Annotated in this window: 52 protein-coding genes (2 of these 52 running past the window's edge); 28 read left to right on the top strand and 24 right to left on the bottom strand. The window is 71.4% G+C overall.

The features are described from left to right. From K8612_RS04490 to K8612_RS04480, 3 genes are all read left to right on the top strand, one after another. A protein-coding gene (locus K8612_RS04490) for an LPS-assembly protein LptD (RefSeq protein ID WP_223761368.1) crosses the window boundary here: on the top strand, window positions 1-2,586 show its 3' portion. 102 nt of this gene lie to the left of the window's left edge; the window shows 2,586 of its 2,688 coding nt (coding positions 103-2,688); its start codon lies off the left edge, out of view; the stop codon is at window positions 2,584-2,586. A gap of 67 nt (window positions 2,587-2,653) precedes the next feature. After that, window positions 2,654-3,004 (top strand): helix-turn-helix domain-containing protein, encoded by a 351-nt coding sequence (locus tag K8612_RS04485; protein WP_014398120.1) that lies wholly within the window; start codon window positions 2,654-2,656, stop codon window positions 3,002-3,004. 154 nt (window positions 3,005-3,158) lie between these two features. Beyond that, entirely contained in the window at window positions 3,159-3,920 is a 762-nt protein-coding gene (locus tag K8612_RS04480; protein ID WP_223761367.1) for a TetR/AcrR family transcriptional regulator, read from the top strand. A gap of 19 nt (window positions 3,921-3,939) precedes the next feature. Here the strand turns inward: K8612_RS04480 and K8612_RS04475 are convergent, their stop codons facing one another. Next, complete coding sequence (locus tag K8612_RS04475) at window positions 3,940-5,001, bottom strand: M23 family metallopeptidase (RefSeq protein ID WP_223761366.1); 1,062 nt, start codon at window positions 4,999-5,001, stop codon at window positions 3,940-3,942. Between the two features lie 315 nt (window positions 5,002-5,316). On the opposite strand from K8612_RS04475, the gene K8612_RS04470 reads away from it, so the two are divergent. The 8 genes from K8612_RS04470 (at window position 5,317) to K8612_RS04435 (ending at window position 9,559) form a co-directional block, all read left to right on the top strand. Continuing rightward, window positions 5,317-5,832, top strand: a complete 516-nt coding sequence (locus K8612_RS04470) for a hypothetical protein (protein ID WP_223744049.1) — start codon at window positions 5,317-5,319, stop codon at window positions 5,830-5,832. Window positions 5,833-5,849: 17 nt separating this feature from the next. Next, entirely contained in the window at window positions 5,850-6,614 is a 765-nt protein-coding gene (locus tag K8612_RS04465; protein WP_223744048.1) for an endonuclease/exonuclease/phosphatase family protein, read from the top strand. Between the two features lie 165 nt (window positions 6,615-6,779). Next, window positions 6,780-7,253 (top strand): phage holin family protein, encoded by a 474-nt coding sequence (locus tag K8612_RS04460; protein ID WP_223744047.1) that lies wholly within the window; start codon window positions 6,780-6,782, stop codon window positions 7,251-7,253. Further along, window positions 7,243-7,452, top strand: coding sequence for a DUF3618 domain-containing protein (locus K8612_RS04455; RefSeq protein ID WP_120549964.1), 210 nt, complete (start codon window positions 7,243-7,245; stop codon window positions 7,450-7,452). The genes K8612_RS04460 and K8612_RS04455 overlap by 11 nt, the downstream gene beginning before the upstream one ends. Window positions 7,453-7,525: 73 nt before the next feature. Then, window positions 7,526-7,720 carry a hypothetical protein gene (locus K8612_RS04450; protein WP_223744046.1) on the top strand — a complete coding sequence of 65 codons (195 nt, stop codon included), beginning with the start codon at window positions 7,526-7,528 and terminating at the stop codon, window positions 7,718-7,720. A gap of 28 nt (window positions 7,721-7,748) precedes the next feature. Then, window positions 7,749-8,126, top strand: coding sequence for a hypothetical protein (locus K8612_RS04445; RefSeq protein ID WP_223744045.1), 378 nt, complete (start codon window positions 7,749-7,751; stop codon window positions 8,124-8,126). Window positions 8,127-8,181: 55 nt separating this feature from the next. Continuing rightward, complete coding sequence (locus K8612_RS04440; protein WP_223761365.1) at window positions 8,182-8,490, top strand: hypothetical protein; 309 nt, start codon at window positions 8,182-8,184, stop codon at window positions 8,488-8,490. 88 nt (window positions 8,491-8,578) lie between these two features. After that, a complete protein-coding gene (locus K8612_RS04435) occupies window positions 8,579-9,559 on the top strand; it encodes a hypothetical protein (protein ID WP_223761364.1) in 981 nt (326 codons plus the stop codon). 14 nt (window positions 9,560-9,573) lie between these two features. On the opposite strand, the gene K8612_RS04430 is transcribed toward K8612_RS04435, so the two are convergent. Then, the gene (locus K8612_RS04430; RefSeq protein ID WP_223761363.1) at window positions 9,574-10,437 is read right to left on the bottom strand and encodes a hypothetical protein; all 864 of its coding nucleotides are present in this window, start codon (window positions 10,435-10,437) and stop codon (window positions 9,574-9,576) included. Window positions 10,438-10,536: 99 nt separating this feature from the next. Between K8612_RS04430 and K8612_RS04425 the strand changes: the two genes are divergently transcribed. Next, window positions 10,537-13,143 (top strand): CHASE2 domain-containing protein, encoded by a 2,607-nt coding sequence (locus tag K8612_RS04425; protein ID WP_373692077.1) that lies wholly within the window; start codon window positions 10,537-10,539, stop codon window positions 13,141-13,143. Between the two features lie 407 nt (window positions 13,144-13,550). Here K8612_RS04425 and K8612_RS04420 read toward each other — a convergent pair whose 3' ends face one another. The 8 genes from K8612_RS04420 to K8612_RS04385 all read right to left on the bottom strand — a co-directional run bounded on the left by K8612_RS04420 (window position 13,551) and on the right by K8612_RS04385 (window position 22,518). After that, window positions 13,551-14,618 (bottom strand): prolyl oligopeptidase family serine peptidase, encoded by a 1,068-nt coding sequence (locus K8612_RS04420; RefSeq protein WP_223761362.1) that lies wholly within the window; start codon window positions 14,616-14,618, stop codon window positions 13,551-13,553. A gap of 17 nt (window positions 14,619-14,635) precedes the next feature. Continuing rightward, on the bottom strand, window positions 14,636-14,998 hold the full coding sequence (locus K8612_RS04415) for a (2Fe-2S) ferredoxin domain-containing protein (RefSeq protein WP_223742307.1): 363 nt from the start codon (window positions 14,996-14,998) through the stop codon (window positions 14,636-14,638). A 171-nt stretch (window positions 14,999-15,169) separates the two neighbouring features. Next, on the bottom strand, window positions 15,170-15,922 hold the full coding sequence (locus K8612_RS04410) for an NADH-quinone oxidoreductase subunit I (protein ID WP_223761361.1): 753 nt from the start codon (window positions 15,920-15,922) through the stop codon (window positions 15,170-15,172). Between the two features lie 27 nt (window positions 15,923-15,949). Further along, on the bottom strand, window positions 15,950-17,392 hold the full coding sequence (locus K8612_RS04405) for a complex I subunit 1 family protein (protein WP_223742309.1): 1,443 nt from the start codon (window positions 17,390-17,392) through the stop codon (window positions 15,950-15,952). A 2-nt stretch (window positions 17,393-17,394) separates the two neighbouring features. Continuing rightward, a complete protein-coding gene (locus K8612_RS04400; RefSeq protein WP_223761360.1) occupies window positions 17,395-19,284 on the bottom strand; it encodes a 2Fe-2S iron-sulfur cluster-binding protein in 1,890 nt (629 codons plus the stop codon). Next, window positions 19,281-20,540, bottom strand: a complete 1,260-nt coding sequence (gene nuoD, locus K8612_RS04395; RefSeq protein ID WP_223742311.1) for an NADH dehydrogenase (quinone) subunit D — start codon at window positions 20,538-20,540, stop codon at window positions 19,281-19,283. Before nuoD ends, K8612_RS04400 begins: the two co-directional genes overlap by 4 nt. Before the next feature lie 14 nt (window positions 20,541-20,554). Beyond that, window positions 20,555-21,073 carry an NADH-quinone oxidoreductase subunit C gene (locus tag K8612_RS04390; RefSeq protein WP_120549976.1) on the bottom strand — a complete coding sequence of 173 codons (519 nt, stop codon included), beginning with the start codon at window positions 21,071-21,073 and terminating at the stop codon, window positions 20,555-20,557. A 170-nt stretch (window positions 21,074-21,243) separates the two neighbouring features. Further along, window positions 21,244-22,518: an adenylate/guanylate cyclase domain-containing protein gene (locus tag K8612_RS04385; RefSeq protein WP_223761359.1), complete on the bottom strand. Its 1,275-nt coding sequence runs from the start codon at window positions 22,516-22,518 to the stop codon at window positions 21,244-21,246. Between the two features lie 157 nt (window positions 22,519-22,675). On the opposite strand from K8612_RS04385, the gene K8612_RS04380 reads away from it, so the two are divergent. Further along, a complete protein-coding gene (locus K8612_RS04380) occupies window positions 22,676-24,859 on the top strand; it encodes a sulfatase-like hydrolase/transferase (RefSeq protein WP_223761358.1) in 2,184 nt (727 codons plus the stop codon). Further along, entirely contained in the window at window positions 24,849-25,217 is a 369-nt protein-coding gene (locus K8612_RS04375; RefSeq protein ID WP_169820855.1) for a PaaI family thioesterase, read from the top strand. Before K8612_RS04380 ends, K8612_RS04375 begins: the two co-directional genes overlap by 11 nt. 86 nt (window positions 25,218-25,303) lie before the next feature. Here the strand turns inward: K8612_RS04375 and K8612_RS04370 are convergent, their stop codons facing one another. Both K8612_RS04370 and K8612_RS04365 read right to left on the bottom strand, forming a co-directional pair. After that, window positions 25,304-25,867: an NADH-quinone oxidoreductase subunit B gene (locus tag K8612_RS04370; RefSeq protein WP_120552544.1), complete on the bottom strand. Its 564-nt coding sequence runs from the start codon at window positions 25,865-25,867 to the stop codon at window positions 25,304-25,306. Window positions 25,868-25,876: 9 nt separating this feature from the next. Then, window positions 25,877-26,245, bottom strand: coding sequence for an NADH-quinone oxidoreductase subunit A (locus K8612_RS04365; RefSeq protein ID WP_143901814.1), 369 nt, complete (start codon window positions 26,243-26,245; stop codon window positions 25,877-25,879). Between the two features lie 291 nt (window positions 26,246-26,536). Here K8612_RS04365 and K8612_RS04360 point away from each other — a divergent pair, with 291 nt between their 5' ends. After that, on the top strand, window positions 26,537-28,078 hold the full coding sequence (locus tag K8612_RS04360) for a methyl-accepting chemotaxis protein (RefSeq protein WP_223761357.1): 1,542 nt from the start codon (window positions 26,537-26,539) through the stop codon (window positions 28,076-28,078). Between the two features lies 1 nt (window position 28,079). Here the strand turns inward: K8612_RS04360 and K8612_RS04355 are convergent, their stop codons facing one another. Beyond that, the gene (locus K8612_RS04355) at window positions 28,080-28,910 is read right to left on the bottom strand and encodes a PHP domain-containing protein (RefSeq protein ID WP_223761356.1); all 831 of its coding nucleotides are present in this window, start codon (window positions 28,908-28,910) and stop codon (window positions 28,080-28,082) included. A 204-nt stretch (window positions 28,911-29,114) separates the two neighbouring features. On the opposite strand from K8612_RS04355, the gene K8612_RS04350 reads away from it, so the two are divergent. The 3 genes from K8612_RS04350 to K8612_RS04340 all read left to right on the top strand — a co-directional run bounded on the left by K8612_RS04350 (window position 29,115) and on the right by K8612_RS04340 (window position 31,473). After that, on the top strand, window positions 29,115-30,338 hold the full coding sequence (locus K8612_RS04350) for a deoxyhypusine synthase family protein (protein WP_223761355.1): 1,224 nt from the start codon (window positions 29,115-29,117) through the stop codon (window positions 30,336-30,338). Window positions 30,339-30,383: 45 nt separating this feature from the next. Beyond that, entirely contained in the window at window positions 30,384-30,812 is a 429-nt protein-coding gene (locus K8612_RS04345; protein WP_223742317.1) for an OsmC family protein, read from the top strand. Window positions 30,813-30,945: 133 nt separating this feature from the next. Then, window positions 30,946-31,473, top strand: a complete 528-nt coding sequence (locus K8612_RS04340; RefSeq protein ID WP_223742318.1) for a hypothetical protein — start codon at window positions 30,946-30,948, stop codon at window positions 31,471-31,473. A 5-nt stretch (window positions 31,474-31,478) separates the two neighbouring features. Here the strand turns inward: K8612_RS04340 and speA are convergent, their stop codons facing one another. Further along, window positions 31,479-33,485 carry a biosynthetic arginine decarboxylase gene (speA, locus tag K8612_RS04335; RefSeq protein ID WP_223742319.1) on the bottom strand — a complete coding sequence of 669 codons (2,007 nt, stop codon included), beginning with the start codon at window positions 33,483-33,485 and terminating at the stop codon, window positions 31,479-31,481. Between the two features lie 237 nt (window positions 33,486-33,722). Here speA and clpX point away from each other — a divergent pair, with 237 nt between their 5' ends. Then, window positions 33,723-34,799 carry an ATP-dependent Clp protease ATP-binding subunit ClpX gene (clpX, locus tag K8612_RS04330; protein WP_223761354.1) on the top strand — a complete coding sequence of 359 codons (1,077 nt, stop codon included), beginning with the start codon at window positions 33,723-33,725 and terminating at the stop codon, window positions 34,797-34,799. Here clpX and K8612_RS04325 read toward each other — a convergent pair. Then, window positions 34,789-35,553, bottom strand: a complete 765-nt coding sequence (locus K8612_RS04325; protein ID WP_223761353.1) for a CvpA family protein — start codon at window positions 35,551-35,553, stop codon at window positions 34,789-34,791. The two genes, clpX and K8612_RS04325, sit on opposite strands and share 11 nt — an antisense overlap. 21 nt (window positions 35,554-35,574) lie before the next feature. Beyond that, window positions 35,575-36,531: a J domain-containing protein gene (locus K8612_RS04320; protein ID WP_223761352.1), complete on the bottom strand. Its 957-nt coding sequence runs from the start codon at window positions 36,529-36,531 to the stop codon at window positions 35,575-35,577. Here K8612_RS04320 and K8612_RS04315 point away from each other — a divergent pair. Further along, window positions 36,530-36,802, top strand: coding sequence for a hypothetical protein (locus tag K8612_RS04315; RefSeq protein WP_223761351.1), 273 nt, complete (start codon window positions 36,530-36,532; stop codon window positions 36,800-36,802). The two genes, K8612_RS04320 and K8612_RS04315, sit on opposite strands and share 2 nt — an antisense overlap. Before the next feature lie 944 nt (window positions 36,803-37,746). On the opposite strand, the gene dnaK is transcribed toward K8612_RS04315, so the two are convergent. After that, window positions 37,747-39,354, bottom strand: a complete 1,608-nt coding sequence (dnaK, locus tag K8612_RS04310; protein WP_223742324.1) for a molecular chaperone DnaK — start codon at window positions 39,352-39,354, stop codon at window positions 37,747-37,749. 216 nt (window positions 39,355-39,570) lie between these two features. Here dnaK and K8612_RS04305 point away from each other — a divergent pair, with 216 nt between their 5' ends. Continuing rightward, window positions 39,571-40,404 carry a class II glutamine amidotransferase gene (locus K8612_RS04305; RefSeq protein WP_223761350.1) on the top strand — a complete coding sequence of 278 codons (834 nt, stop codon included), beginning with the start codon at window positions 39,571-39,573 and terminating at the stop codon, window positions 40,402-40,404. A gap of 8 nt (window positions 40,405-40,412) precedes the next feature. Here K8612_RS04305 and mrtX read toward each other — a convergent pair whose 3' ends face one another. From mrtX to polX, 3 genes are read right to left on the bottom strand one after another with little or no spacing between them, the layout of a single operon-like run. Then, window positions 40,413-41,138, bottom strand: coding sequence for a myxosortase MrtX (gene mrtX, locus K8612_RS04300; RefSeq protein WP_223742326.1), 726 nt, complete (start codon window positions 41,136-41,138; stop codon window positions 40,413-40,415). Beyond that, window positions 41,135-41,746, bottom strand: coding sequence for a serine protease (locus tag K8612_RS04295; RefSeq protein ID WP_223761349.1), 612 nt, complete (start codon window positions 41,744-41,746; stop codon window positions 41,135-41,137). Before K8612_RS04295 ends, mrtX begins: the two co-directional genes overlap by 4 nt. A 19-nt stretch (window positions 41,747-41,765) precedes the next feature. Further along, the gene (gene polX, locus K8612_RS04290; RefSeq protein WP_223761348.1) at window positions 41,766-43,526 is read right to left on the bottom strand and encodes a DNA polymerase/3'-5' exonuclease PolX; all 1,761 of its coding nucleotides are present in this window, start codon (window positions 43,524-43,526) and stop codon (window positions 41,766-41,768) included. Window positions 43,527-43,592: 66 nt separating this feature from the next. Here polX and K8612_RS04285 point away from each other — a divergent pair, with 66 nt between their 5' ends. The 7 genes from K8612_RS04285 (at window position 43,593) to eutB (ending at window position 52,539) form a co-directional block, all read left to right on the top strand. Then, window positions 43,593-43,907: a Rieske 2Fe-2S domain-containing protein gene (locus K8612_RS04285; RefSeq protein WP_223742329.1), complete on the top strand. Its 315-nt coding sequence runs from the start codon at window positions 43,593-43,595 to the stop codon at window positions 43,905-43,907. Between the two features lie 239 nt (window positions 43,908-44,146). Beyond that, window positions 44,147-44,614: a molybdenum cofactor biosynthesis protein B gene (locus tag K8612_RS04280; protein WP_120594536.1), complete on the top strand. Its 468-nt coding sequence runs from the start codon at window positions 44,147-44,149 to the stop codon at window positions 44,612-44,614. Window positions 44,615-44,627: 13 nt separating this feature from the next. After that, window positions 44,628-45,557 carry a TIGR02757 family protein gene (locus tag K8612_RS04275; RefSeq protein WP_223761347.1) on the top strand — a complete coding sequence of 310 codons (930 nt, stop codon included), beginning with the start codon at window positions 44,628-44,630 and terminating at the stop codon, window positions 45,555-45,557. A 77-nt stretch (window positions 45,558-45,634) separates the two neighbouring features. Beyond that, complete coding sequence (locus tag K8612_RS04270) at window positions 45,635-47,587, top strand: hybrid sensor histidine kinase/response regulator (RefSeq protein ID WP_223761346.1); 1,953 nt, start codon at window positions 45,635-45,637, stop codon at window positions 47,585-47,587. After that, window positions 47,584-48,738, top strand: a complete 1,155-nt coding sequence (locus K8612_RS04265) for a hypothetical protein (RefSeq protein ID WP_223761345.1) — start codon at window positions 47,584-47,586, stop codon at window positions 48,736-48,738. The genes K8612_RS04270 and K8612_RS04265 overlap by 4 nt, the downstream gene beginning before the upstream one ends. Window positions 48,739-48,782: 44 nt before the next feature. Next, window positions 48,783-50,177 (top strand): hypothetical protein, encoded by a 1,395-nt coding sequence (locus tag K8612_RS04260; RefSeq protein ID WP_223761344.1) that lies wholly within the window; start codon window positions 48,783-48,785, stop codon window positions 50,175-50,177. 124 nt (window positions 50,178-50,301) lie between these two features. Further along, on the top strand, window positions 50,302-52,539 hold the full coding sequence (eutB, locus tag K8612_RS04255) for an ethanolamine ammonia-lyase subunit EutB (protein WP_223761343.1): 2,238 nt from the start codon (window positions 50,302-50,304) through the stop codon (window positions 52,537-52,539). A 42-nt stretch (window positions 52,540-52,581) separates the two neighbouring features. Here eutB and K8612_RS04250 read toward each other — a convergent pair whose 3' ends face one another. From K8612_RS04250 to K8612_RS04235, 4 genes are all read right to left on the bottom strand, one after another. Next, entirely contained in the window at window positions 52,582-54,069 is a 1,488-nt protein-coding gene (locus tag K8612_RS04250) for an NAD(P)/FAD-dependent oxidoreductase (RefSeq protein ID WP_223761342.1), read from the bottom strand. A 187-nt stretch (window positions 54,070-54,256) separates the two neighbouring features. Next, the gene (locus K8612_RS04245) at window positions 54,257-55,018 is read right to left on the bottom strand and encodes an energy transducer TonB (RefSeq protein ID WP_223761341.1); all 762 of its coding nucleotides are present in this window, start codon (window positions 55,016-55,018) and stop codon (window positions 54,257-54,259) included. A 116-nt stretch (window positions 55,019-55,134) separates the two neighbouring features. After that, window positions 55,135-55,860, bottom strand: coding sequence for a response regulator transcription factor (locus tag K8612_RS04240; protein WP_223761340.1), 726 nt, complete (start codon window positions 55,858-55,860; stop codon window positions 55,135-55,137). Further along, window positions 55,857-56,032, bottom strand: the 3' portion of a protein-coding gene (locus tag K8612_RS04235) for a HAMP domain-containing sensor histidine kinase (protein ID WP_223742338.1). 1,654 nt of this gene lie beyond the right edge of the window; the window shows 176 of its 1,830 coding nt (coding positions 1,655-1,830); the start codon falls outside the window, past its right edge; it ends in the stop codon at window positions 55,857-55,859. Before K8612_RS04235 ends, K8612_RS04240 begins: the two co-directional genes overlap by 4 nt.

Genomic DNA, 56,032 nt, shown 5'->3' with positions numbered 1-56,032 from the left:
GCCGATTACGTCGTCTACGAGAACGACATCCTCACCGCCCGGGGCCACTGCGAGCTGCGCAGCGGCCCCAACGTGCTGCGCGCGGACGAGGTCACGTACAGCGAGGCCACGCAGGTGGCCACCGCCACCGGCAACGTGATGTTCGTCAGCGGCCTGATGGCCGCCATCGCGGACGACGTGCGCGTGGACCTGCGCTCCAACGAGGCCAACGTGAAGGGCGGCCTCTTCATGCAGAAGAAGGGCGTCACCCCCGAAGCGCTCCAGGCCGCCAAGACGCCGGACGAGCTGCGCAAGCTGGGGGAGACGCCCGTCCTCATGAGCGGCACGCGCATCCGCCGCACCGGCGAGACGGCCTTCTCCGTGGACGGCCTGGCCTTCACCCCGTGCCAGTGCGGCCCGGGCGAGCCGGGCTGGCGCGTGGAGGCGAAGGAGGCCAACGTGAAGATGGGCGAGCGCGCCATCCTCACCTGGCCCGTGGTGTACGTGCGCTCGGTGCCGGTGTTCGCGCTGCCGTGGCTGTACCTGCCCCTGGCCGAGCGCCGCACCGGCCTGCTCATCCCCCGTCCGTCCAACTCCGGCCTCAACGGCTTCGGGCTGGAGCAGCCCGTCTTCGTCACGCTGGGGGAGAGCTACGACCTGACGTTCACGCCGGGCATCTACACGGGCGGCGGCGACGTCACGAACGCGTTCTACACCCAGCGCGAGGGGCGGGAGATCCGCGAGCCCCGCACCAACGGCGTGAAGGGCCCCCGGCTGCTCACCGAGTTCCGCTACGTCCCCAGCGACCGCACGCGCGGCCGGGCCACGCTGGGCTTCCTCTACGACCTCCGCCCCCGGTTGAACCCCACGACCTACGACTTCCTCCGCGTCTACCGGGAGGTCGCTCCCGGCGTGCGCGACTACACGTCGGAGATCGTCGACGAGAAGCGGGGCCTGCGCGGCGAGGCGTCCTGGCAGCACACCCAGGACCTGGGTGACGGCTGGCACGACCGCGTGGACGCGTACTTCGTGTCGGACGGCTTCTACACGCGCGACCTCACCGCCGACCTGCTGGTGCAGAACACCAACTACCTGCGCAGCACCGCCATGGTGTACCAGCGCCGTGACGACCGCTACCTGGGGCTGGACGTGTCGCTGCGCCAGGACCTGCGCTACCCGTTCCGCTTCTTCCAGACGAACACCATCCCCGCCGTGGCCACGGCGGACAACGTCGCCACCAACCCCCACGGCCCCACGACGTTCCAGCGCCTGCCGGGCATCACCCTGGCGCTGCCCCAGCGGCCCCTCTTCGGCGGGCGGGTGATGGGCGGCATGCAGGTGGAGTACAGCCGGCTGGCGCCCCTGCGCAGCGGCGGCTTCGCGGACGACGGCTCCGACGGGCTCTTCTCCCTCAACGGCGCCTGGCGCCCCGAGGGCACGCCCCTGGAGAGCGGAGGCGTACCCGATGAGCTGGAGGGCAACGGCCGCCTGGACCCCACCGAGCGCGAGGGACGCGATCGCGTGTCGCTGGCCCCGCGCCTGTCCACGTCCTACGGGCTGGGCGACTGGGGCCGGCTGACGCCCTCCGTGGCGCTGCGCCAGGACGTGTCCGTGGGCGAGGTCTCCGGCCGCACCGCCGCGCGCGGCTATGCGCTGGCGGACCTGGTGCTGGACTCGCAACTGGCGCGCACCTTCGTGGACCGGGACACGCTCTACCGGCACACGGTGTCCCCGTCCGTGGCCCTGCGCTACGTGCCCGGCGGCTGGGGCCACGGGCTCACCGCCCTCAACGGCGGCGGCACCGGCACCGTGCCGCTCGTCTATGACGAATGGGACTCCGCCGTGCCGCTCCAGTCCGACGGCAGCGTGCGCGGCTTCCTCCACGCCGTGGTCGCCGTGGACCAGACGCTGCGCGTCCGCAAGGGGCCCTCCACCCGCGAACCGCTGCGCCTGCGCATCGGCCAGGGCTTTGACCTGTCTCGCATCTCGCCCGTCGCGGGCCGGGACAGCGTGCAGGGCAGCGTGCTGCGCGACACCTTCGCCCGCCTGTCCGCCAGCGCCGGGGTCCTCACCGCGGGCGGGCTCGTGCGCATGGATCCCACGACGCTCGACATCACCCAGTTGTCCGCCGACTTCACCATCGACAACGGCAAGGGCAACGCGCTGTACGCCCGCTACGACGACCTGCTGGCCGTGAAACAATTGTCAATTGATCGTGGGTTGGATCCCCTGGCACAGGGACCCGATTTCGTCCGTCGGGGAGTGGACATGCTGGTAGGAGACGCACCTCGTCCCCTGCCGTCCCACAATGACCAGGTCGACCCCTCTCCGACCGAGCGGGCGCAGGCACTCACTGTCGGTACGCGAATCAAGCTCGGATTCGGGCTCGGGTTGCGATACGAAGCGTTGGTGCAACCGCTTTATAAGGATCTGATTACCCAGGAAAGTCAGCCCCTTGCGCAGCAGACCTTTGGCGTGTCGTATGGACCCGCCTGTGACTGCTGGCGTATCGAGGGGGTGGTGATCCTGCGGCGCAACCAGTCGCCGGAGTTCGCCGGCGTGAACCTGAGTGTGGCCGGATTCGGATCCTTCGGGTCGGGTGGATAGGAATCACCCGCCGTACGCGAGCGTTGCACTCACCTCGGAAACATCCCCCCTAGAGGAGAAGTACTTCGTGTCGGATCTCGGAAAAAGAATTGGCCAGCGCATTCGCGAGCTTCGCACGCAGCGCCCGGAACGATGGACGCAGGAGGAGCTCGCGGAGCGAGCGCAGATCAGCGTGTCCTTCCTGTCGATGATCGAACGCGGCGAGCGCGTGCCCCACGTGGAGACCCTGGCGGCGCTGTCCAACGCCCTCAGCGTCAGCCTCGGTGAGCTCTTCACGGGCACCGAGCAGACGCCCGCCCAGACGGAGGACCTGCTGCGTCCCCTGTCTGACTTCGCCCGCGCCCGCGGCCTCAACGCGCGCGACGTGGACCGCCTGCTCGGCGTGGCCCGCGTGATGTTCAACGGCTCGGCGGCCTGAGTCCCCTCCTGGGGAGGGCCCTTCCCCGTGCGTGCCCCTTCCGCCCGCCTCCCCCTCGGGCGCGGCGGAGGGCCCCACGTAAGGATTGACCCCGGAGCCCCGCGTCCGTAGCGTGGCTGGCTGATTCTTGAATCAACCAGCCGTGGGAGGACGCGTGGGCCAGCAGAAGACGGCGCCGGAGAGCGGGACGCGGGAGAGCGAGCGCCGCCGCACCATCCTGCGGGCCGCCATCGACGTGTTCGCCCGCAAGGGCTACCACGGCTGCCGCATCGCGGACGTCGCCAAGGAGGCGGGCGTCGCGTACGGGCTCGTCTACCACTACTTCAAGAACAAGGATGAGCTGCTGGAGACCGTCTTCGAGACGGGCTGGAGCGGCTTCATCGCGCGTGCGCGCGCCGTCGCGGAGAGCGAGGGGCCGCTGGTGGAGAAGGTCCGCCGCATCGCGGACGTGGCCTTCGAGGCCTACCGCGTGGACCCCCGCGCGGTGAAGGTGCTCATCCTGGAGATTGCCCGTTCCCCGGCTGGCGCCCGCATCAACCGGCAGACGGCCTTCGTGGACGTCATCCGCCTGAGCGCGCAGATGTTCACCCGCGCGAAGGAGGCCGGGGAGCTGCGCCCGGACGTGGATCCGCTGCTCGCGTCCGCGCTGCTCTTCGGCTCCATCGAAATGGGGCTCACCGCCTTCGTGGTGGGGCTGGCGGACGCGCGCGACACGGCGATGCTCGAGCGCGCCAAGGCGCAGATCGCCGACTCGTTCCTCCACGGCGTGCTGCTGGGCGGCGCTTCCGCTTCCGCGGAGCCCGTGAAGCCCGAGCCCGCGAAGCACGAGCTCCCGAGGGGCGAGGACCCCCCGGACGTGGCCCCGCTGAAGCGGGAGAAGGCCGCGCCCAGGGCCCGGGCTCCCAAGCGCGGCTGAAAGCGGGCCGCGCGGCGCGCTACGGGTTGCCCAGGCCGGGCGCGTTGGTGGCCACGCCCGGCGCTTCCGGGGCGCCGGTGAAGTCCAGCTTGAGCAGCGTCTGGCCATCCACCCAGCGGTCATCCGCCTTCACGCCCCAGTGGAGGTGCGGGCCGGTGACGCGGCCGGTGCTGCCCACCAGGCCCAGCGGGTCTCCCTGCTTCACCTGCGCGCCGTCCTTCACGTCGATGCGCGACAGGTGGAAGTACGCGGTGTAGAGCCCCGCGCCGTGGTGCACGAGCACGGTGTTGCCGGACGCGTAGTTGTCGCGCGTCATCACCACCGTGCCGTCGTTGGCGGCGACCACCGGCGAGCCCGTGGCGCCGTCCAGGTCCACGCCGAAGTGCTGCGTCTGCAGCTTGCCGTTGAACGAGCGGCGGTCGCCGAACGGCGCCGTGACCGTGGCCTCGCGTGGCCAGGCGAAGTTCCGGCCGAACAGCGGCTTCTGGAAGGGCTGCGCGAACGCTGCGGCGAACGCCTTGCGGTCCGCCTCCATGCGCGCCTTCACCGCCTTGGGCGGCTTCACGTACTTGTTGGCCACGCGCAGCTCGCGCTCGCGGAAGCCCGGCGCGCCCACGTTGAGCACGCCGGACAGCAGCACGGGCAGGCCGCGCCCGGGGGCCGTGACGTCCACCGGCACGCTGCCCTCCACCTGCTCCACCGGCAGGCTGGAGAGGGCCGCGTAGCCGTTGTTCCACGCGAAGAAGCGCAGGGGCCGGCCCGCGAGCGTGCCCGTGGGCAGCGAGGACGCGCCGCTCACCGTCACCAGCACCGGGTCACCCGGCTTGGGGTTGGCGGGCTGGAGCGACAGGCGGGGCCCGTCCACGGGCGCCACCTTCAGCGGCGCCAGCTCTCCCTGGAGCACGGCGCCCGGCGTGGGCGCGCCCGGAGCGCGGAGGCCCGACGCGGTGGGCGTCGCCGCGGCGCCCGGCACGCTGCCTGTCACCACGGCGGGGGCCGTGGAGGCGGCGAGCACCGGAGACCCGGAGGCGAGCAGGGAGAGGACGAGGACTCGGGCGGCGGAAGGGTTCCGGGCGGGCATGGGCCGTTCTTTACACCACGCGCGCGCGGAACCTTCCCGGAGCGGCGACGGGCGTGTTGGCTGTCTGCTTCTCTGCTCGGAAGGGCCCGGCTGGATGCCTCCTGTGTGACGTCCGGCCGCCCGCCCTGGAGGCAGGCACCGGATGCGTGCCATTGCCGGTACTTGGGTGCCCCCAAAGGCGAAACAGTGTTCCTGGCCGGACGTGCGGCAGGCAGCCGTGCCAGTTCTCCCCGTGTCAAGGCGTTACGGACGGCGAGGGGCTCCCTAGCTTTCCCACATCAACGCAGCACATCAATTTCGAAAGGGAGGACGCGCATGCCTCGCTCCTACAGCTTCGACCACTTCCAGGTTCCCAAGACGCTCCCGCCGCAGAAGCGCAGCCTGCGTCAGCGCGACAAGGAGCACCTGTCCCAGTCCGCGCGCGTGTCGGTGGGCGAGCACGAGGGCGTCCACTACGGCAAGAGCCACGCGCAGACGGAGGAGATCCTCACCGCGCGCAAGATGGAGCTTCAGTTGGAGGAGCTGGCCCGGCCGGAGGCGGACGCCAAGTTCTCCCACGGGCCGGTGTCGCGCGTGAGCGGCGCCGCGAAGAAGCAGCGCAAGGCGGCTGCTTCGCCCGTCATCGGGACGACGGCGCCCATCGGCGCGCTGCCGCCCACCCAGGAGCGGCCGATGCAGCAGGGGCGGCTGCCGGACCTCATCGACGAGGCGCGCCGCCAGCTCAAGGCCATCCAGTCCGGCGTGGGCGACGTGGCGACGGCCATGCAGCGGCTGGCGGCGCTGCCCCTGGAGGCGGTGCGCCTGGCGGCCCGCCGCATCATCCCGGCTTGAAGGAGGGTGGACGACGCGTGGAGCTGACCCTGGTCTCCTACAACATCCACTCCGGCATCGGCGTGGACGGAGCGTTCGACCTGGAGCGCGTCGGCTCGGTGCTCCGCGAGGTGAACGCGGACATCGTCGCCCTGCAGGAGGTGGGGGACTTCCGGGGCAAGACGCCCCGGGAGGACCAGCCCGAACACCTGGCGGAGATGCTCGGGATGCACATGGCCTTCGGACCCAACGTGGTCCGCAACGGCCGCCGCTACGGCAACGCCATCCTCAGCCGGCTGCCGGTGCTCAAGTCGAAGAACTACGACCTGAGCGTGCCGCGCCGCGAGCCCCGGGGCGCGCTGAGATGCGACCTGGACCTGGGAGGAGGGCAGCAGTTGCACGTCTTCTGCCTCCACCTGGGCCTGTCCGTGAGCGAGCGGCGGCGCCAGGAGGCGCTCCTCCTGTCCGCCGACCTGCTCCGCGACGCGGCCCGCAAGGACCCCATGGTGGTGTGCGGGGACTTCAACTCCTGGGGCAACGGCCCGGTGTCGTCGCTGGTGCGCGAGGCCATCCACGACGCCGCGTTCGAGCTGGGCGCCGCCGCGCGCACGTACCCCACGCGGCTGCCCCTGTTCCGCCTGGACCGCATCTACGTGGACTCGGGGGTGCGGCCGGTGTCGGTGACGCCGCACCGCTCGCCGCTCAGCCGGGTGGCGTCGGACCACCTGCCGCTGGTGATGCGCTTCGAGGCGCCCATCGCGGTGCAGCCGCCCGTCGCGCCGCCGGTGCAGCTCATCGGCTAGGGGGGCTTGCGGTAGACTTGTTCGCGGATCCGGTGGTTTCTCGCGTTGAGTGGCCGACGCTGGCGAACGCCGGACAAATTCCTCGCGCCGTGGTTGTCGCGGGGAGGTGGGGTGCCTAGGTTGGCGCCCACGCGCACAGGGACGTGAGCGTCGGCCGGAGAGCGCATGCACGTGGGCAGTGAACAGACGGATCGCGGCGTCGCCGCGCTCGTCGGGCGCATGGCGGACGGCTTCAGTCGGTTGGTGACGCAGCACCTCCAGTTGGCGCGCGTGGAGCTGGCGGAGGACGCGAAGGCCATGGGCCTGGACGTGGCGAGCATCGCCGTGTTCGTGCCCTTCCTGCTCGTGGGGTACGCCTTCGTCTGCGGGGCGCTGGCGGCCGTGCTCGCTCCGTGGACGGGGTGGGCGGGGGCGCTGGCGCTCGTGGGCGCGGCCAACCTGGTGGGCGGCGGCCTGGGCATCCTGCGCGCGGTGAAGCGGATGAAGTCACGCCAGATGATGGATGACAGCGTGAGCGAGCTGTCGCGCAGCATGGCGGCGCTCACCACGGCGCAGCCGCGGGTGGCCCCGGCGCCCGGGGTGAACACGCTGAAGGACGCAACGGGAATGGCTTTCAAGGAGCCGCGGGATGGCCGCTAGCAATGGACACCTGCCGCGCACCAGCGCGGCGCTTCGCGAGGAAATCGAGCGCACCCGGGCCGACCTGGCCACGTCGGTGAGCGCGCTCCGGGTGGAGGTGGCGGAGGTCACGGACTGGCGGCAGTGGGTGCGCAAGCATCCCTACGCCTGCGTGGGGACCGCCTTCCTCGTCGGTTACCTGGTGGGCTCGCGGCGCTGAGGCTGCACCGGCGGGCCTGGATGCAGAAGCTTCAAGACGCAATCGGAAAACGAACGCACATCAGAGGGCTTCCATGGAAATCAATCCGCAGCAGATGGCAGACCGGGCACGGCAGATTCAGGACCAACTGCCGAACATGGACGAGGCGCGGCAGAACCTGGTGGACCTGAACAACCAGGTCGTCGGGTTCATCAAGGCCAACCCCGGCACGTGCCTCCTGGGCGCCATCGCCGTGGGTTTCATCGTGGGCCGCATCGCGTCCCGCTAACCGCTTGCCGGACCAAGGGAGCACGGACATGACGAACTACTCGGGCACGACGGGTAACGGCACGGCGCACGGCGAGGACGCGGGCTTCGGCCAGCGCGTGGATCAGCTCGGCTCGGACGCGCAGCAGTTCATCGACAACGCGCGCAGCGCGGTGGCGGACCTGGGGCAGACGCTGGACCTGAAGGGGCGCGTGGAGCGCAACCCCTATGGCACGCTGGCCATCGCCGTGGGCGTGGGCTACGTGCTGGGCGGCGGCCTCTTCACGCCGCTGACCGGTCGCATCCTCAAGCTGGGCGTGCGGCTGGCCGCGCTGCCCTTCGTGAAGGATGAGCTGCTGGGCATGGCGGAGTCCGCCTTCCAGGGCTATCAGACGGGCCGGGGCACGCCGCCCTCGGGCAGCGTCTAGGATTCAGTCGAAGCACCCCAGGTCTTTCCCCGAAGTCATTTCCCCGGAGTCGGACATGCTGAGCCTGAAGGACTTGAAGAAGCTGGACCGCGACGACGTGCTGGACCTCATCGGCCTGGAGACGCGCCGCACGACGGCGGAGACGGCGCTGCCGGCGCTGGGCATCTTCGCGGCGGGCGTGCTGGTGGGCGTCGGCGTCGGCCTGCTGCTCGCGGACAAGCCGGGCCAGCAGCTCCGCGGCGACCTGCGCCAGCGCATCCAGGGCGGCCAGGACAAGCTCGCCACGGCCATCAACAACGCGCGCGGCGCGGAAGGCCAGCAGGGCGCCGGCTCCACGGTGCCGCCGGGCCAGCGGACGACCTGATTCCAGGGCGCGCCGTCGAGTCACACCCGGGCCTCTTCCCGCTCAAGGCGGGGAGGGGCCTTCGTGTTTCCGGCTAGGATGCGAGCCGATGGGTACGAAGCCGCCCGGGGCCAAACCGCCACCGAGACATGACACGCCCGTGGATGTGCCCGCCGTGGACGAGTCCCCGGCGCTCCCCACGCGAAGCACAGACCTGCCGTGGGCCTCCGGCCCCGAGGGCGCGCTGGGGCCGTTGCGCGCGCTGGAGACGCTGGAGTCCGCGTACGACGCCTGGGAGGAGCTCAAGCGCGGTCACGCCGCCTCCGTCATCCAGTTCCGCGAGGAACAGGCCCGGCTCACGCAACAGGGCTCCTTCCTGCTGGGCGCGGTGCGCGCCGCGGGCATGGACGCCGGTTCGACAACTCCGGGCCTTCAGCCGCAGGGCGCCGCCAGCGACTTCCTGCGCGACGCGGAGGCGAAGCTCGCCAAGGCGCGCGACGCCGTCTCCCATCGCGAGGCCGAGAGCGAGGCCCGTTACCAGGCCGCGTTCACGGAGGTCCGCGCCACGCTGCTGGACCGCGTCCAGCGCTACCTCCAGCGCAGCCAGCCGCACCTCACGCTGCTGTTGCGCCGCGTGGGGGCGGAGCGCTCCATCCTCCACGTCGCGCGCGTGCAGCCGGACGAGGCCGTCCTGCTCTGCTACCTGCTCACGCAGCGGGTGCCGTCCCGCTACGGCTTCCTCTTCGACGACTCCACGGAGGACCTGTCGCTTCCGCCCGCGCCGCTCTACGCGGAGGAGTCCGTCGCCTCCGGCGCCGTGCGCCCGGACGCGCCGGGCCTGCTGCGCGTCATCGAGGCGAGCACGGACGTCGTGCCGCTCAAGGGCTTCATCCCCCTGCGCGTGCCCAGGGCCGGGGGAGGGGAGGACTTCTTCCGCCTCCTCCAGCGCGGCGCCGTGATGGAGGTGGAGATCGCGGACGGGCCGGACTTCCGCAGCATCCTCACCCGCGAAGAGTCGGAGCGCTTCGCGGGTCACCTCCTGCGCCTCAAGCTGGAGGGGCGCATCGGGCTGGACATCGAGGCGGGGTAGGCGCGCCTCCGCGCTCAGTTCGTCCGCACGATGCCCACTTCCGCGGTGCCCGCCAGGACGACGCTGCCCAGGAAGAGGTTGTCGGACTCCGGGCCGCCCATGCGCACGGCCTGGAAGATGACCAGGTAGGTCTGCTTCGGGTTCGGGAACGCGGTGGCGGGGATCGTCACGCGGGCCTCCCGGAACAGCGCCGGGGTCGCCGCCAACTGGAGGAACTCCACCGGCGACGTGGGCACGTTCGAATAGGTGGCCTGGCCCTTCTCCCCGTTCGAACCCAGCGGCACCACCGTCACGAAGCCCAGCGTGCGGTCCTGGTTCGCCGGAGGCGCCGGCCGGTCGAACGCGAACGCCGTGTTGGCGTTGATGCGCACGAAGCCCTCCGCCGGGTGGAACGCCGGGATGGCCTCCTTCGTCGGCGCGTCCTCCACCCGCGCCTCGTACTTCGTCCCGTTCTGCTCCGCGAAGAACGAGTAGGTGGCGCCGGACGCGTACGTCAGGTCGTCCGTGGAGTCGCTCGTCACGCCGTAGCTGCCGCCGCCCTGGCTGTTGAGCGTGACGCCCGCCGCGCTCCCGGCGTTCAGCGTCACCTTGGCCCCGCTCACGCCCTGCGGCTGCGCGTTCTCCCCCGACTTCGTCCCGAAGAACACGAACGCCGCCGTCTGCCCGGGGAAGCTCACCACGTCCCCGCCGTCCGGCCCGAAGGTCCCCGCGTCGTAGCCCGCCATCGCGGACGCGGACACGTCCACCTGCGGCGTCGCGAGCAGGGTGCCCACGATGACGTGGTCCGCCGTGAGCTGGTTCGTCGTCTTCTCCAGGTCACAGGCGAGCGGCGAAAGCAGGGACACGGTGGCCAGGGCGGACAGCAACAGGCGTTTCATGGGCACTCTCTTGAACGGGGCACGGTTGACGGCGGCCAACCATACCCCGCGTGTTGCCCATGGGCGCGAGGCTCCGGCGGAGTATCCTGTGCGCCGCTCGTGCAACGCCTCCGCATCCACTCCTCTGGCCGCCGCTTCCTCCACCGGCTCGGCTTCTCGCTCGCCATGGCGGCCCTGTTCGGCTGCCTGCTCGGCCTGCTCGTCTCCCACCGCGTCACGGGCCCCGTGCGGCCGGAGGACACGCCCGCGCCCCTGCTGTCGCCCTCGGGCTTCATCGATGGGCTCTCGCACTGGCTCGACGGCGGCGAGCGCGTCTTCTACGACTGGCGCATCCGCCAGCTCGGAGAGGTGTCCGAGCGCTCCGACCGGGTGGTGCTCGTCTCCATCGACGACGACACGCTCGCCGAAGCCCAGCAGGGCCCGCGCGCGGAGATCGCCGCGTACCCGTGGCCGCGCCAGGTCATGGGCGGCATGGTGCACCGCCTGGTGGAGGAGGGCGCCTCCGTGGTGATGCTGGACTTCACCTACCCGGAGCTCAGCCCCCGCGCCTGCGTCACCCCCACGCGCTCGGGGCGGGGCGCCCTGTCCCAGGACGACGACGCGCTCCGCGCCCTCCTGGACCAGGACCCCGGCCGCTCCGTGCTCGCCTTCCGCTGGGGCGCCGAGGGCACCCGCACGCTGCCTCCCACCGGCCGCCTGTGGCCCTACCGCGTCCGTCTGGGCAGCTACCCCAACGTCACCGAGGCCCGCGCCCGGGCGCAGTCCGTGCTCGCCCTCCAGCGCCCCGCGTTCCTCATCCCCGCCGGCAAGGCCCTGGAGGTCTGGGCCGGCGTCGCGGACGAGGGCGAGGGCCGCGGCCTGGGCGAGCAGTTGGGCACCGCCGCCGCGTCCATCCAGGAGCGCCGCGCCGCGGACGACGCCTTCCGCGTGGCCCCGTCGGACCTGTTCCTCGCCCTGGCCTCCGTGCAGGTGCAGGGGCTGGATCCGGAGAAGCTCCTGGAGGTGCGCCAGCTCCAGCACCCGGTGACGCCGCTGCTCGGTCAGGCCAGCGGCTACGGCGCCACCACGCTGCCCGCGGACCCCGACGGCGTGGTGCGCGGCGTGCCCCACCTCGTCGCGTACAGTCCTCGCGGGGGCGAGCGCTACGTGCTGCCCTCGCTGCCCCTGGCCGCCGCCATGCGGCTCGCGGGCACGCAGACGCTGCGGTACGCGGACGGGCGCCTCCACATCGGGGACAAGTACTCCGTGCCCATGGACGCGGCCGGCTACAGCCTGCTGCGCTGGGAGGCCCCGTCCGCCACCCGCGGCGCGCGCGGCCCGCTCGCCCGCTCCATCCGCGCGTGGAACGTGCTGCTCAACCTCTTCGACTCGCAGGAGGCCCGGCCCGTCCGCTTCGACCATGACCTGGAGGGCCGCGCCGTCATCCTCACCAACACCAGCAGCTACGCGCCCGAGCGCCGGGTGACGCCCATCGGGCCGGGCATCGCCAACGGCGCCGTGCTGGGCCAGGCGCTCGCGAACATCCTCGCGTCGGACGGCATCACCCGCGCGCCGCCGAGGGTGGACATGCTCGCCACCATGGGGCTCGCGTTCATCGGCGCGTTCCTGGCGCTGTCGTTCAGTTGGCTCCTGCGCTCCGTGGGCGGCGCCTTCCTCTTCGTCTGCGTGGCGGTGGCGGCCGGGGCGGGCTACGTGGGCGCGGCGGGCTACGTCTTCGTGCATGACCAGGTGTGGGTCGCCGTCGCGGGGCCGCTGTGGTCCGGCGGGCTCGCGTTCCTGGTGACGACCCTCTACGCCTTCCGCACGGAGCAGGACGTGCGCGAGTTCGTGCACAGCGCGCTGGGCCGCTACGTGAGCCCGGACGTGGCGCGGCTGGTGGCGCGCGACGTGAGCCTGATGAAGCCGGAGCGCCGGCAGATGACCGTGTACCTCTGCGACATCGAGGGCTTCACGCGCCTGTCGGAAGCGCTGCCGCCGGAGCAACTGGTGCCGCTGCTCAACACCTTCCTTACGGAGATGACCGCCGTGGTGCGCGCCACGGCGGGGCAGGTGGACAAGTACATGGGCGACTCCGTGATGGCCTTCTGGGGCGCGCCCGTGCGCACGGACCGCCACGCGCACCTGGCCTGCGAGGCGGCGCTGAAGCTCCAGGCGGCGCTCGCGCAGAAGCAGCCCCACTGGGAGAAGCAGTTCGGCCACCGGCTGTCGGTGCGCGCCGGCATCGACACGGGCGACCTGCTGGTGGGCGACATGGGCAGCGAGCTCAAGTCGAACTACACCGTCATGGGCGACGCGGTGGGCATGGCCGGCCGGCTGGAGGCGGCCAACAAGCAGTACGGCACCCAGGTGCTGGTGGGGCAGGCCACCGCGCAGCTCGCCAGCGACGCGTACGTCTTCCGCGAGGTGGACCGCGTGCTCCTGAGGGACCGTCCCCAGCCCGTGCGCGTGCACGAGCTGCTGGGCCGCCGGGGCGAGTTCTCCCCGGAGAAGCAGGCGGGCATCGCCCTCTACGAGAAGGCCCTCACCGCCTACTACGGCCGCGACTTCATCCTGGCCCAGGAGCTGTTCCGCCGCTGCGGCGTGGAGCACGGCGACCCGGTGGCCCGCGTCTACGTCGAGCGCTGCCAGCGCCTCATCCAGACGCCGCCGCCCGAGGACTGGGACGGCGTCATCCGCTGGGGCCGGCGCAGCACGGACTCGCGCTAGGCCGGGCGGCAGGCGTTCGTTGGCGAGTCCGGGGGGACGCACGGCGCGAGCGGGCCTGTCCGAGGTCCATGCCCGGGCGGGAGGCCCCCTCGGAAGACGAAGCGCTGAAACCTGTCCGACTGTCGGACAGGTTTCTCAAGGCCGTGCCCGGCGCGGCCCCTCGGTGCACGTCCCCGGACGCCAGGGACGCGAGGCCAACCGTCCGCGCCGCCTGCCGGGACAGCGCGGCCTCGGGCTTCGTGCGTCACGAACCTGTCCGACAGTCGGACAGGTTTGGCGCGGGCGCCCCCGGCGGGCGCCCAAGCACTCCGTCGCGCCCCATCGCCGCGCTCGCGAGACGCACGTCCTCGCGGAGGACTTCGGGTCGCGGATGGGGCAACGAACCTCTGGGGGCGTGCCTTGCCGCCTCAGGGGAGCGTGTCGACCCGGAGGGGCACACCGAAGCGCGAAGTAAAGAACTGGAGGAGGTGGGCGTGCTCGAACGCGATCTCCTCCGGGCGCTCCGTGAGGTGGGCGTGCTCGGGGACGATCATCAGCGACGCGTCCTGGCCACGGGCCCGGAGCGCGCGCACGAAGGCGCCCGCGTCGGACAGCGACACCTTGGGGTCCCTCGCGCCCAGCATCAGGGCGATGGGGCCCTCCACCCGGTCCACCCAGGTCATGGGGGAGATGGCGCGCAGCCGCTCCGCGTCCCGCTCCGGGTCTCCGTACTCCGCGGCCCGGGCACGGCGCAGCTCCGGCGTCGTCTGGGAGAGGAACGACGCCAGGTCCGTCTTGGCCGCGAGGGCAAAGCCCGCGTCGTAGCTGCCCGCGAAGCGCGTCATGCCCACCAGCGTCTGGTTGCCTCCGTAGCTCCACCCGAGGATGCCCAGCCTGGGGACCACGCCCTCGCGCGTGAAGCGCTGGCGCAGGCAGCGGCTGGCGGCCTCCAGGTCCGTGGCGGCGGCGACGCGCAACGGTCCGTCGTCCGCGCGGGCCCAGTCCTCGGAGCATTGGGTGCCCCGCACGGCGGGCTCCGCGTAGATGAAGCCCGCACGCAGGAAGAACTCCGGGCGCCAGTGGTAGCCCGGCCTGGGACAGCCCGTCGTGTAGAAGGCGAGCACCGGACACGCGCGCTCCGTGCACGCGGGCGGCACCCGCACCTGGATGCGGAAGCGGACGTCGCCGTTGTCACACGCCAGGTCCTCCACGGGCGCGGCGCTCCAGCGCAGGCGCTGCCCGGAGTCCGCGAGGATGCTCGCCAGGGTGGCCGTCAGCGCCGCATCGGGTTCGACGCGGGGATGGCGCCGCAGCAGCTCCTCGCGGGAGTCGCCGTCCCGCACGAGCGCCGCTCCCACGACGCGGGGGCTGTCCGCGTCCGCGTGCGCGCCGAGCACCCGCGCGGGCGCCGGGGCCACGGGGCGCGAACACGCGCCGAGCACCAGCAGGCCCACGAGGCCGGGCAGCAGGGGGGACACCCGGGACGCTCGACGCACGGCCCACCTCCTGGACTTCAGTCGTCGTCGCCGGAGTCCGGCTGCCCGAACAGCTCGCGCACCGGCGCGTCGTTCTGGATGTGCTCGTCCACCACGCGGCGCATCTTCTCCGCCGTCATCCCGGAGTAGTAGACCTCTCCAGGCCACCCCATGAGCTGGTAGTCCTCCGGGGACAGCGGGTCGCGCTTGCGGCCCGTGTCCTCGCGCACCACCACGTTGGGCCCCATGTGGCAGAAGCCGTAGCAGCCGCCCCGGTACAGCTCGCAGCGGGCCTGCAGGCCCTTGTCGGACAGCGCCTCGCGCGCCGCCACGTGCACCGCGTCCGAGCCGCCCGCGCGGCAGCTCGAACCCTTGCACACCGACATCCGGTAGCGCTTCACGGCGGGGCTCCCCGTGCCAGGCCGGCACCATGCGCATTGAAGAGGTGCAGCATCACCACATGCCCCCAGAAAAGGCTTCGGCCCGCCCTTCCCAGGACAGCGGGAAGGAGGCGGGCCGGGATGCGTGCGGAGGGGCGGCGCACGGCCGCCCCCCGCGGTGCGAAACACGGACTACTTGATGAACTTCGTCACCTGGATGGGACCCTGCTGCGTCACCACCGCGTGCCCGGCGCCCGCCTTGGCGGGGCCCGCGCCCAACTGCTTGGCGTGGCCGTGGCCGTGGTCCGCGTGTCCCTCGCCGATGCGCGTGTGCGCCTCCTTGTGGACGTGGTGCGGCTCCGAGGAGCTCTCCCGCTTGTTCCACGGGTCGGACGGGTGCGACACCGCCGGGCCCTTGAGCAGCTTCGGGATGTCGTAGACGAAGTTCTGCCGGTTGTACTCGGAAGGCGTGTGCATGTACGTGTCCATGCGGATGGCGTCCTTCGGGCACGCCTCCACGCACAGGCCGCACACGATGCAGCGCAGCTCGTCGATGACGAACTGGGTGGGGTACTTCTCGATGACCGCCGACTCGGAGTCGGTGCCCTCGCGCTCGTACTCACCCGCCTCGATGTAGATGCACTGCGCGGGGCAGATGGTCGCGCACATGTAGCAGGCCACGCAGCGCGGCTTGCCGTCCTCGCGCGGAACCAGCCGGTGCAGACCGCGGTAGCCCTCCGGGTAGATGGGCTTCTCTTCCGGGTACTCCACCGTGGTCATCAGGCTCGTGCCCGTGCGGTCCACCACCTGGGGGTTGGTGTCGCGCGTGCCGAACATGTTGCGGAAGAAGTGCTTGGTCGTGATGGCCAGACCGCGCAGCAGCTCCGGGATGTACATCCGCTCACGGAGGTCCGTGCGCGGATCCTGGGAGGCATTGAACGCCATGGTGACTTGTCTCGCTTCCGGACCGCGCTAGTGCGCGCCCGCCGGGGAATGGGAGTGAGCGTCCGCGTGCGCCGGCAGGCCGTGCGCATCGTGTCCGTGGCCATGCGCGTCGTGCCCGTGGCCGTGCGCCGCGTCGTGCGCGTCCGCCGCCTTCGCGCCCGTGGTCATCGTCAGGGCGACCACGAAGCCGATCTCCAGCAGGCCCACCACGCCCAGCGCGCGCAGGGACGGATCCCACAGCACCAGCGCGCCGCTGATGAACACGTTGGCCAGGCCCGCGGGCAGGAGGATCTTCCAGCCCAGGTTCTGGATCTGATCGTAGCGGAAGCGCGGGAAGGTCCAGCGAATCACGAGCTGCACCCAGATGAGCAGGATGACCTTGATCCAGAACACCGTGCCCAGCAGCGTGCCGTACACCCAGCCGTGCTCCTGGAAGAAGGGCTGCGCCGCCAGCCACTCGCCGCCGAAGGGCAGGTGGTGCCCGCCGAAGAAGAGCGACGCCGTCACGCCGGCCAGCACCACGACCTCCACGAACTCGGAGATCATGAACATGCCGAACTTCATGCCGGAGTACTCCACGAAGTAGCCGATGATCTCCGACTCGCCTTCCGGAGCGTCGAACGGGGCGCGCTTGGTCTCCGCGAAGGACGCCACGAAGAAGCCGATGAAGCCCAGGGGCTGGATGAAGATGCCCCACGCCGGCAGGCCCAGGTCGAAGGTGCCGTCCGTGCGCCACAGGTACTTCGCCTGCCCGGTGCCGGACACGAGCGCGTTGCCCACCTCACCCACCAGCGCGGGCAACTGCACGGAGGAGAAGGCCAGGAACAGGCCGACGAGCGACAGGCCCAGCGCCACCTCGTAGCTGATCATTTGCGCGGAGGCGCGCACGCCGCCCAGGAGCGCGAACTTGTTGTTGGAGGACCAGCCGGCCAGCGACGTGCCGTACACGGCGAGCGACGCGATGGCGAGCAGGTACAGCATGCCGAAGTCCGGCGTGGCGACGACCATGTCCACCGTCTTGCCGAACACGTTCACGGACGGCCCGGCCGGCACCACCGCGAACAGCGCGAACACCGGCGCGAAGGCGAGGATGGGGCCCAGGTTGAACAGGAAGCGGTTGGCCTGGCCAGGGACGAAGTCCTCCTTGGTCAGCATCTTCAGCACGTCGGTGATGATGTGCGGGATGCCGCCCAGGGAGCGGTTGGACAGGCCGGGGATGGCCAGGCGCGCGCGGTTGGGGCCCACGCGGTCCTGCATGAACGCGGACCACTTGCGCTCCGCCAGCGTGAGCAGCGTCGCGGTGATCATCACGAAGACGAGCATCAGGAAGAGGATGTTCGTCAGGCGGCTGGCACCCTCGAAGAGGTACTCCTCCGCCAGGTAGCCCACCAGATACGCCGAGGCCACTCCGCCGGCGACGGCGAAGATGATGAAGGCCATGGCGAACAGCATGGTCAGGATACGGCTCATGGTCAGATGCCCCTCACGCGCGGCGCGCCGAACTCACGGTAGCCCGGCGGACGGCCGTCGGCCCCCGACGGCAGCGGATTGATGCCCGGCTTCTCCCGGTCCGGCGGAGAGGCCTTGTCCCAGTTGAACTCGGCGAACTCGGACACCTGCCCGGAGAGCGCCCGCCACACGTCGCGCGCGGAAGCCGCGGCGGCCTCGCCGCCCAGCTCGCGCGTCAGCTCCGTGGCCCACTTCCAGTGCGGCACCGCGTCCCCCTTGGAGGGGTACGCCTTGCGGAAGCGCTGGGTGATGCCGTCCGCTTGCGTGAACGTGCCCTCGTCCTCGATGTGCGCGGAGGCCGGCAGGAGCACCGTGGCCTGCGCCGTCACCGGGGACTCGTTCTGCGCCTGGACGACGAAGACCTCCAGTGAGGCGGCGACCTCCGCGAACGCGGCCGCGTCCGTGGGGACCTCCGCGCCCAGCGCGTAGAGCGCCTTCACCTGGCCGGACTTGATGGCCGGGGTGAGCTCCTCGAAGCCCTTGAGCGACAGCCCCAGGCCCTTGGCGATGAGCGCCAGGCCCTGGCGGTTGGGGTTCTTGTCCGCCGTCATCAGGTAGTGGTCCGCCTTGCCCTGCGGCCGGCCACCGACGAACACGGACGTCACGCCCAGCACCGTCTTGGCGAACGTCAGGCCCGCGAGCAGGTCCTCGTTGGACGCGAGCGGCGAGGCCAGCACCGCGAGCTGCTTGGAGCCCGCGAGCGGCTTGAGCGCCTTGACCGCGCCGAGGGTGGCGTCCTTGCGGGTGAGCACCGGCTGCACCGTGCCGGGGGCCTGCAGGCCGCGGCCCACGCGGGCGGACAGCACGCGGCCCACGTTCAGGTCCTTGTACGACAGGCGGCCCTGGTCGCACATCCAGCTCTTGTTGATGGCCTCGTTCTCACGCGGGCGGTACCGGTAGGTGTCCTGGGACATCCAGTCCGCGGAGATGGTGCAGCCGCGCGAGCAGCCCGTGCAGACGGACGGCGTGGCGGACAGGAACCAGGAGCGCGCCTTGAAGCGGAAGTCGCGGGAGAGCAGCGCGCCCACCGGGCACACGTCCACGGTGTTCAGCGAGTAGTTGCTGTCCAGCTCGTTGCCCGGGAAGACGTCGATGCGCTCGTGGCTGCCACGGCCGAAGACGCCCAACTGGGGCTCCTTCGGGATTTCATTCATGAAGCGGACGCAGCGCGTGCAGATGATGCAGCGCTCCTGGTCCAGCACGACGCGGGGCCCCAGCACCTTGCGCTTGTGCTTGAGGGCCTTGGTGCCCTCCAGCCGCGAGGGCTTGTAGTCGTACTTCATGTAGTAGTCCTGCAGCTTGCACTCACCGGCCTGGTCGCAGATGGAGCAGTCAACCGGGTGGTTCAGCAGCAGGAACTCCATCACCGCGCGCTGCTGCTCCTTGACCTTGGGGGTCGTGGTCTTGATGACCTGACCCTCGGCCATGGGCGTCTGGCAGGCGGGGACGAGCTTGGGCGCGTTGGACGCCTCGATGAGGCAGATGCGGCAGTTGGCCGCGATGGAGAGGCGCGGGTGGTAGCAGTAGTAGGGGATCTCCGAGCCGACCGACTTGGCCGCCTCGATCATGTTGGTCCCCGGCTTCACCACGACTTCGCGCCCGTCGATGACCGCCGTCACGAAGCCCGGGTTCTTGGGCTGCGGCTTGGGCGGAGGGCCACCGGCCGGCGCCGCCGGCTTGGGCGGAGGCGTGCCGGTGGGGCCGCTGGCGGCCGCGGGCGGCGAGTCCAGCTTCGCGCCGGCGGGCGGGTTGGACGGCTCCGGGCCGACCTTGGCCGCGGGCGTGTCGGTGGGCGCGCCCTTGGGGGGCGTCTGCGCGTCACCGGTGGGCTTCTTCGTGTCGTTGTCGCTCACTGCTCGACCTCGCCGCCGATCATGTTGATGGTGTCAAAGGTGGGAACGAGGTCCGCGATCATCTTGCCCTGGATGATGTGCGGCAGCGCCGACAGCACCGGGAAGCCCGGGGCACGCACGTGGACCTTGTACGGACGGCCGCGGCCGTCGCTCACCAGGTACCAGCCCAGCTCGCCGTTGGACGCTTCCGTCGCGTCATACACTTCACCGGGGGGGACCTGGATGCCCTCCATCACCAGCTTGAAGTGGGCCATCACGCCTTCGATGGTGCCGTACACCTCGGGCTTGGGCGGCAGCGCGATGCGCCAGTCGTCCACGATGATGGGGCCCGCGGGGATGGTGTCCAGGGCCTGGCGGATGATCTTGATGGACTGCCGCATCTCCTCCAGGCGCACGAGGTAGCGGTCGTAGTTGTCGCCGTGCTGGCCCACCACCGACTCGAAGTCGAAGCGGTCGTAGACCCAGTAGGGCTGCACCTTACGCAGGTCGTGGTCCACGCCGCAGGCGCGCAGCGCGGGGCCCGTCCACCCGTAGTCGATGGCGTCCTCGGCGCTGATGACGCCGGTGCCCTTGGTGCGGTCCACGAAGATGCGGTTGCGCGTGAGCAGCCCGTCCATCTCCAGGAGCAGCTCTTCGGTGCGGTCCAGCGTCTTCTTGACCTTCTCCGACCAGCCCTCCGGCAGGTCGCGGTTCATGCCGCCCACGCGGCCGAAGCTGGTGGTGAGGCGCGCGCCGGTGAGCTCCGTGACGCGGTCCTGGATGAGCTCGCGGGCCTCCATGCCGTAGAGGAACGGCGCGAAGCCGCCCATCTCCAGGCCGGTGGCGCCCACGCACGTCAGGTGGTCGGTGAGCCGGTGCAGCTCGCTGCCGATGACGCGGATGTACTGGGCGCGCTCCGGGATCTCCAGGCCGATGAGCTTCTCCACGGCGTTGAGGAACCCGAAGTTGTTCATCATCGCGGACAGGTAGTTGAGCCGGTCCGTGTACGGCAGGCACTGCGTCCAGGTGACGTTCTCGCAGCTCTTCTGGAAGCCGCGGTGGAGGAAGCCGATCTCCGGGTCGATCTTGACGATGGTCTCACCCTCGAGCTCCACCTTCAGCCGCACGGTGCCGTGCGTGGCCGGGTGGGAGGGGCCCATGTTGATGACCATGTTCTTCGTCTGGAAGTGCGACTCCAGCTCCGACTCCTCATGGGCGAACCCATCGGTGTCGGGGTTGTGCGGCTTCTGCGCGTCGGTGTTGTGGCTGTCGGCCATGGTGGAGGTCTCGATCAGGCGATGCCGCTGGTGCCGGGGCCGCGGAAGATGTCCTTGATGGGGCGCTCGGGGATCAGCGGCTGGCGGTCACGCAGCGCGTAGTCCTTGCGCAGGGGGTGGCCCTGGAACTCCTCGTACAGGAGGATGCGGCGCAGGTCCGGGTGGTCCGTGAAGCGGATGCCGTAGAAGTCGAACACCAGCCGCTCCCACCAGTTGGCGCCGCGGTACAGCGGCGTGAGGGAGGGCAGCTCCGGGCGGGTCTCGGTCACGCGCACCTTGAGGCGCACGTGCTCCTTCCGCTTGAGCGAATAGAGGAAGTAGACGACCTCGAAGCGCGGATCACTCTCCGCCAGGTGCAGGCGATCCACGGCGTCCGCGGAGCCGAACAGCTTGAAGTCCAGCTCGGGGTCCATCTTCAGGAAGGTGGCGACCTTCGGAAGCCACTCGGCATGAATGACGGCCCAGGCTCCGCCAGCGCGGTCGACATAGCGCTCCGCGACCGCTTCGGGGAACTGGGCGGCGACCCGGTCCAACGCGAAAATGCTCAAGGGGGGCCTCGATCTACGACAGAGGAAACCGCGGCTTTATAAGGACCGTTCGCGGGGGGCGTCAACGTAAACCCTCAGCCGTGTAGGCCACTTAGGTGGTCCAGTAGCCCGCGTCGCGATCCACCCCCTGCCTGCCTGGGCGCGAGGGGGAAGGCTCAGGCCGCCACGTCCGGGCCCAGCCCCGGGGCGTCCTCGGAGGGCTGGGGGATGAAGGTCACCACCGGCTGGCTCTTGCCGGGCACGAGCGCGGTGGGGGCGGGGGCCCAGCGGAAGGCGTCACCCGCCCGCTCGCGGGTCGCCTGGGAGACGAGCACCGGCACCCCGAAGCCCTTGGTCAGCCGCTCGATGCGGTTGGCCAGGTTCACCGTGTCGCCGATGGCCGTGTACTCCAGGCGCCGGAACGGCGAGCCGATGTTGCCCAGCACCACCGGCCCGGAGTGCACGCCCACCCCCATGCGCAGGCCGGGCTCACCCCGGGCGGCGCGCTCGGCGTTGACGGCCTCCAACTCGCGCACCATGTCCAGCGCGCACCGGGTGGCGCTCCGGGCGTGGTGGGCGTCCGGCAGCGGGGCGCCGAAGTACACCATGAGTGCGTCCCCGATGAACTTGTCGAGCGTCCCGCCGTGGCGGAACACCACCTCCACCATGCGGCCGTAGTACTCGTTGAGGATGGTGACCACCTGCTCGGGGGGCAGCCGTTCGCTCAGGGCGGTGAAGTCGCGCACGTCCGCGAAGAGGACGGACACCTCGCGCAGCTCCGGGGTGGGGGAGTCGCGGTTTTGGAGGCGCTCGGCGACGGCGGGGGAGAAGTAGCGCCCCAGGCGGGCGCGCTGGAGCTCCTCCTGGGTGACCGCGGCGGACAGCAGGCGGATGCGCTGGAGGAGCCGCGAGGCGCCCGCGGCCGTCATGGCCAGCATCACGGCGGCGGCCACCTGCGCGCCCCCGCCGATGGAGGCCTGCCGCTGGAGCTCCACCTCCGCGAGGATGGCGATGACCGTGACGAGCAGGGTGACGGGCCGCCGCAGGCTCAGCGCGGACAGCAGCACCAGCGCCGCGAAGATGCCCAGCGTGAAGCCGGCCACGCCGCCCGGCGAGGGCGACACCGGCAGCGCCAGGTGCTGCAGCCAGTACACGGCGGGCACGTCCACGAACGCGACGGACAGCGACGCCCAGCGGGCGATGCGCGCGGAGGCCGTCACCGCCACGGCCACGACGGTGGTGCACACCAGGTACAGCGCGAAGGGCGCCAGGTAGACGTCCCAGTCGTGCAGCTCGCGCGCGCGGCCCAGGTACACGGCCATGGAGAACAGCGCGCCCACCGCGCCCAGCCGGACCCACGCCAGGTGCCGTCCATTGGACTGCCGTTCCATGTCGAGCGCGCGCCGGACGGACTCCTGCAGGCTGTCGCTGGGCGTGACGCTGGATGTCATGGTCGGTGCCCCCCGGGCCGAGGAGGGCGTCGGTTGGAAACAGTGAAGGCGCCATCTTGCACCGTCAGTGTGTGCCATGCACGTCAAGGGCACCCCGAAAGCCCGGTAGAACACAGAGTTGGCGCAAGAACGCCGGGACGGAGTAGAGGCTGGGGGCATGTCCGTGCGGTCCGTCGCCTCCTTCCTCCGTGCCGTTTCGGGGCGTCTGGCCCTAGGCGCCCTGCTGGGACTGCTGCTCTTCGCCGCCGAGACGGTCTGGCTGCTCAAGGCGGGCGTGGTGGGCGTGGACATCCCGCTGGACGGCCCCTACGCGGCGCTGGCGGCGGCCGTCCGGCCCCTGCTGCCCGGCGTCATCCTGCGCGTGGCCTCCGTGTACATGGTGGCGGGCGGTCTGCTGGGGCTCGCCGCGGCGGTGCTGGCCCGTGCCTGGACGCGGCGGGGTGGGTGGGTGGCGCTGGCGGTGATGGTGCCGCACTGGCTGGGGCTGCTGCTGTTCTGGGCCTGGGACCGGGCGCTCGCGAGGCCCGCGCTCTTTGACGACCTGCCGGCGGCGCGGCCGGTGCTGGCGTGGCTGGTGGATCACGGGGAGCCGTGGCAGGCGCGGGCGGCGGCCGGGGCGTGGGTGGCGGCCCATCTGGCCGTGCTGGCGTGGCGCGGCGCGCGGGGCCTGCGGCGGTCCGTGGCCGCTGGCGATCCAACGGCCCTCCGGGCGGAGCGCACCGCGTGGGCGGTGGTGGCGGGTGTCGTGGGGGTGCTGGCGGTGGCGCTGACGGTGCGCCGCGTGGAGCCTTCCGTGCGGCGGCCGCTGGTGGTGCTCATCGGCATCGACGCGTTCCGGCCGGACCGGCTGGGCGCGACGGGGCACGGGGTCGCGCCCCAGGTGGAGCGCTTCCTCCAGGACGCCACGCTCTTCACCCGGGCCTACACGCCGGTGGCGCAGACGGAGCCCGCGTGGCGCTCGCTGCTCACCGCGCGCTGGCCGTACCGCACGGGCGTGCGCTACCCGCTGACGCCCGACGCGCGGCTCGTGCTGGCGCCCACCTTCGCGCAGCGCTTCGCGGAGGCCGGGTGGCGCACGGTGTTCGCCACGGACTGCTCGCGCTTCCACTTCGAGGGCCCGGCCTCCGGCTTCGCCACGCGCTGGCAGCCTCCTCGCGGCGCCATCAACTTCGCGCTGGAGAAGCTGCGCTACCGGGCGCTGGGCCTGTTCGCGGACAACCCGGCCGGCGCCGCGTGGGTGCCCGAGTTCATCGACAACCGCGCGCTGGCCGGCATCCACGACCCCATGGGCTATGCCCGGCGGCTGTCGGACGGGCTGGTGGCGGAAGCAGGGGAGGGACCGCTGCTCTTCGCCTTCCACGCCACGGCGGCGCACTTCCCGGGCGACCCGGTGTACCCGTTCTACCGCCGCTACGTGTCCTCCTCCGAGCCGCTGGAGCGCCGGCTGCGCATGCACTTCGCGCCGGTGACGCCGGGGGCGAAGGGGGCGTGGAACCGCGCGGGCGCGGAGGGGCTCTACGACGAGCTGCTCGCGCAGGCGGACGCGCAGGTGGGGACGCTGCTGGACGCGCTCCGGGCCTCCGGGCGCTACGACGACGCGCTCATCGTGCTGATGTCCGACCACGGCGAGAGCTTCCACGCGGACCGGCCGGACCTGGCGGGCGCGACGTCCGTGCACGGCGCCCGGCTGGGTGAGGAGGAGAACCGCATCCTGCTCGCGGTGAAGCTGCCCGGCGGACGTGGCGCGGGCCCCGCGCAGGTGGATGACCTGGCCCGGCTGGTGGACGTGGGCCCCACGTTGCTGGAGCTGTCCGGCCTGTCCGCGCTGCCGGAGTCGGACGGGGCGTCGCTCGGGCCGCTCTTGCGCGGCGAGGGGCGTCCGCTCACGCCGCTGTACGCGGAGACGGGCTACACGCACGTGGTTCCGGAGGTGTTCGACCCGGGCCACTGGCCGGGCGCGCCGCGCACCTTCGACGCGTACCGCCTGCGCCCGGACGGCGTGGTGGAGATGGGCGACGAGGCGGGCACGGCGGTGCTGCGCGAGAAGGACACCGGCGCCTTCGACGGCCAGCGCTGGGTGGTGGACCGGCCGCAGGCCGACGGCACCGTGCGCCGCACCTGCACGGGCGACTGTGAAGGGGCGGACGCGCGAGCGCTGGCGGACTGGCTGGACGACGCGACGGAGCGCGCGCCGGAGGCCGCCTCACGTAGAGTCGCCGGCCATGTCGACGACCGAAACGACTCGCGGCCTCCAGGAAACGTACGCCCCCCACAACGCCTGCTTCGGGTGTGGCCCGGCCAACCCCAAGGGGCTGCGCATCCGCAGCCGCGTGGAGGGTGACCTCGTCGTCGCGGACTGGACGCCCGAGGAGCACCACCAGGCGTTCCCGGGCGTGCTCAACGGCGGCATCATCGGCGCGCTGCTGGACTGCCACTGCAACTGGACGGCGGCGTACCACCTGATGAAGGCGCAGGGCGCGGCCACCCCGCCGTGCACCGTCACCGCCGACTACGCCATCGTGCTCAAGCGCCCCACGCCCATGGGGCCCGTGCACCTGTCCGCGAAGCCCGTGTCCATCGAGGGCGACCGCGTCGTCGTGGAGGGCACCCTCACCGGGGAGAACGGCAAGGTCACGGCCACCTGCCGGGGCACCTTCGTCGCGGTGAAGGAAGGGCACCCCGCGTACCACCGCTGGTAGGCCGCGAAAACGCCTCGGGCCCCGTCACCTGCCTCTTCAAGAGAGAGGCGGCGCGGGGCCCGTGGGGGACAGCGAAAGCGGTGTGACTACTTGCCGGCGGCGAGCATGCGGTCGTGGTGCGCCGCGGTCTCGTTGGGCTGGCCGGGGTCGCGCAGCCGGTGCACCTGGTTGCCGATCTTGTCCTGCAGCAGCATCAGGCCGTCCAGCACCTGCTCCGGACGCGGCGGGCAGCCGGGGATGTAGACGTCCACCGGGATGATGCGGTCGATGCCCTGGAGCACCGCGTAGTTGTCGTAGAAGCCGCCGGAGGACGCGCACACGCCGAAGGACACGACCCACTTGGGCTCGGTCATCTGCTCGTAGACGCGCTTGAGGATGGGGGCCTGCTTCAGGTTGATGGTGCCCACCACCATCAGCAGGTCCGCCTGGCGCGGCGAGAAGCGCGGGAACTCCGCGCCGAAGCGCGAGATGTCGTGGCGGCTGGCGGCCACGGACATGTACTCCATGCCGCAGCACGCGGTGGCGTACGGGTAGGTGAACAGCGAGTACTTGCGGGCCCAGCCCAGGCCCTTGGACACCAGCTTCTGGAAGAAGCCCATGGCTTCGTCCCGGCGGGTGGTCATGATCGGCGCGATGTCGGTGTCAGCCATGGCGTAGTCTCAGCTCTCCCAGTCGAGAGCGCCCTTCTTCCAGACATAGATAAGGCCCACGACCAGGGTCGACGCGAAAACCAGCATCTCCACGTAGCCGAACCAGCCGAGCGCCTGGAAGTTCACCGCCCAGGGGTACAGGAACACCGCTTCCACGTCGAACACGATGAAGAGCAGCGCGATGACGTAGAACTTCACGGCGAAGCGCTGGCGAGCGGGACCGCTCGACTCGGAGCCTGCTTCGAAGGGGGCCGACTTGGTGCTGCTCGGGCGCTTGGGGCCCAGCCGGGTGGTGACCTGGGGGATGATCATCCCGAGGACGCCGGCCAGCAGGAGCACCACCGCCAGCGGCAGGTACGGTGCAAGGGGTGTAGTCATCGGGCGCGGACCCTAACGACACCGCTGGCGTCGTGTCAAAGGGAAACACCCCCACGCCGGGCGCGCCAACCCCCTGAGAATACGGCCGAAATGCCGGGCCCATCCGGCGCCCGGCTCCGCCGTGCCCCACGCCGCCCGGACGCCTGCCCCCGGACGGGCGGTGGATCAGCGGGCGCCCCGGGGCCGTCCCGCCGCCGGGCCTGGACCGCGGCCGGTTTGACGCTGTGGGGAGCCCACGCCTAGCGTCAGCGGGCTGTAGTCCTTCCGCTCATCGCCTGGGGAGTCGTCGACATGTGGGGCCGGCTGACCTTGCGGATGCAGGTGGCGATCGCGGTGCTGCTCCCGTGCCTCGCGGTGGTGTTCTTCACCGGGGTGTACTTCCCCGCGCGGCAGAAGGCGGCGGGCCTGGAGGTGCTGGCCGGCAGGGCCATGACGCTGGGGACGCTGGTGGTGCGGCACCCCTCGCTCGCGCTGCCGGAGACCGCGCCGGACGCCCGCGCGCGGCGCGACGAGGTCTTCAAGCAGGTGGAGTCCGGCGGCTTCACGCTGACGTTCCAGGAGCTGACCCGGAACGGCGCCGTGGTGGCCCTGCGCGGCCAGGTGCCGGAAGGCACCCCCGAGCCAAAGGAGCCCCAGCCGGGGACGTGCACGGTGGCGCGTGGCTCGGAGCAGGTCGTGGTGCGCTGCGAGAGCGACGGCCGCGTGTACCGCGCGGGCTTCGGCACCCACGAGGTGAAGGCGGCGCTGGCGGCGACGGAGGGCTATTCGCTCATGGGCTACCTGGGCGCCGCGGTGCTCGGCCTGGGGCTCGCCGTCATCATCAGCCGCGCCATCGCGGACCCCGTGTCGCGCGTCACGCAGGTGGCGCGGGAGGTGGCCCGGGGGGACGTGTTCCGGGGTGAGCTGGACGTGTCCGCCGCCGGCGAGGTGCGGCAGATGGCCACCTCCTTCAACGAGATGCTGGGCACGCTGCGCTCCACGGTGATGGAGCTCGTCACGCGCACCGAGCAACTGTCCAGCGCGTCGCGCGGCCTCATGGGCGCCTCCGCGGATCAGGAGCACGTCATCAGCCAGCAGGCCGCGTACGCGCAGCAGATCGCCGCCACGTTCGAGGAGCTCTCCCGCACCGCCGAGCAGATCTCCTCGTCCACGGAGGTGGTGGAGTCCAGCGCGCGGCGCACCCATGACGCGGTCGCGGAGGCCATGGCCGTGGTGGCGCAGGTGGTGGGCGGCATCAACGACATCCGCACGGAGTCCAAGGGCGTGGCGGACGCCATCGTGGGGCTGAACAAGGACCTGCAGCAGGTCTCCAAGATCGCCCAGGTCATCAACCAGGTGGCGGAGCGCAGCGACCTTTTGGCGCTCAACGCGGCGCTGGAGGGCACCAAGGCGGGCGACGTGGGCCGGGGCTTCTCGCTGGTGGCCGCGGAGATGCGCAAGCTGGCGGAGAACGTGTCCGTGTCCGCGCGCGACATCGCCCGCATCGTGGAGAAGGTGCAGGACTCCGGCGAGGAGGCCGCGTCCAAGGCCCGCGTGGGCATGGCGACGAGCGACCGGGGCGTGGAGGTGGCCGAGCAGGCCTCCGCCGTCTTCCTGCGCATCGTGGAGCTGGCGCGCGGCACCAGCGAGGCGGCGCGGCAGATCACCATCGCCACCCGCCAGCAGCGTCAGTCCAGCGAGCAGGCCGTGCAGGGCGCGCGCAACGTGGCGGACCTGGTGAAGCAGGGCGTGGACGCCACCGGGCGCACCACGCGCATCGCCCAGGACCTGCAGGCCGTGGCGGAGGGGCTCACCGCCGTGACGAGCCGCTTCAAGGCCCAGCCGCGCCCCTGAGTCAGACGGGCCGGGACGACGGCGCGCGGGCGCGCAGCTTCTGGAACAGCTCCGGGGGCATGGCCGCGACGCCCAGCCGGTGGTCGGGCGCCACCGCCTCGCCGTGGAAGTCGCTGCCGAAGGTGGGCACCAGGTCGAGCTCCGCCGCGAGCCCCAGGTACTTCTGCCGCACCGCGGGGTTGTGGTCCACGCTGAGGACCTCCAGGCCGGAGAGGCCCGCCTTCGCCAGCGCTTGGATTTCCGGGCGCTCCATCTTGGAGGAGCCGGGGTGGGCGAGCGTCGCGGTGCCCCCTGCGTTGCGGATGAGCCGGATGGCCTCCGCGCCGTCCAGCTTGAAGCGCTCCACCCACGCCGCGCGGCCCGTGCCCAGGAAGCGGTCGAAGGCGGCCTTCACGTCGATGCACCAGCCCTGATCCACCAGCACCCGCGCCAGGTGGGGACGCCCCAGTTGCGCGTCCCCGGCCACCTTGCGCACCTGCTCCATGCGCACCGGGAAGCCCAGCTCGCGCAGGCGGGCCACCATGGCCTCCATGCGGTGCGTGCGCTCGTCGCGGAGCCGGTCCGCGAAGCGCGCGAGGTCCGGGTCCTCCGGGCGCAGGAAGTGGCCCAGGATGTGGGCCTCCTTGCCGTACACGAAGGCGGACAGCTCGATGCCGGGCACCAGCTCCACCCCGTGCGCAGCGGCGGCCGCCTTCGCCTCCTGGAGCCCGGCCACCGTGTCGTGGTCCGTCACGGCCAGGACGGTGACGCCCGCGGCGGCGGCTCTGGCCACCAGCTCCGAGGGCGGGTACTGGCCGTCACTGGCGGTGGTGTGCGAATGCAGGTCGATCACGGCGGGGGACCCTCCGGGGGCGGCGAGGCGGGCACTCTTACGCCATGTCCCCATGGGAAGGGGCCGGAAGAGCGGGCCCTGTGTGAATCCGCACGGCGGACGGTTTGTTCCTGTCCGGTGGCGGCCCTTCGGGGCGGCTCGGGGAGGGGCGGGGTTGAAGGCGGGTCTCCCCTTGGCTGGCGGGCGGTGTTAGATCGCCGCGCCATGGCCAAGACCCCGACCCCGAAGAAGTCCACCCTTCGCGCCGCCTACGCGAACGCGCGCAAGGCGGATCCGCGCCCCATCACCGGCAAGGAGAAGCCGGCGGAGCTGCTCGCGCACGCGTTCAGCGCCTACGTGGGCCGGCAGGAGCGCACCGCGTTCGAGCTGATGCAGCAGTCCGTGCAGCAGGACGCGTCCATCTTCCTCACGCTGTCGGGCGCCATGACGCCCGCGGGCCTGCACCAGTCCTGCATCATCCCGCTGGTGGAGAAGGGCATCATCTCCGCCATCACCACCACGGGCGCCAACCTCTACCACGACGCCCACCGCATCATCGGCCACGGCATCCGCGAGGTGAACCCCAACGCGGGTGACCTCCAGTACCGCCTGGCGCGCATCATCCGCATCTACGACCTGGGCTTCTGGGAGGAGGCGCTGCTCGACACCGACCGCCTCTTCTCCGCCATCCTCCGGCAGCCGCAGTTCCAGCGGAAGATGACCACCCCGGAGTTCCACTACCTCCTGGGCAAGGCCATCCATGGCATCGAGAAGCAACTGGGCGTGAAGCAGCCGTCGCTGCTGTCCACCTGCTACAAGCACGGCGTGCCCATCTGGGTGGGCGCGGTGCAGGACGGCTCCATCTTCCTCAACGTCGTGAAGCTCAAGCGCCTGTTGGGCGACGAGTTCAAGTTCGAACTCGACATCAACGACGACGTCTATTCCATGGCCGCCATGCAGCACTACTGCCGCCACCACGGCAGCGGGAAGCTGGCCATCTGGATCCTGGGCGGCGGCGTGCCCAAGAACTACACGCTCCAGGGCGAGCCGCTGCTGGACCAGATCCTCAACGTCCCCACGTCCGGCTTCGACATCGACGTGCAGTTCTGCGTGGACCCGGTGGACAACGGCGCGCTGTCCAGTTGCCCGGCCGGTGAGGGCCACACCTGGGGCAAGGTGTCCGTGGAGGCGGTGGAGACGGGCTCCATGTACGTGCACTGCGACGTGACGGCGGTGTTCCCCTGGCTCACGCACGCGCTGTTCAGCGAGCCCAAGAACAAGCGCAAGCCCATGCGCCTGATGGACAAGATGGACGACGCGGTGAAGTTCCTGGACGCGGACGTCAAGAAGCGCAGCAAGTCGCTGATGAAGACGCTGGACTGGAGCGTCGAGGACGCCGAGCCCTCCTCCGAAGAGGATGCCAAGGCCCACGACAGCTTCGTGCGTTAGCGCGCAGTCCCTCCAACCAAGGCCCCAAGTCCCAAGGAGACGGTGATGAGTCAGCAGCCCGCGACGGGTGTGGTGATGTCCCTGGTGAGTGCCCCCCAACTGAAGACGCAGGTGACGCACGGCCCGTCCGGCGCGACGTTGCCCACGGAGGCGCCGAAGGACAACGGCGGCACCGGCGGCAGCTTCTCCCCCACGGACCTGGTGGCCACGGCGCTGGCGTCCTGTGTCGTGACGACCATGCACCTGGTGGCCGGCAAGGAGGGCATCACCCTGGGCGAGGTGCGCGCCACGGTGGAGAAGCGGATGACCCCGCCGCCGCGCAAGATTGGAGAGCTGGTGCTCTCCATCCTGATGCCGGCCGGTCTCACGCGTGAGCAGCGCACCACGCTGGAGAAGATCGCCCACGAGTGTCCCGTGGCGCGCAGCCTCCACCCGGACGTGAAGGTCACGGCTTCGTTCGGCTACCCGGACTGAAGCGGCCGTGAGGGGGCTCGGCAGGCCGTCCGCCTCCCGAGCCCACTCCGAGCCCCAACGGCGGCGTGCGGCGAGCGGCCGCCGTGCCCACCCTCCTGAGGTTCTCTGCTGCCTCGGGGGAGGGGCACTCGGCATGAACCTGAAGCGACTGGGCATCTACCTCAACGACCACCTGCTGGGCTCCACCGTGGGGCTGGACCTCGCGAAGCGCACGGAGCGCGAGAACCGCAGCAACCCGGTGGGCCAGTACCTGGCCACGCTCATCCCGCTCATCGAACAGGACCGCGCCACGCTGCTCACGGTGATGGCCGCCCTGGAGGTGCGGGTGGATCCGCTCAAGGTGGGCGGCGCGTGGCTGACGGAGAAGCTGTCGCGGCTGAAGCTCAACGGCTCCTGGCTGCGCTACTCGCCGCTGAGCCGGCTGGTGGAGCTGGAGGGGCTGTGCGTGGGCTCCCACGGACGCGTGTCCCTGTGGAGGAGCCTGGAGCGGGTGGCCGCGAAGGAGCCGCGCCTGGCGCGCTTCGACTTCGCGTTCCTCGCCGAGCGCGCCGACGGGCAACTGGAGACGCTCCAGACGCTGCGGCTGCGCTCGACGGATGCGGCGTTCAGCGACACGTCCGTCGAGACCGGCGAACAGGCACCGGTCCCGACGGAGGCCTAGGGACTTCAGGTCCCCGAGGGCGACACGGGCGCGCGCGTCCCGTTCTCGGGGCCGGGCAGCAGGCGCAACTGGCTGGCGGAGGTGAACGTCGCGTCCACCTCGCGCTCCAGGTACGTGTAGCCGGACAGGCCGTCCTCGTAGACGCGCAGCAGGTTGCGCGACTCGTCCAGGGTGATGCGCCCCTGGCGCAGCGCCAGCTCCGTGAACTTGCGCAGCTTCGCGACCAGGTCGTCCTTGTTGTAGCTCACGTAGTTGAGCACTTCCGTCACCGTGTCCCCGGCGACGACGTGGTCGATGAGGTAGCCGCCGCCCGGAGCGAGCGACACCTGCACCGTGTGCGTGTCCCCGAAGAGGTTGTGCAGGTCGCCCAAAATCTCCTGGTACGCGCCCACCAGGAAGATGCCCAGGTAGTAGTCGTCGCTGTTGAGCGCGTGCAGCTCCAGCGCGTCCTTCACCTCGCGCTTGTCGATGAAGTGCTCGATCTTCCCGTCCGAGTCGCAGGTGATGTCCGCCAGCGTCGCGCGCCGGGTCGGCTTCTCCGCCAGGCGGTGGATGGGCATCATCGGGAAGAGCTGATCAATGGCCCACGAGTCCGGCAGCGACTGGAACACGGAGAAGTTGCAGAAGTACGTGTCCGACAACTGCTTCTCCAGCGCCTCCAGCTCCTCCGGGATCTCTCCGGCCTCGCGCGCCACGCGCAGGATCTTGTGGCAGATGGCCCAGTAGAGGTTCTCCGCCGCCACGCGCTGCTCCAGCGACAGGTGGCCCAGGGAGAACAACTGGAGGCTCTCCTCCTTGGCGTCCTGCGCGTCGTGGAAGGCCTCGATGACGTTCTTGTTCGTGACCTCGCGGAAGGTCGAATAGAGGTTGCGCACCACGGAGGGCGCCTTCTCATCCACCTTGTCCGGCGTCTGGGACGGGTCGAACTCGCTGGTGCCCAGCACGTCCACCACCAGCACCGCGTGGTGCGCCACCACGGCGCGGCCGGACTCGGAGACGAGCGTGGGGTGCGGCACGCCCGCGCGGTCGCAGGCCTCCATCACGCCGAAGACGACGTCGTTGGCGTACTCCTCCGTCGTGTAGTTCATGGAGGAGGCGAAGTTCGTCTGGGAGCCGTCGTAGTCCACGCCCAGGCCGCCGCCCACGTCCAGGTACTTCAGCGGCGCGCCCTGGCGGGCCACCTCCACGTAGAAGCAGCCCACCTCGCGCAGCGCGTTCTTCACGTTGCGGATGTTGGAGATCTGGCTGCCCAGGTGGAAGTGCAGCAGCTCGAAGGAGGACAGCAGGCCCGCGTCCTTCATGAAGCCGATGCAGTTCATCAGCTCCGACGAGGACAGGCCGAACTTGGAGCGATCACCTCCGGACGCCTCCCACTTGCCGGCGCCGCGCGTGGACAGCTTCACGCGCATGCCCAGCCGCGGCGTGATGCCGGTGCGGCGCGCCACCTCCGCGATGAGGGGCAGCTCGCTGGGCTTCTCCACCACCAGGATGACGTTGCGGCCCAGGCGCGAGTAGAAGAGCGCCGTCTCGATGTACTCCTCGTCCTTGTAGCCGTTGCAGATGACGAGCGCGTCCTCGCTGTCCAGGAGCGCCATGACGGCGAGCAGCTCCGGCTTGCTGCCGGCCTCCAGGCCGTAGGTGTGCTCCTTGCCCGCCTCGATGATGGTCTCCACCACGTAGCGGTGCTGGTTCACCTTGATGGGGTACACGCCCCGGTACAGGCCCTTGTAGCCCTGATCCGCGATGGCCTTCTTGAACGCGTTGTTCAGGTGCACCACGCGGTGGCGCAGCACGTCCGTGAAGCGCAGGAGCAGCGGCAGGCCGATGCCCCGGCGGCGGACCTCGTCCACCAGCTCCTTGAGGTCCATGCTCGGAGCGGCGGGCCCGTCCGGGTGGACGCACACGTGGCCCTTGTCGTTGATGCCGAAGTAGGGCGAGCCCCAGTTGCGGATGCCGTACAGCTCGTGGGCATCGGCCAGGGTCCAGCGGTGCTGAGGGGAGGGAGCGGCCATCGTTGTTTCGTGCCTCCGGTGGAGCGCGCGGCGGGGGTGTGGAAACTCCCATGAACACGGGAGGGGGGCCGGACTATCGGAAACGCCCCATCCATTCAATAGCCGCCTGTTCCCAGGGCAGGCAGGCGGGCAGGGCCTCCATTCGGGACTCTGGCCCTGGTGGGCCGGTCAGCATCCAATTCCTACCCTTCCTTCCAGGCAGCACCGGGAGGCCGAGTGGAGAGAAGGGGAGGGTACATGGAGTCGTCCGCACGCAGGGAAGAGGCAGCGCCGCTGACCCCGCGGGAGATCTTCGAACGATTGGATCGCTACGTCATCGGCCAGGACGCCGCGAAGCGAGCGGTGGCCATCGCCGCCCACAACCACCTCAAGCGCATCCAGGCGCGGCGGATGCGCCGGCAGTCCCTCATCAAGAAGTCCAACATCCTGCTGATGGGCCCCACGGGCAGCGGCAAGACGCACATCGCGCGCAACCTGGCGGAGATCCTCCACGTCCCGTTCACCACCGTGGACGCCACCGAGTACACGGAGGCGGGCTACTACGGGAAGGACGTGGAGGTGATGGTGTCCGACCTGCTCTTCAAGGCGAACCACTCCGTGGAGGACACCCAGCGGGGCATCATCTTCATCGACGAGGTGGACAAGATCGCCCGCCGCACCCAGGGCGCCCGCAACGGCGCGGGCAGCCGCGACATCGGCGGTGAGGGCGTGCAGCAGTCGCTCCTGAAGCTGCTGGAGGGGCGCGAGGTGCACGTGCCCATGAACGTGACGCAGGCGTGGAACAAGAGCGACTTCGTGCAGGTGGACACGCGCGACATCCTCTTCATCTGCGCGGGCACGTTCAGCGACCTGCACGACTACGGCGACGAGGGCGGCCGGGCCATGGGCTTCGGCTCGGACGCGCTCACGGCGAAGCGCAAGGAGAAGCGCATCTCCACGAAGCAACTGGTGGACTTCGGGATGATGGCGGAGTTCCTGGGCCGCATGCCGGTAATGGTGCAGTTGGAGCGGCTGGGCGAGCCCGACCTTCTGCGCGTGCTCACCGAGCCGCCGGATGCCATCACCCGCGAGTTCAAGGAGCTGCTGTCGCTCGATGAAATCGAGCTGGAGTTCCCGGAGAGCGGCCTGCGGGAGGTGGTGCGCTACTCCATCGCGCGCGGGCTGGGGGCTCGCGGCCTGCGCTCCATCCTGGAGCACGTGATGTCGGACATCATGTTCGAGGCGCCGGAGCGCAAGCACCGTCAGGTGACGGTGGACGCGGAGTTCGTGAAGGCGCGGCTGGCGGCGCTGGACGACGTGGAGCTCAACGCCTAGCGGGCGTGGGCTTCTCCGAGGCCCGGGCGGCGGCGCCCAGCCGTGCCGCCGCCTGCGGATCCTGGATGAGCTGGAGGATGACGTCGTTGCGCAGGAGGGCCCGCGTGTCGCCGCGCTCCAGCGCGTCCTGCAGGTCCCGGTGCGACAGCGCGAGCTGGAAGCGCGGGTCCTTGCGCAGCGCCTTGTAGGCGGGGTCCTCCTGGAGCTTCTTCGCCTTCGCAGGGTCGTGCGTGGCCTGGGCCACCTGGACCAGGTCCTCCAGCGGGGCGAACTGGGTCAGCTCGAAGAGGTTGAAGCGGCGGGACAGGTCGAAGGCGACGGAGTCCTTGGGGGCCACGCCCATGCGCTTGCCGGCGACGATGACGTGCTGCTCCATGAACGTCAGCGCGCTCAGGCAGACCCAGAACAGCGCGGCCATCTTGCCGCCTCCGAGCACGAAGCCCAGGGTGCGGTCCAGGCCGCGCTCGTCGGGGTCCCTGCCGGAGAGGAAGCGCAGGAGCAGCGCGCCCAGGGCGTACCTGACGGTGAGCCACGTGACGACGAACAGGAGCACCGTGCCGAAGAGCGTTCCGATGAGCAGCGGTGAGCCCAGCGCGACGGCGAGCTTGGGGCCGGCGAGGGGCGCGAGCTTGCGCGAGACGAAGTAGCCCGCCGCGAGCCCCACGGAGTTGGCCACCTGCCGGGCGGCGCCGGAGAGCGCGCCGAGGATGCAGAAGAACAGCACCATGCCCAGGAGGATGAGGTCGATGACCATGGGTGGGGCTCCTGGGGGCCGCTAGCGGATCTTGAACGAGGAGTCGCCCTTGGACTTGTCCGCGGTCTGCTTCTGGGCTTCCGCGAGGGCTTCCTTGTAGCGGGCGTTGGAGGGCTCGTAGGTGAGCGCCATCTTGAGGTTGCGCTCCGCGGCGGAAGGGTTGCCGGACTCCAGGTCCTTCTGGGCCTGGGTGTAGAACTGACGGCCCTTGGGGTGGGTGCCGATCTGCTCTTCCTGCTCCTTCTTCGCGGCGGCCTTGGTCTCGGCCTCGGAGGCGTCGGTGAAGCGCAGCTTCTGCGCGCGGTCCGGGCCGGCGATGTCGGTGAGGTACTTCTTGCGCTTGGTGTCGTCGCGCAGGACGTAATAGGCCTCGGTGACGCGCTTGTAGAGTTCGTTCACCTGGTCCTTGAGGGCCTTGGACTCCAGGTGGAAGAAGCGGTCCGGGTGGTAGACGCGGCTCTCCTTGTAGAACGCCTTCTTGATGTCGCTGGGGGCGGCGGTGCGCTCCAGGCCGAGCAGCTCGAAGTAGTCCATCTGGTCGAGCTTCGCGCAGCGCGACTCCAGGTCCACGAGCTGCTCCGGGCTGAGGGCCGGGCCTCCCGCGGAGGCGGGCGGCGGCGGAGGCGTGCTGGCGGCGGGAGGACGCGGCGGGGCCACGGGCGGTGGCGTCAGCGGGCGGGGTGAACCGGCGGGCGCGAGCGCGGGCAGGGACGTGGTGGGGCGGTTGCCGGGGCGCGGCGGCGCGGGAGTCGCCGGAGCGATGGGCGGGGCGACCTGCCCGACGGCGAGCACCGGCGGCGGGGTGGGCGCGACGGTCGGTGGGCCCGGAGGCCTGGGAGCGACGGGAGGCGGCGTCAGCGGGCCCACGGTGGGGACGGGGCGCGCGGCGGGCGGGGCCCCCGCGGGGCTGATGGTGGGCACCGAAGGCGGACGGGCGGCGGGAGCCACGGGCGGAATCACCGGGCTCAGGGGCTGCATGGTCGGCACGGCAGAAGGACCGCGAGCCACGGGCGGCGGCGTCGGCATGGACGCGACGCCCGGCACCGCTGGAGGCATGGCGGGCGAAGCGCTCGCGGTGGGCGGAACGACCGGCGCGACGCGAGGCATCGACGCGGGAGCCACGGGAGGCGTCACCGCGCCCACGGCCGGTGTCGTGGCGGTCGGCCGGGCAACGGCGGGCGCCTGCGGCGGCGTCACGGCTCCCACGGCCGGTGTCGTCGCGGTCGGCCGGGCAGAGGCGGGGCCCTGAGGCGGAGTCACTGCGCCCACGGCCGGTGTCGCGGCGGTTGAGCGGGCAACGGGCGGAGTCACCGCGCCCACTGCCGGTGTCGTGGCGGTCGGCCGGGCAGCAGCGGGTGCCACGGGCGGAGTCACCGCGCCCACGGCCGGTGTCGCGGCGGTGGGACGCGCAGGGGTCTGCGGCGGCACTGCGCCGACGGCAGGCATCGCGGTGACGGTGGGGCGAGCGCCTGCGGGAGTCTGGGGCGGAGACACCGCGCCCACGGCAGGAATCGGGGTCACGGTCGCTCGAGGCGTAGCGGGCGTTGCTGGGGCCAGGGGCGGGGTCACCGCGCCGACAGCAGGCATCGCGGCCACGGTGGGCCGGGTCTGCGCGGTCGTCACCGGCGGCGCGGACGCGACACCCACGGACGGAACCCCTGACACCGTGGGGCGTGCTGCGGCAGGAGCACCCACCGGTGCGATGCCCGGCGGTGTCCCTCGGGGGGCCGCAGCCGGCGCGACCGAAGGCACCTGACCCGACGCAGGCCGCGCCGTCGCTGGGGCCACCGAAGGCACCTGACCCGAGGAGGGCCGAGCCGTCGCTGGAGCCACCGAGGGCACCTGACCTGACGCGGGCCGTGCCGTTCCTGGAACCCCGGGCGGAACGCTGCCCGTGGCCGGAGCCACCGAGGGCACCTGACCCGACGCGGGCTTCGCCGGAGGCACCGCTGGCACCTGACCTGAGGCGGGCCGGGCCGTCGCCGGAGCCTGCGGGGGCGCGACGGGGGGCGGCGTGGCGCGGGCGGTGGGGGCCGCCGTGGGGGGCCGGGGCGCCGCTGGCGCTACGGACGGCGGCATGGAGGCCGTCACCCGGGGCAGGGCGGGCGTCGCCGGACGCGCCGGGGCCGCGGGCGCGGCGGGCCCTGGCGGCGCGCCAGAGTTCGGATCGGAAGGCTCGGACATCGGCGGTGCCTAGTTGGCCACGGCGGGCAGGTCGCTGCTGTTGTGGCCCGCGAGCCGCGTGTTGCGGTTCGACTGGATCGACTGCTGGATGTCCGCCTCCGTCATGCCGGACGACAGCGTGATCGTCGTGGACGTCTTCTGGCCCGTCTCCACGTCGCACGCGGACACGTTCACCAGACCGTCCGTGTTGATCTCGAACGTCACCTCGATCTTCACCTCGCCGCGATACCCGATGCGGAAGCCCGAGAACTCGAACTCGCCCAGCATCTCGCACTCCTCGGCGCGGTTGGACTCACCCTGGTACACGCGGATCTTCACCTTCTCCTGCCCGTCGCGGCTGGTGGTGAAGGTCTTCGACCGGTCGATGGGCACCGGCGTGTTCTTGTCGATGATCTTCTCCGTGTACCCGCCCACCGTCCCAATCCGCAGCGTCAGCGGCGTGACGTCCACCAGGAACGTCTCCGTCTTGCTGTCCAGGAGCGCGTGCGACTGGAGCGCGGCGCCCATGGCCACGACCTGATCCGGGTTGATGCCCTCCAGCGGCTCCTTCTGGAAGTAGTGCTTCACCGAGTTGCGGATGATGGGCAGCCGCGTGGGCCCGCCCACCAGGATGACCGCGTCGATGTCCGCCGCCGTCAGCCGCGCGCTCTGCAAGGCCTCGTCGCAGACCTTGAACGTGCGCTGCACCAGGTCCATCACCATCCGGTTGAACTGGTCCTGGTTGAGCGTGTTGCGCAGGTCCATCACGTTGCCGTTGGCGTCCTGGCAGATGCCCTGGCAGAGGATGTCCGCGGTGCCGAACTGGCCCACGTCGATCTTCGCCTTCTCCGCCGCGTCCTTCAGCATCTGCAGGCAGTACTTGTTCTGCCGCAGGTCCAGCCGCGTGCGGGCGAGGAAGTCGTCCGCCATCCACGTCATGATGCGGTCGTCGAAGTCGTCGCCGCCCAGGTACGTGTCACCCGCCGTGGCCAGCACCTCGAAGACGTCCTTGCCGATCTCCAGGATGGACACGTCGAACGTGCCGCCGCCCAGGTCGTAGACGACGACGCGCTGGTTGACGTCCCGGCCAAAGCCATACGCGAGCGCCGCCGCCGTGGGCTCGTTGAGGATGCGAAGCACCTCCAGCCCCGCGATGCGGCCCGCGTCCTTCGTGGCCTGGCGCTGGTTGTCATTGAAGTACGCGGGGACGGTGATGACCGCCTTGTGCACCTCGCGGCCCAGGTACGTCTCCGCGACGGCCTTCATCTCCTTGAGCACCAGCGCGGAGATCTCCGGCAGCGAATAGCTGCGGTCCCGCACGCCGATGCGCACCGAGTTGTTGTCGCCCTCGACGATGCGGTAGGGCATCACCGCCTGCGCCTTCTTCACCTCGTCGGAGAAGTAGTACCGGCCGATGAGCCGCTTGGCCGAGTACACCGTGTTCTCGGGGCTGGTGATGATGTTCTTCTTCGCCGCGTTGCCCACCAGCACGGACCCTTCCTCCAGGAAGGACACGCACGAGGCATGCGTCGTCTCGCCCCACTCGTTGGGGATGACCGTGGGCTGGCCTTCATGGACGACCGACACGCATGAGTACGACGTGCCCAGGTCGATGCCGATTGCGATGTCGTCCGCCATTCCGTCTCCGGTGAAGACCTGCACCCCGATCCCTCTGGGGGGAGGGCCGTCGGGAAGCGCCCGGAGGTTAGGCTCCACGCTCCAGGGTGTCAATTCAATGGCTGATCAAATGCCAGCCATTTCAAGGGCTTAGCGCCAAGGCAGGGGAGCGGGTTCGCTGCGCTGAACCCCGGCCCCCTGGACCTTATCCCTAAGGGGGAAAGGGGGGAAATCACCATGTCCGCCATCCTCGCCGCCCTGTCGTCGGACCCCAACCTCCTCCGGTGCGAGCTGCACCGGCTGGCCGGGCAGGTCGTCCTCCGCCCGGAGGCGCACGCCAATGCCCTGGGGGTGGGCTCCTATGCCCAGGAGGAGGTCCTGCTGCGTCGCCTGGCGCCGGACCGCGAGCTCACGCTGGACGACCTGGGACCGCCGCATGAATCGGAGGCGGTGCTCTTCCACGCGAACCGCCTGCCGCCCGGCCTGTCCCCCGAGGACAACACGCAGCCCTTCCGGGCCCGCCACTGGCTGTTCGCCCACCAGGGGCCGTTGCCGGACTTCGAGCCCCTGCGTGCTCCGCTGCTGTCGCGCGTGCCGGAGCACCTCCAGCGGCTGGTGCGCGGCCCCACCGACAGCGAGGTCCTCTTCGCCCTGTTCCTCACGCGCCTGCGGGAGCTGGGCCGCACGGATGATCCGCGCCTGGAGCCGGCCGTCGCCGGTCGCGTGCTGCGTGACACGGTGCGCGAGGTGGAGGCCGAGCTCGTGCGGGTGGGGCAGCGGCGCACGCCCCCGCTCAACCTGGTGGCCACCAACGGCGCCGTGCTGGTCGCCACCCGCCGCGGCGAGGCCCCGCTGTCCTACACGCGCCTGGAGGGCAGCGCGGAGTGCGCGCACTGCGGCGTGACGGCCACGACGCCGGAGACGCACCCGGAGGTGGGCGCGCACCGCCGCCGCCGCACGGTGGTGGTGGCCAGCCACGTCACGCGCAGGCAGGGCTGGGTGGAGCTGCCGCAGGGCACGACGCTGACGGTGGGCGCGGACCTCCAGGTCCAGCACCTGCCGCCGGGCTGAGCGGGCCGCTACGGACCGCCGAAGAAGGAGACCTCCAGGAAGCGCACGTAGAGGTTGCAGGCGGCGTGGAAGAGGGAGCAGCCGACGATGGTGCCGGTGCGCTCGCGCATCCAGCCGAAGAGGAGGGCGGGGAAGAACACCGCCAGCCGCCACGTCTGGAAGATGGCCAGGTGGCCCAGCGCGAAGAGGAGCGCCGTCACCCAGAAGGCGCGCCCCAGCCGCGCGCCCAGCACCACACGCCCCTGGGGCCACGCGTCGCGCAGGCGGGCCTGGAGGTAGCCCCGGTAGAAGAACTCCTCCGGGAGGGCCACGACGAAGAGCTGATCAATCACCCACTCGCCGAAGCGCGGGGGCAGGCGCGGCTGGAAGTGGCCTTCGCCGATGATGGGCGTCAGGTGGCGCGCGAGCCCGGGCGGCAGGTGCGGCACCACCTGCACGAAGGCGGCGAAGCCCGCGAAGAACAGCGGCCCCACGATGGCGCACATCACCAGGAACAGCCGCGCGTCCTGCTTCCACGCGCGCAGGGTGAGGCCGTAGTCGCGGTAGTCCTCGTCGCGCCAGCGCATGGGGATGAGCGGCAGGTAGAGGAAGCCCACCGTGGCCACCAGCTTGGGCACGCTGGTGCCCCCGGCGACGAGGAACGCCGCGATGATGCCCAGGAAGCCCAGCGCCCAGAGGCCCATGGCCTCCTGCACCGCGCTCAACCTGAACGGGGGCCCCGAAGGCCGGCTCATGGCGCGTCCGCCGAGGCGAGCTGCGCCTTCACCGCGGTCAGGGGCAGGGCGCGGGCGCCACGGCCCCTGCGCTCGACGACGACGCCCACCAGCCGCCCGTCCCCGTCGTACAGCGGGCTGCCCGGCGCGAGCGTGAGGTCCACGTCGAAGAACGGCGCGGGGGCGGCCCTGGCCACCGCGGCCCTGGGCGTGTCCCGCTGGCCCTTCTTGCGCGCGGGCATCACGCCCACCACCCAGCGGCCCGCGAGCCCCTCCGGCACCAGCCGCACCGGCGCCGCGGGCCACGTGCCCTGGGGACCCGCCACCACCGCGACCTGGAGCTCCGCGCTGGAGAGCACCACGCGCGCCGTCAGCGCGTTGCCCGCGTGCACCACCTGGGCGGAGTCGGGCCCCACGAGCGACACGGCGGTGAGCACCTGTCCCTCCGCGCCCACGATGATGCCGGGGCCCGTGTGCTGCGGGCCGCGCACGCGCACGGACGAGCGGGTGTGCAGTTCCAGCACGCGCTGGAGGTCGGCGCGCGACGGACGGGCCTCCGCGCCGGCCCGCGAGGGCAGGGCCAGGAGGAGCCAGAGGAGGGCGGGGACGAGGAGGAGCGGGCGGAACATCTTCGCGCCCGGGAGCCTATCAGCGCTCCCGCAGGGCGGCGAGGAAGCTCTCCGCGGACCGGGTGTTGAGGATGTCCTGCTTGCGTGCCCAGCCCCGGCGCGCCGTGGCCACCGCGTAGGCCAGGTTCCTCAGGTCCTCCTGCCGGTGCGCGTCGCAGCTCACCACCAGCTTCACCCCGAGCCCCACGGCCTGCCGCACGTACTCGGACTTGATGTCCAGGCGCGCCGGCTTGCCGTTGATCTCCACCGCGACGCCGCGCTCCCGGGCGCGCTCCAGCACCTCCTCCATGCGCAGCGCGTACGGCTCGCGGCTCTGGATGAGGCGCCCGGTGGGGTGCCCCAGGATGTGCAGGTGCGGGTTGTCCAGCGCGGCCAGCACCCGGCGCGTCATCTGGTCCTCGTCCATGGAGTGGCGCACGTGGATGGACGCGATGACGACCTCCAGTTGCTCCAGCACGCTGTCCGCGTAGTCCAGCGCGCCCGACTCCAGGATGTCCACCTCGATGCCCTTGAGCAGCCGCACGCCGGGCACCGCCGCGTTCACGCGGTCGATCTCCTCCCACTGCCGCTTGAGGTCGTCCACCTTGAGGCCGCCCGCGTGGATGGCCGCCTCGCTGTGCTCGGTGATGGTGAGGTACTTGAGCCCCAGCGCCTGCGCCGCCCTCGCCATCTCCTCCAGTGTGTTGCGCCCGTCGGACCAGGTGCTGTGCGCGTGCACCGCGCCCTGCACGTCCTCCAGCGTCACCAGGTCCTCCGGCAGCTTCCCGGCCCGGGCGGCCTCCACCTCGCCGTTGTCCTCGCGCAGCTCCGGCGGCACCTCCTGCATGCCCAGGAGCCGGTACAGCGTCGCCTCGTCGGGGACGGGGACCTTGGTGCCGTCCTCGCGGTGCACGCCCCACTCGGAGATTTTCAGCCCCTTTTCATGGCCCAGGTTGCGCAGCCGGATGTGGTGCGCCTTGGAGCCGGTGAAGTGGTGCAGCGCGGTGGCGAAGTCCTCGTCCGGCAGCACGCGCAGGTCCACCTGGAGGTCGCCCTGCACCATGCGCACGGAGCACTTGCTGTCGCCCTTGCCCAGCACCGTGGCCACGCCCGGCGCGTTCGCGAGCGCGTCCAGCACCGGCCCCGCCTCCTGCGCGGAGGCGATGAGGTCCACGTCGGACACGGTCTCCGCGCGGCGGCGCACGCTGCCGCCCAGGCTGGCGCGCACCACGCCCGGGGCCTGGCGGATCCGCTCCAGCAGGCCCTCCGCGATGGGGAGCGCGTCACCCAGGAGCTTCCGCTCGCCGCGCGCGCGGCGGTACACGGCGATGCCGTCCAGGAGCTTCGCCTCGCTCTTGGGGCCAAAGCCCTTGAGCTCCCGCACGCGGCCGTCCTTGCAGGCGCGCTCCAGGTCCTCGACGCTGCCCACCTGGAGCTCGCTCCACAGGGCGGCCACCTTCTTCGGGCCCACGTCCGGCAGCTTCATCAGCTCCAGCAGGCCGGGGGGGAACCGGGCCTTCAGCTCCTCGAACGCCGTCATGCGGCCGGTCGTCACCAGCTCGGTGAGCTTCTCGGCGAGCCCCGGGCCGATGCCCTGGAGCTCCTGCAGGCGGCCCTCGGTGACGACGGCGCCCAGGTCCTGCGGCAGGTTCGCGATGCGGTCCGCGGCGATGTCGTAGGCGCGGACGCGAAAGCCGCTCTGCCCCTGGAGCTGGAGCAGGAGGGACATGTCCCGGAGGAGCTGGGCAACGGCCGCCTTGTCGGTGAGCACGGCGGTGGAGGGTGTCACGTCGGGAGTCACGGTCGGGAAATTAATGCCGGGGGAACGGGGGTGCAGGCCCGGACGGGTTGTGGGAAAAGGAACGCAATGACGAAGATCAAGCTGGGCCCCGCGGACTTCGCCGAGAGGGAGATGCGGGGGTACGAGATCGGCAAGCGCAACGTCTGCATCGCGAAGATCCATGGCCGCTACAAGGGCCTTGATGACTGGTGCAACCACGCGGGGTGTCTGCTGTCGGGTGGGCGCCTCGAGGACAACATGGTCGTGTGCCCCTGCCATGAGGTCGGCTTCGACATGGACACGGGGCAGAACGCGACCTCGCCCGGCGTCTGTGACGACCAGCCGACGGTGCAGCTCACGGTCGAGGACGGAACGCTCGTCGTCGACCTGCCCGACGTTTGAGCCTTCCTCCTTCAGGAGCGTCCAACATGGGACACGACGGACACGATCACGACCATGACCACGGTCATGGCCATCACCCCCACGGCCATTCGCATGACCACGGCCACGGGCATTCGCACGACCACGGCCACGGGCACTCGCACGACCACGGGCATGACCATGGACACGGCCACTCGCACGACCACGGGCATTCGCACGAGGGCTCGCCGGTGGCGGCGGAGCACAAGTCGCGCGCGCCGGTGCACGTCAGCGCGTACGTGGTGACGTGCTCGGACAGCCGGGACGAAGCGCACGACGGCAGCGGGAAGGACCTGCGCGAGGGACTGGCCGCCGCGGGGCACACCGTCGCCGGGCACACGGTGGTGAAGGATGATCCGGAGGCCATCCGGGGCGCGCTCGCGCAGGCTCAGGCGGCGGGGGCCCGCGCGGTGCTCTTCACGGGCGGCACGGGCATTGGCCGGCGCGACTGCACGGTGGAGACGCTGCGCGCGCTCTTCGAGAAGGAGCTGCCCGGCTTCGGCGAGCTGTTCCGGATGCTGTCGTTCCAGCGCATCGGCAGCCCCGCGATGATGTCGCGCGCCACGGCGGGCACGTACCAGGGGATGATCCTCTTCGCGCTGCCGGGCTCGCCGCAGGCGGTGCGGCTGGCGCTGGACGCGCTCATCCTCCCGGAGCTGGGCCACGCGGTGCGCGAGCTCACGCGTTAGGACTGGACGCGAGATGACGAAGCGCCGTGCCGCGCACACCGGCTTGAGCACCCAGGCGGCCGACCGCCTGCGCCCCCGCCTGGATGCCTTCCTGGCCTCCACGGACGCGAAGGCGCGCATCGGGTTCGACCCGGTGGAGTTCCCCCACCGCTACACGGATCCGCGCGACGTGGAGGTCAGCGCGCTGCTCGCGGCGGCGCTGGCCTACGGGCGCGCGGACCTGTTCCGCCCGAAGGTGGATGGGCTCCTCAAGCAGATGGGCCCGTCCCCCGCGGCCTTCGTGCGCGCGCTGGACGTGAAGGGCGCGAAGGCGCTGCTCACGGGCTTCGTGTACCGCTTCAACGTGGGCACCGACCTGGCGGTGCTGCTCCTGGGCATGGGCCGCGCGCTGCGCGAGCACGGCAGCCTGGAGGCCCTGTTCGTGCGGGGCTTCAAGGCGAGCGGCACGCTGCATGGGGGGCTCGCGGCCTTCACCGCCGCGCTGCGGGACGTGCCCATGGGCGCGCTGCGAAAGGCCATGGGCCCGGAGCGGGGACTGCACCACCTGCTGCCCTCGCCGCTGGGGCCGGGCGCGGCGAAGCGCCTCAACCTGTACCTGCGGTGGATGGTGCGCGGACCGGACGCGGTGGACTTCGGCATCTGGAAGCAGGTGCCCGCGTCCGCACTGCTGGTCCCATTGGACACGCACATCGGACGCATGGCGCTCCACCTGGGCCTCACGCAGCGCACGGACCTCACGTGGCGGACCGCCGAGGAGGTCACGGCCTCGCTGCGGGCGCTCGATCCCGAGGATCCCGTCCGCTACGACTTTGCTTTGTGCCACTACGGCATGAGTGGCGCATGCCCGGCGAAGACGCTGCCCCAGCACTGCGAGCGCTGCTCGCTCCTACCTTCCTGCAAGGTAGGCCCCGGCGTCATCGCGCGCGGTTCACTGCAATTCTGAGTCCCACCCGACCCGGAAATGGGCTACGGGCAGTCCGCGCGGCCCCGCGTTGACGGGTTGGCGCGGTCAAGGCTGCAATGCGGTCGGGCGACGCGGGTGGAATGATCCCGCGGGGCGCGAGGAGCGACGCGGTGCACGCAATGCTGGTGGCGGTCCCAGCCCCGGTGGCCCAGGACGTGGAGCGCGACCTTTGCGCCACGGCCGAAGGGCGTGCGTGCCGGGTGATCCGCGTGGAGTCCCCGCCGGAGCCGCTGCCCGAGGGGCTCCTCGTCCTGTGGGATCACGGCGGTCCGCTGGAGGCCGTGAAGGCGCGCTGCCAGTGGGCGCACGCGCGCCGGCTACCGACGCGGACCTGGCTGGTCGTGCTGACGAAGCGCGAGGGCGAGGAGGCGGAGGCGCTGGTGGCCGCGGGCGCGGACGAGTGCGTGGCGCCGCCCGGAACGCGCTGGGGCGCGAGGCTCGTGGCGCTGCGGCGCAGATCCGCGGACGGGGACGCGCAGGCGCTCCGGCGGGCCCGGGACATGTTCCAGGGCGCGCTGGACGCGGTGCCGGAGCCGCTGTTCATCAAGGACCGCGAGCACCGGCTGGTGGCGGTGAACAACGCCTACTGCCGCCTGCTGGATCAATCCGCCGACGCGCTGCGCGGCTCGCTCACCTCGGCGCAGATGCGGCCGGACGAGGCGGAGGCGTCCTGGCGCCAGGACGAGCGCGCCTTCACCACCGGGCAGACCGTGGAGGACGAGGGCTCCTTCACCGACGGCAAGGGCCGCTCGCGCGAGGTGCTCACGCTGCGGGCCGCGTACATGCTGCCCAACGGCGAGCGCTTCCTGGTGGGGCTCGTGCGCGACGTCACCGAGCGCTCGCGCCTGGAGACGCAGCGGCGGCTGGCGGAGCGGATGACGTCCGTGGGCACGCTGGCCGCGGGCGTCGCGCATGAAATCAACAACCCGCTCTCGTATGTGACCTCCAACCTGGCCTACCTCTGGGAGCGCGTGGCGCAGCCGGTGGTGCCGGCCGAGCAACTGGAGGAGCTGCGGCAGGTGGTGGCGGAGGCGCTGGAGGGCGCGGGGCGGGTGCGCTCCATCGTGCGCGACCTGCGGACGTTCTCCCGCACGGAGGAGGAGCAGCACGGGCCGGTGGACGTGCGCAGGGCGGTGGAGGGCGCGGTCAAGCTGATGCGCGACGCCATCCAGCACCGCGCGTGCATGGCGTGCGACCTGGAGCCGGTGCCCGCGGTGCACGGCAACGAGGGCCGGCTGGCGCAGGTCGTCACGGGCCTGCTGACGAACGCGCTCCAGGCCTTCGGCGACAGGCCCCCGGAAGAGAACCTGCTCAAGCTGCGCGTGCGTCCGGGCCGCGAGGGCCACGTCGTCATCGAGGTGGAGGACAACGGGCACGGGATGCCCGCGGAGGTGCGCCAGCGCATCTTCGATCCGTTCTTCACCACGCGCTCGCCCAAGGGGGGCACGGGCCTGGGCCTGTCCATCTGCCTCACGCTGGTGCACGCGATGGGCGGTCACATCGAGGTGGCCAGCGAGGAGGGGCAGGGCAGCCTCTTCCGCGTGGAGCTGCCGGCGCTCACCCTGCCGCCCGAAGCGCCCCGGCCCGCGCAGGCCGCCCTGGCCGTGACGGAGGCGCCCCTGACGCAGCCGGTGCGCGCGACGCGAGACCTGCGCCGGCTGCTGCTCATCGACGACGAGCCGGCGGTGGGCAGCGCGGTGAGCCGCCTCTTGCGCAACCTCTACGAGGTGCACGTCATCCAGGACGCGCGCGAGGCCCTGAGGCGCCTGTCGCACGGCGAGAAGTTCGACGCCATCCTCTGCGACCTGATGATGCCGGGCATGAGCGGCATGGACTTCCTGGTGGAGCTGGAGCGGCTGGCGCCGGAGCTGGCGCCGCGCACCGGCCTGATGACGGGCGGGGTGAACCCGCAGGCCCGTGAGTTCGTGGGCCGCCGCGCGCGGGAGCTGCTGGAGAAGCCCTTCGAGCGCGACCAGTTGTGCACCTTCGTCGAAACCCTGATGCAATGAAGCACCGGACGCGCTGGACGCTGGGGGCCGTGCTGGCGGCCCTGCTGCTCGCGGTCGTCTTCCTGCTGCCGCCCGAGCTGCGGGGGCTGTCCTTCGTGCTGCGCGCGGCGGGGCTCCACGGCGCCACGGCGGAGGCCCTGGCCCGCTACGGCACCGGGGCCTTCACCGTCACGGACCTGAGCGTGCCCACGCGCCACGGGCCGGTGCGCGGGCGGCTCTACCAACCGGACCGCCGCGAGGGCCGGCTCATCGTGCTCACGTCCGGCGTGCACGCGGCGGGCATCGACGAGCCCCGCCTGGTGAAGCTGGCGGAGGACCTGGCCATGGGCGGCCACCCGGTGCTCACGCCGGAGCCGCCGGACCTGCTGCGCTACGAAATCACCCCGCGCCTGCCGGACGTCATCGAGGACACGGCCCTGTGGGCGCTGGGGCCGGGAGCGCTGGCGCCGGAGGGGAAGGTGGACCTCTTCGGCATCAGCTTCTCCGGAGGGCTGTCCGTCGTCGCGGCGGGCCGGCCCGCGCTGCGCGACAGGGTGTCCGCGGTGCTGTCCTTCGGAGGGCACGGCGAGCTGTCCCGCGTGCTGTCCTTCCTATGCACCGGCGTGCAGGCGGACGGGGTGCGCCGCACGCCGCACGACTATGGCGTAGTCGTCATCCTGCTGAACGTCGCGGACCGGCTGGTGCCACCGGAGCAGGTGGAGGCGCTGCGCAAGGGCGTCCTGACGTTCATGCACGCGTCGCATCTGACGCTGGTGGACTCGCGGCGGGCGGAGGCCGCGTTCGCGGAGGCGCGAGCGATGGAGGCCACGCTGCCGGAGCCTGCGGCCACGCTGCTGCACCAGGTGAACACGCGCGACGTCGCCGCGCTGGGGCCCCGGCTGCTGCCGTTCGTGAAGGACTTCGCGGGAGACCCGTCGCTGTCGCCGGAGCGTTCCCCCGCGCCCCGGGCGCCGGTGTACCTGCTGCACGGGACGGACGACTCCGTCATCCCCGCCATCGAGTCCACGCTGCTGGCGCGCGCGCTGGAGCCGTACACGCGCGTGCACCTGCGGCCCACGCCGCTCATCACCCACGCGGAGATGGACCGGAAGGCCAGCGCGATGGAGGCGCTGAAGATGGTGCGCTTCTGGTCGGCCCTCCTCGACGAGTAGCGCGCCGCCACGCGACTTGACGGTGGAGCCCGGGAGCGGCTGCCATGGCGGGCATGTCCGTGTCCCTCGTGGTGTCTTTCGGGCTGGGGTGGCTGTTGACGGCCGCGCCCGCGCAGCCGGAGCGCATCGTCCCGTGTTCACCGGACTCCGCTGATGGGGAGGCGGCGCGGGAGGAACTGTCCGCGTTCGATGCGCGGATGGAGGCGCTCCCGGAGGACGGTGAGGTGGACGAGGCGCGGGCAGGCCTTCAATTGCTGCTCAGCCACCGCTGCTTCGGCATCGCGCGCGAGGAAGAGGGCCGGGAGCCCCTCACCTGGGATGAGGAGCACCCGGTGCCCGCGCTCGCGTTGCGGACGTGGTGGCGCGATGGGGGCAAGGCGTACCTCATGTCCCAACTGGAGCTGGGGCGCTCCGGAGCGCGGACCGTCGTGATTCCTCCGGACGTCCGCGACGTGCTGGCGCGCGAGACGTCACCGAAGCACCGGCTCTCCGCCCTGGTGTGCCCGGCGAAGGCCGGTGGGTGCGGCGCGGAGACCGAGGCCTGGCGCGAGCGGGCGGAGAAGGCCTTTCGTGCGGAGAACCGTCGCCCCGGCACGTTCGACGAGAAGCCGCCGCCTCCGCCGGACTGCATGAAGGAAGCCCGGGGGCAGCCTTCACGCAGCCGCTACAAGGCCTGGCGGATGTGTCTGGCGAACAGCCCGAGCGCGCGGAACGTCCAGACGGTGCTTCCGCTGGGCCGCATCCGCACGCCGATGGACGGCTGGCTGGTGATCCGCGGCCGGCGAGGCCATCACGCCTTCTGTGATCAGCTCGACGCCTACCACCTGGCGACGGGGACCGCGTACCGCTCGATGAGTTGCTCCGGCCTGGCGTTGATGCCTGACGGCAACGTGGACGGCGCGGCCACGAATGCGGCGCGGAGGTCCGGTGTGAAGGTGGGGCGCGTGTCGCCGGAGCGGCTCCACGAACTGACGTGGATGCTGCTGATGGTGCCGGAGGTGAAGGACCGCGTGCAGGTGGAGGCCGTGCGCATCCCGGTGCCGAAGGGCCTCCGCGTCGAATGGCCCGCGACCGATGACGGCATCCTGGGTGGGATCGTCGGAGGCGCCTTCGGCGGCTCCACGGCGCAGACGAGGCTGGGCTGGAAGTGGTTTCCTCCCGGGGGCGCGGAGCCCCTGTCGGGCGCGTTCACGTATCCCTATTCGTGGGCCCCCGGCGAGGACCACGCGAACGTGCTCATGAAAGAAGTCGAGGCGACGTTGCAGGAGGGCTGCCCGGGCCTGCCCGTCCCCGTCCGGGAGCTCGACTTCACGCGCGAGCCCGGCGTCAGCCGCGTCGACGCACCGGAGGGCGTGTCGCAGGTCCAGGACGCGCGCGTGGATGCGCTCGTGACCTGGAAGCCCCCACCGGGCTGCGCGCCGGGCAACAACGGCGGGTGAGCTTTCGCGTGCTGACGGTTGCAACACCAAGCATCATGAAGGGCAGGCATCCGGGCGTCACGCAGGCGACAGCGCCCTCGGGGGATGGTGGCGCGGCGGGGGCGCCGGTTAAAGCTCTGGCCCCATGAGCGTCCGTCTCCCCGACGTCCTCCCCCACGAAGACGTATTGGATTACGTGCAGCGCCTGAGCGGCGGCTTCAATGCGCGCCTGTATCAGCAGGTCCTGGGCGCGGCGAACGCGTTCAAGGAAGGCGACGAGGCCATCGGCGTCGCGGCGGCGGATGAAGCTTCGCGGCGCAACGCACGAACCCTCTTGTCGCGCACGCGGCTGGACGACCTGCACGCGCATCCTCCCTTCGAGGACCGGCTGTATGTCTTCAACCTGGAGGCGTGGGAGCCGGTGCGCTGGAGGCGCGTGGCGGACTGGACGTTGGGGCGGCTGAAGGACTTCCTGCTCACCGCGCCGGAGCCCCAGGTGCATGACGTGCTGGACGGGCTGCCCAGTGACGTCATCGCGTGCGTCGTGAAGCTGATGGACGACGCGGAGCTGAAGACCGTCGGTGGGCGCATCTTCCACCCGCTGCCGGGCAGCCGCGTGGGCGCGAAGGGCTACCTGGGCGCGCGCTTGCAGCCCAACTCGCCCACGGATCATCCGGAGGACATCCGCTGGCAGGTCTTCAACGGGTGGTCCTTCGCGGTGGGCGACGTGGTGCTGGGGACCAACCCGGTGTCATCGGACGTGGCGTCGGTGGCCGCGGTGGAGTCCGCGCTGCACGACGTGCTGGTGACGTTCGGGCTGGAGGAGGTGATGCCCCACTGCGTGCTCGCGCACATCGACGTGCAGGCGCAGGTGGAGGCGCAGCGGCCGGGCACCACGGGCATCTGGTTCCAGAGCCTCGGGGGGAACGAGGCCGCCAACCGCACCTTCGACGTGACGCTGGAGAAGATGGTGGCGCACGCGGCGGCGCGCACCGGGCGCTGGGGCCTGTACTTCGAGACGGGGCAGGGCGCGGACGCGACGAACGGGCACCACCACGGCACGGACATGCTCATCCACGAGTCGCGCAAGTACGGCTTCGCGCGAGCACTCAAGCGCCGGGTGGCCCTGGCGCAGGCGGGGGCGGGGCGCGACGCGGCGCCGTGGGTGCACGTCAACGACGTGGCGGGCTTCATTGGCCCGGAGGTCTTCCGCACGCGCGAGCAACTGGTGCGCTGCTGCCTGGAGGACATCGTGATGGGCAAGCTGCACGGCCTCACGCTGGGCCTGGACGTGTGCTCCACGCTGCACATGGACGTCACGCTGGATGACCTGGGCTGGTGCCAGGAGCAGCTCGCGGAGGCCGGGCCCGCGTACCTGATGGCGCTGCCCACGCGGAATGATCCGATGCTCAGCTACCTCACCACGTCCTTCCAGGACCACGTGCGGCTGCGCGAGCGGTACGGCCTGAAGGTGGACGACCGGATGTGGGCCTTCTTCCAGCGCCTGGGCGTCATCGACGCGGACGGCCGGCCCACGAAGCACTTCGGTGACCCTGCCCACGTCTACGTGCACTACCGCCGGGCCAGGGGCGACACGCGCACGGAGGCGGAGCTGCGCGCGGAGGCGGAAGCGAAGATGGCGGAGGTGCGCGCGCGGGGCGTGCCGCTGGCGGTGGGGCATGGCGAGGCGCCCTGGACGCCGGAGCCCGCGCTGGAGCGCGAGGTGCGCGGCCTCTACGACGACGGCAAGGTGGGGTTGTGGTCGGAGCTGTCCGACGCGGCGGTGGAGTCCATCCCTCGCGCGGCGCGGCTCAAGACGCGCTCCCTGGACCGCCGCGACTACATCCTGCACCCGCCGTCCGGTGAGTCATTGGACGAGGCCTCGGAGGCGACGGTGCGCGCGCTGCGCGACCAGCACGCGGGCCGGTATGACGCGCAGGTGGTCGTGTCGGATGGGTTGGATCCCCGGTCGCTGATGGACGAGGGCCACCTGGCACCGTTCCTGGCACGGCTGCGCGCGGAGCTGGAGGCGACGGGCTGGCGGGTGGCGCCGGAGGTGCTGGTGGTGAAGCACGGCCGGGTGCGCGCGGGCTATCAGGTGGGCCACCTGCTGTTCGGCGCGGAGGGGGATCCGCGTCCGCGCGCCCTGGTGCATGTGATTGGGGAGCGCCCCGGCTCCGGGCACCACGCGTTCTCCGCGTACCTCACCGCGCCGGACGCGGACACCTGGGCGAAGCCGGGCGCGGTGGACCACGACCGCACCCGGCTCATCGCTGGCATCTCGGACACCAGCGTCCGGCCGGAGGACGCCGCCGTGGAGTCGGCGCGCATCCTCGCGGAGGCGCGGACCTCGAACACCTCCGTGGTTTCGGGAGTGGCCTAGGTCCGGGGTCAACGGCTCGGCACTCCTGGGGCAGACACGGCTTCAGCGCGCCGAGGCGATGCTCGCGGCGGTGCGCACGCCCCCCACCGCGGTGGCCAGGGTGCTCTGCCCCGGGAACACGGAGTCCCCCACCAACCAGACGCCGCGCTGCGCCTGGAACGGCCCCAGGATGCGGTAGTTGTCCAACCCCGCGCGCCGGGGCACGCCTCCCACCGCGCCGGCCTCGCGGAGCGTGAAGCGTTGGAACGTGCGCGGCGAACCCGTCATGGCGTGCACGACGTTGGCCGTCCACCCTGGGAGCAGCGCGTCCAGGTTCTCTCGCATCCGCGCATGGAGCCCGGCGAAGTACGCCGCCTGCTCCTCGGGTGACATGCCCGCGACCTTCTTCAAGGGGACGTGCGTGGACACCGTCATCGTGCGCTGGCCCGGCCGTGCGCGGCCTTCATCCGAGGCCCCGCTGATGGACGCGAAGAGGTGGTTGCCTTCGACGAACGGCGCCTGCTCGTCGCGCACCAGCTCGAAGTGATGCGCGCCGCCGGAGTCACCTTCGGGCGGCCGCACGACGAGGTACAGCATCGCCGCGCCCCAGCCGTCGTCCACGCGCTCCGCGAGCGCATCCACGCGGGGAAGCTGTCCCACCGGCGCATCCAGCAGCGTGCGCAGCCCTTGCGGCAACACGTTGGCCACCACGTGCCGGGCGAGCAGCTCACCCCTGCGCGCCGTCACCCTCCAGCCTCCGTCCACCGGCGTCACCGCGCGCACCCGGTTCGCCAGCAGCACGTCGCCGCCCCGGTCGGAGATGGCCTTCGTCAGCGCCGTCGCCAGCTTCCCGATGCCGCCACGCACGTGCCCCGTGCCGCGCCAGTAGTAGTCCATCGCCGCGAACGCGAACGGCGCCTCCGCCTCCGCCGCGGGGCACTGCACGGTGATCTGACAGAGCGCATCCAGGTACGTGCGCAGCGGCGTGAAGCCCTCCAGCCCGTGATTCGCGAGCACGGCGCCCAGCGGGCGGCCCAGCCACCGCGCCAGCGGCGCGTACGACCATGCGCGCCCCGCGTGCCGCATCAGCGTCTGGAGGTTCAACGGCGGCAACAGGTCCGGGTCATCGAACAGCGGCCACAGCGCACCGGCCACCTGGGCCTGCAACTCGAAGAACCGCCGCACGCCCCGCACGGGCGCTCCGGGCAGCCCACAGAGTTCCGTGATGAGCCGCTCCCGGTCCCGGTGCACCGGCAACCGCATCCCCGGGGTCCGCAGCTCCACCAGGGGATCCAACCAGTCCACCGTCACGTCCAGCGCGTGCTCGCGGATCCACCGGCCGAAGAGCTGATGCTCACCGAAGCCGGAGAACAGCGTGGCGCCGGACTCGAAGGCGTAGCCGCCGCGCCGGAAGGTGCTCGCGCAGCCGCCCGGGTAGTTGAGCCCTTCGCACAGCGCCACCCGGGCGCCCCGGCGGCACAACTCCAACGCCGTACCCAGGCCGCCGAAGCCCGCACCCACCACCACCGCGTCGTACCAGGTATCCGCCATTGTTCGGGTAAAGGACCGGCACCGGGAGCGGGCCGGGGGAGACCCGCTCCTTCCGGTGCCGGTATCGCGCACATGGCCAGGCGCGACGGGAGTTTCCTAACGGGCCCGCACTCCCGCCGCGATTCTTTTCCCTTCCCGAAGGGGAGGCGGGCGTCCGGGCGCTTTCACTGGCGGACACCCGCCCCTGTTACCGGGGCATCTTCAGCCGGATGTTGAACGTGTACGACACGTTCACCGGACGGCCCTGGAACGTCAGCGGCTGATACCGGCGCGAGTAGAGCGACTCCAGCACCGCGTCATCCATGAACGGCAGGCCCTTGATGATGCGGCAGTCGCGCACATGGCCCTCCGAGGTGATGACGCACTTCGCGATGACCATCCCCTCCACGCCCGCGAGCGCCGCTTCCCGCGTGTAGCTGAACTGCGAGCCGCTCAGCATCCTCGGAGGCGTCATCCCACCCTGGAAGGGCAGCACCTCCGTGCCCGTGGGCGCGGTCGGCACGAGCCCCGCCACGCCGATGGCGCCGATGGGGCTGGTGCTGTTCGGGTCTCCGTCCGGGTCACCCACCGGCCCCGTCTCTCCCGTGCCCGTCGCGCCGGTGGTGGCCGCCGCGTCCGCGATCGTCGTCGGCTCCGGATCCGGCTTCGCCTCCGGCGGATCCGCGGGCAGCGGCTTCGGGTTCAGCGGGACGCGGTCCGTGCGCGGCCTGGGCTTGGGCTTCGGAGCGGCCGTCGCCGGCGCCGGCTGCGCGGCCTGCTTCACGCCCTTCTGGATGGCGGGCGGGTGGAAGACGATGGTCCGCTCGGGAGGCTCGACGGTCTCGGGCGGGCGGCCGGAGATGAAGAACACCAGGCCCAGGAGCCCCGCGTGCACGCCGATGGACACCCACGCGCCCGTGCCGAACCGTCCCGAGCGCACTCCCCGCCGTTCGATGACCGACTCAAACATCTGACCCGCCTCCTGTTCAGGACGGACGCTCCAGGCGTCCCGTCCCACAAGAGGCAAGGTACGAAGTCCCGTCCGCCGGAAGGCAGACGGGGCTCCATGTGTCGGTCATGATTTGGTCATGACGGCCCGCCGCTCGTGACCTCCATGCGGTAGCCCACGCCGCGCAGCGTGTGGATGGTGAAGCCGGACGTGCTCGTCCACCCGAGCTTCTTCTTCAGGTTCGACACGAAGTTGTCCACCGTGCGCGGATCCACCACCACGTCACGGCCCCACACCGCGTCCAGGATTTCGCCCCGGGGCAGGGCGCGGTCGCGGTGGCGCAGGAGGAACGCCAGCAGGTCGAACTCCGTGCGCGTCAGGTCCACCTCGCTGCCGTCCGAGCGCAGCACCGCGCGGCGGCCCAGGTCCAGCGTGAAGGCGCCAAAGGTCACCACCTGCGGCGGCGCCGTGCCCGCCCGGCGCACCAGCGCCTGCACGCGCGCGAGCAGCTCCCGCAGCCGGTAGGGCTTGGTGAGGTAGTCCTGCGCGCCGGCCTCGAAGCCGCGCACCAGGTCGTCCTCCAGCGAGCGCGCGGTGAGCATCAGCACCATGCTCTTCACGCCCTCCGCGCGCAGGCGGCGGCAGAAGCTGTAGCCGTCCTCGCCCGGCAGCATCACGTCCAGGATGAGCAGGTCGAACTCGCGCGACGCCAGGTGCGGCGCCGCGTCCTTCGCGGACGGGGCGTCCGTCACCTCGTAGCCCTCGTCGCGCAGGTTGTCGCGCAGGCCCATGCGCAGGTTGGCGTCGTCCTCGACGATGAGGATGGAGGGGCGGGTGGAGGAGGTCGGCGTCTGCGTCGTCATCGGCGCGTCTCGGGAAAGGTCAGGGCGAAGGTCGTGCCTTCGGGGCCGGAGGAGGCCACCTGGATGCTGCCCTGGTGCAGGCCCATGATTCTGCGGCACAGCGCCAGCCCCAGGCCACTTCCATGCACCTCCGGCCCGGGCGTTGTCAGACGGTAGAAGTCCTGGAACACGC

Origin of the sequence: Corallococcus sp. AS-1-6, assembly GCF_020037015.1 — a bacterium.
Lineage (GTDB): Bacteria > Myxococcota > Myxococcia > Myxococcales > Myxococcaceae > Corallococcus.
This window is presented reverse-complemented; position numbering and strand designations above follow the sequence as displayed.

Coding starts and splice junctions, on each gene's coding strand:
- K8612_RS04475 (WP_223761366.1), bottom strand. CDS start 5,001: ATGCCCGCCCGGAACCCTTCCGCCGCCCGAGTCCTCGTCCTCTCCCTG.
- K8612_RS04470 (WP_223744049.1), top strand. CDS start 5,317: ATGCCTCGCTCCTACAGCTTCGACCACTTCCAGGTTCCCAAGACGCTC.
- K8612_RS04460 (WP_223744047.1), top strand. CDS start 6,780: ATGCACGTGGGCAGTGAACAGACGGATCGCGGCGTCGCCGCGCTCGTC.
- K8612_RS04455 (WP_120549964.1), top strand. CDS start 7,243: ATGGCCGCTAGCAATGGACACCTGCCGCGCACCAGCGCGGCGCTTCGC.
- K8612_RS04450 (WP_223744046.1), top strand. CDS start 7,526: ATGGAAATCAATCCGCAGCAGATGGCAGACCGGGCACGGCAGATTCAG.
- K8612_RS04445 (WP_223744045.1), top strand. CDS start 7,749: ATGACGAACTACTCGGGCACGACGGGTAACGGCACGGCGCACGGCGAG.
- K8612_RS04440 (WP_223761365.1), top strand. CDS start 8,182: ATGCTGAGCCTGAAGGACTTGAAGAAGCTGGACCGCGACGACGTGCTG.
- K8612_RS04435 (WP_223761364.1), top strand. CDS start 8,579: ATGGGTACGAAGCCGCCCGGGGCCAAACCGCCACCGAGACATGACACG.
- K8612_RS04430 (WP_223761363.1), bottom strand. CDS start 10,437: ATGAAACGCCTGTTGCTGTCCGCCCTGGCCACCGTGTCCCTGCTTTCG.
- K8612_RS04410 (WP_223761361.1), bottom strand. CDS start 15,922: ATGGCGTTCAATGCCTCCCAGGATCCGCGCACGGACCTCCGTGAGCGG.
- K8612_RS04405 (WP_223742309.1), bottom strand. CDS start 17,392: ATGAGCCGTATCCTGACCATGCTGTTCGCCATGGCCTTCATCATCTTC.
- nuoD (WP_223742311.1), bottom strand. CDS start 20,540: ATGGCCGACAGCCACAACACCGACGCGCAGAAGCCGCACAACCCCGAC.
- K8612_RS04385 (WP_223761359.1), bottom strand. CDS start 22,518: ATGACATCCAGCGTCACGCCCAGCGACAGCCTGCAGGAGTCCGTCCGG.
- K8612_RS04380 (WP_223761358.1), top strand. CDS start 22,676: ATGTCCGTGCGGTCCGTCGCCTCCTTCCTCCGTGCCGTTTCGGGGCGT.
- K8612_RS04370 (WP_120552544.1), bottom strand. CDS start 25,867: ATGGCTGACACCGACATCGCGCCGATCATGACCACCCGCCGGGACGAA.
- K8612_RS04365 (WP_143901814.1), bottom strand. CDS start 26,245: ATGACTACACCCCTTGCACCGTACCTGCCGCTGGCGGTGGTGCTCCTG.
- K8612_RS04360 (WP_223761357.1), top strand. CDS start 26,537: ATGTGGGGCCGGCTGACCTTGCGGATGCAGGTGGCGATCGCGGTGCTG.
- K8612_RS04350 (WP_223761355.1), top strand. CDS start 29,115: ATGGCCAAGACCCCGACCCCGAAGAAGTCCACCCTTCGCGCCGCCTAC.
- K8612_RS04345 (WP_223742317.1), top strand. CDS start 30,384: ATGAGTCAGCAGCCCGCGACGGGTGTGGTGATGTCCCTGGTGAGTGCC.
- K8612_RS04340 (WP_223742318.1), top strand. CDS start 30,946: ATGAACCTGAAGCGACTGGGCATCTACCTCAACGACCACCTGCTGGGC.
- speA (WP_223742319.1), bottom strand. CDS start 33,485: ATGGCCGCTCCCTCCCCTCAGCACCGCTGGACCCTGGCCGATGCCCAC.
- clpX (WP_223761354.1), top strand. CDS start 33,723: ATGGAGTCGTCCGCACGCAGGGAAGAGGCAGCGCCGCTGACCCCGCGG.
- K8612_RS04325 (WP_223761353.1), bottom strand. CDS start 35,553: ATGGTCATCGACCTCATCCTCCTGGGCATGGTGCTGTTCTTCTGCATC.
- K8612_RS04315 (WP_223761351.1), top strand. CDS start 36,530: ATGGTCGGCACGGCAGAAGGACCGCGAGCCACGGGCGGCGGCGTCGGC.
- K8612_RS04320 (WP_223761352.1), bottom strand. CDS start 36,531: ATGCAGCCCCTGAGCCCGGTGATTCCGCCCGTGGCTCCCGCCGCCCGT.
- dnaK (WP_223742324.1), bottom strand. CDS start 39,354: ATGGCGGACGACATCGCAATCGGCATCGACCTGGGCACGTCGTACTCA.
- K8612_RS04305 (WP_223761350.1), top strand. CDS start 39,571: ATGTCCGCCATCCTCGCCGCCCTGTCGTCGGACCCCAACCTCCTCCGG.
- mrtX (WP_223742326.1), bottom strand. CDS start 41,138: ATGAGCCGGCCTTCGGGGCCCCCGTTCAGGTTGAGCGCGGTGCAGGAG.
- K8612_RS04295 (WP_223761349.1), bottom strand. CDS start 41,746: ATGTTCCGCCCGCTCCTCCTCGTCCCCGCCCTCCTCTGGCTCCTCCTG.
- K8612_RS04285 (WP_223742329.1), top strand. CDS start 43,593: ATGACGAAGATCAAGCTGGGCCCCGCGGACTTCGCCGAGAGGGAGATG.
- K8612_RS04275 (WP_223761347.1), top strand. CDS start 44,628: ATGACGAAGCGCCGTGCCGCGCACACCGGCTTGAGCACCCAGGCGGCC.
- K8612_RS04270 (WP_223761346.1), top strand. CDS start 45,635: ATGCGGTCGGGCGACGCGGGTGGAATGATCCCGCGGGGCGCGAGGAGC.
- K8612_RS04265 (WP_223761345.1), top strand. CDS start 47,584: ATGAAGCACCGGACGCGCTGGACGCTGGGGGCCGTGCTGGCGGCCCTG.
- K8612_RS04260 (WP_223761344.1), top strand. CDS start 48,783: ATGGCGGGCATGTCCGTGTCCCTCGTGGTGTCTTTCGGGCTGGGGTGG.
- eutB (WP_223761343.1), top strand. CDS start 50,302: ATGAGCGTCCGTCTCCCCGACGTCCTCCCCCACGAAGACGTATTGGAT.
- K8612_RS04250 (WP_223761342.1), bottom strand. CDS start 54,069: ATGGCGGATACCTGGTACGACGCGGTGGTGGTGGGTGCGGGCTTCGGC.
- K8612_RS04245 (WP_223761341.1), bottom strand. CDS start 55,018: ATGTTTGAGTCGGTCATCGAACGGCGGGGAGTGCGCTCGGGACGGTTC.
- K8612_RS04240 (WP_223761340.1), bottom strand. CDS start 55,860: ATGACGACGCAGACGCCGACCTCCTCCACCCGCCCCTCCATCCTCATC.